General features: G+C 43.7%; 57 protein-coding genes and 2 pseudogenes (1 of these 59 running past the window's edge). 45 read left to right on the top strand and 14 right to left on the bottom strand.

The annotated features are described in order from the left end of the window. On the bottom strand, positions 1-159 hold the start of the coding sequence (locus NBH07_RS19785) for a DUF2975 domain-containing protein (protein WP_008779848.1). 321 nt of this gene lie to the left of the window's left edge; only the first 159 of its 480 coding nucleotides appear in the window; it begins with the start codon at positions 157-159; the stop codon falls past the left edge of the window. A gap of 290 nt (positions 160-449) precedes the next feature. Next, positions 450-758, bottom strand: coding sequence for a hypothetical protein (locus NBH07_RS19780; protein WP_008779847.1), 309 nt, complete (start codon positions 756-758; stop codon positions 450-452). 681 nt (positions 759-1,439) lie between these two features. Between NBH07_RS19780 and NBH07_RS19775 the strand changes: the two genes are divergently transcribed. The 30 genes and pseudogenes from NBH07_RS19775 (at position 1,440) to NBH07_RS19630 (ending at position 28,361) form a co-directional block, all read left to right on the top strand. Next, the gene (locus NBH07_RS19775; protein WP_138995458.1) at positions 1,440-1,577 is read left to right on the top strand and encodes a sodium ion-translocating decarboxylase subunit beta; all 138 of its coding nucleotides are present in this window, start codon (positions 1,440-1,442) and stop codon (positions 1,575-1,577) included. A 102-nt stretch (positions 1,578-1,679) separates the two neighbouring features. Further along, a pseudogene (locus NBH07_RS19770) lies at positions 1,680-2,975 on the top strand (FAD-dependent oxidoreductase); the annotation flags it as partial. Positions 2,976-3,174: 199 nt separating this feature from the next. Beyond that, entirely contained in the window at positions 3,175-4,305 is a 1,131-nt protein-coding gene (locus NBH07_RS19765) for a site-specific integrase (RefSeq protein ID WP_005777415.1), read from the top strand. Positions 4,306-4,438: 133 nt separating this feature from the next. Further along, positions 4,439-5,212 (top strand): hypothetical protein, encoded by a 774-nt coding sequence (locus NBH07_RS19760; RefSeq protein ID WP_004310192.1) that lies wholly within the window; start codon positions 4,439-4,441, stop codon positions 5,210-5,212. 176 nt (positions 5,213-5,388) lie between these two features. Next, positions 5,389-5,787, top strand: coding sequence for a helix-turn-helix domain-containing protein (locus NBH07_RS19755; protein WP_004322056.1), 399 nt, complete (start codon positions 5,389-5,391; stop codon positions 5,785-5,787). Beyond that, entirely contained in the window at positions 5,765-6,871 is a 1,107-nt protein-coding gene (locus NBH07_RS19750) for an AAA family ATPase (protein WP_005777412.1), read from the top strand. The genes NBH07_RS19755 and NBH07_RS19750 overlap by 23 nt, the downstream gene beginning before the upstream one ends. A gap of 106 nt (positions 6,872-6,977) precedes the next feature. Next, on the top strand, positions 6,978-7,865 hold the full coding sequence (locus tag NBH07_RS19745) for a DUF8464 domain-containing protein (protein WP_004310189.1): 888 nt from the start codon (positions 6,978-6,980) through the stop codon (positions 7,863-7,865). Positions 7,866-8,100: 235 nt separating this feature from the next. Then, a complete protein-coding gene (locus NBH07_RS19740; protein WP_032497462.1) occupies positions 8,101-8,553 on the top strand; it encodes a hypothetical protein in 453 nt (150 codons plus the stop codon). Position 8,554: 1 nt separating this feature from the next. Continuing rightward, positions 8,555-8,878, top strand: a complete 324-nt coding sequence (locus tag NBH07_RS19735; RefSeq protein ID WP_004310187.1) for a DUF4134 domain-containing protein — start codon at positions 8,555-8,557, stop codon at positions 8,876-8,878. Positions 8,879-8,938: 60 nt separating this feature from the next. Then, the gene (locus NBH07_RS19730; protein ID WP_004322059.1) at positions 8,939-9,316 is read left to right on the top strand and encodes a DUF4134 domain-containing protein; all 378 of its coding nucleotides are present in this window, start codon (positions 8,939-8,941) and stop codon (positions 9,314-9,316) included. An 11-nt stretch (positions 9,317-9,327) separates the two neighbouring features. After that, positions 9,328-9,621 (top strand): hypothetical protein, encoded by a 294-nt coding sequence (locus tag NBH07_RS19725; RefSeq protein WP_004310185.1) that lies wholly within the window; start codon positions 9,328-9,330, stop codon positions 9,619-9,621. A 110-nt stretch (positions 9,622-9,731) separates the two neighbouring features. Then, positions 9,732-12,443: a TraG/VirB4 family ATPase gene (locus NBH07_RS19720; RefSeq protein WP_004310184.1), complete on the top strand. Its 2,712-nt coding sequence runs from the start codon at positions 9,732-9,734 to the stop codon at positions 12,441-12,443. Beyond that, positions 12,443-13,081: a hypothetical protein gene (locus NBH07_RS19715; protein WP_004322062.1), complete on the top strand. Its 639-nt coding sequence runs from the start codon at positions 12,443-12,445 to the stop codon at positions 13,079-13,081. The genes NBH07_RS19720 and NBH07_RS19715 overlap by 1 nt, the downstream gene beginning before the upstream one ends. Before the next feature lie 4 nt (positions 13,082-13,085). Continuing rightward, entirely contained in the window at positions 13,086-15,617 is a 2,532-nt protein-coding gene (locus NBH07_RS19710) for a hypothetical protein (RefSeq protein WP_004310182.1), read from the top strand. After that, positions 15,614-16,339, top strand: a complete 726-nt coding sequence (locus NBH07_RS19705; protein ID WP_004322064.1) for a hypothetical protein — start codon at positions 15,614-15,616, stop codon at positions 16,337-16,339. The genes NBH07_RS19710 and NBH07_RS19705 overlap by 4 nt, the downstream gene beginning before the upstream one ends. Before the next feature lie 204 nt (positions 16,340-16,543). Beyond that, positions 16,544-17,314 (top strand): DNA-methyltransferase, encoded by a 771-nt coding sequence (locus tag NBH07_RS19700; protein WP_004310179.1) that lies wholly within the window; start codon positions 16,544-16,546, stop codon positions 17,312-17,314. Between the two features lie 68 nt (positions 17,315-17,382). Continuing rightward, positions 17,383-18,153, top strand: a complete 771-nt coding sequence (locus NBH07_RS19695; RefSeq protein ID WP_004310178.1) for a DUF5045 domain-containing protein — start codon at positions 17,383-17,385, stop codon at positions 18,151-18,153. Between the two features lie 14 nt (positions 18,154-18,167). Next, complete coding sequence (locus tag NBH07_RS19690) at positions 18,168-19,301, top strand: hypothetical protein (protein ID WP_004310177.1); 1,134 nt, start codon at positions 18,168-18,170, stop codon at positions 19,299-19,301. A 29-nt stretch (positions 19,302-19,330) separates the two neighbouring features. Continuing rightward, positions 19,331-19,720 carry a hypothetical protein gene (locus NBH07_RS19685; protein ID WP_004310176.1) on the top strand — a complete coding sequence of 130 codons (390 nt, stop codon included), beginning with the start codon at positions 19,331-19,333 and terminating at the stop codon, positions 19,718-19,720. Positions 19,721-19,726: 6 nt separating this feature from the next. Then, positions 19,727-20,341 (top strand): conjugative transposon protein TraK, encoded by a 615-nt coding sequence (traK, locus tag NBH07_RS19680; protein ID WP_004310175.1) that lies wholly within the window; start codon positions 19,727-19,729, stop codon positions 20,339-20,341. A gap of 12 nt (positions 20,342-20,353) precedes the next feature. Then, entirely contained in the window at positions 20,354-20,725 is a 372-nt protein-coding gene (locus NBH07_RS19675; protein WP_004310174.1) for a hypothetical protein, read from the top strand. A 14-nt stretch (positions 20,726-20,739) separates the two neighbouring features. Beyond that, complete coding sequence (locus NBH07_RS19670) at positions 20,740-21,222, top strand: DNA N-6-adenine-methyltransferase (RefSeq protein WP_004310173.1); 483 nt, start codon at positions 20,740-20,742, stop codon at positions 21,220-21,222. 10 nt (positions 21,223-21,232) lie between these two features. Next, positions 21,233-22,378, top strand: a complete 1,146-nt coding sequence (gene traM / locus NBH07_RS19665) for a conjugative transposon protein TraM (protein WP_004310172.1) — start codon at positions 21,233-21,235, stop codon at positions 22,376-22,378. A 12-nt stretch (positions 22,379-22,390) separates the two neighbouring features. Continuing rightward, a complete protein-coding gene (locus tag NBH07_RS19660; RefSeq protein WP_004322067.1) occupies positions 22,391-22,726 on the top strand; it encodes a hypothetical protein in 336 nt (111 codons plus the stop codon). A gap of 49 nt (positions 22,727-22,775) precedes the next feature. Further along, the gene (locus tag NBH07_RS19655; RefSeq protein WP_004310171.1) at positions 22,776-23,375 is read left to right on the top strand and encodes a hypothetical protein; all 600 of its coding nucleotides are present in this window, start codon (positions 22,776-22,778) and stop codon (positions 23,373-23,375) included. Between the two features lie 12 nt (positions 23,376-23,387). Continuing rightward, complete coding sequence (gene traN / locus NBH07_RS19650; protein WP_004310170.1) at positions 23,388-24,233, top strand: conjugative transposon protein TraN; 846 nt, start codon at positions 23,388-23,390, stop codon at positions 24,231-24,233. Next, a complete protein-coding gene (locus NBH07_RS19645; RefSeq protein WP_004310169.1) occupies positions 24,230-24,742 on the top strand; it encodes a hypothetical protein in 513 nt (170 codons plus the stop codon). The genes traN and NBH07_RS19645 overlap by 4 nt, the downstream gene beginning before the upstream one ends. Positions 24,743-24,763: 21 nt before the next feature. Further along, complete coding sequence (locus NBH07_RS19640) at positions 24,764-25,420, top strand: Lcl C-terminal domain-containing protein (protein WP_004310168.1); 657 nt, start codon at positions 24,764-24,766, stop codon at positions 25,418-25,420. Between the two features lie 13 nt (positions 25,421-25,433). Next, positions 25,434-26,171: a DNA-directed RNA polymerase subunit alpha C-terminal domain-containing protein gene (locus tag NBH07_RS19635; RefSeq protein WP_004310167.1), complete on the top strand. Its 738-nt coding sequence runs from the start codon at positions 25,434-25,436 to the stop codon at positions 26,169-26,171. Between the two features lie 3 nt (positions 26,172-26,174). Continuing rightward, complete coding sequence (locus NBH07_RS19630; RefSeq protein ID WP_004310166.1) at positions 26,175-28,361, top strand: type IV secretory system conjugative DNA transfer family protein; 2,187 nt, start codon at positions 26,175-26,177, stop codon at positions 28,359-28,361. Between the two features lie 117 nt (positions 28,362-28,478). Here the strand turns inward: NBH07_RS19630 and NBH07_RS19625 are convergent, their stop codons facing one another. From NBH07_RS19625 to NBH07_RS19610, 4 genes and pseudogenes are all read right to left on the bottom strand, one after another. Then, on the bottom strand, positions 28,479-28,835 hold the full coding sequence (locus NBH07_RS19625) for a hypothetical protein (RefSeq protein WP_004310165.1): 357 nt from the start codon (positions 28,833-28,835) through the stop codon (positions 28,479-28,481). Between the two features lie 33 nt (positions 28,836-28,868). Beyond that, a complete protein-coding gene (locus NBH07_RS19620; protein WP_004310164.1) occupies positions 28,869-29,141 on the bottom strand; it encodes a hypothetical protein in 273 nt (90 codons plus the stop codon). A gap of 7 nt (positions 29,142-29,148) precedes the next feature. Next, a pseudogene (locus NBH07_RS19615) lies at positions 29,149-29,425 on the bottom strand (hypothetical protein). A 508-nt stretch (positions 29,426-29,933) separates the two neighbouring features. Further along, positions 29,934-31,673, bottom strand: a complete 1,740-nt coding sequence (locus NBH07_RS19610; protein ID WP_008659497.1) for a ParB/RepB/Spo0J family partition protein — start codon at positions 31,671-31,673, stop codon at positions 29,934-29,936. Between the two features lie 554 nt (positions 31,674-32,227). Between NBH07_RS19610 and NBH07_RS19605 the strand changes: the two genes are divergently transcribed. Beyond that, a complete protein-coding gene (locus NBH07_RS19605; protein WP_004322072.1) occupies positions 32,228-33,547 on the top strand; it encodes an ATP-binding protein in 1,320 nt (439 codons plus the stop codon). A gap of 70 nt (positions 33,548-33,617) precedes the next feature. On the opposite strand, the gene NBH07_RS19600 is transcribed toward NBH07_RS19605, so the two are convergent. The 8 genes from NBH07_RS19600 to NBH07_RS19565 all read right to left on the bottom strand — a co-directional run bounded on the left by NBH07_RS19600 (position 33,618) and on the right by NBH07_RS19565 (position 40,580). Continuing rightward, positions 33,618-33,872 (bottom strand): RH3 domain-containing protein, encoded by a 255-nt coding sequence (locus NBH07_RS19600; RefSeq protein ID WP_004310159.1) that lies wholly within the window; start codon positions 33,870-33,872, stop codon positions 33,618-33,620. A 6-nt stretch (positions 33,873-33,878) separates the two neighbouring features. Further along, the gene (locus NBH07_RS19595) at positions 33,879-34,634 is read right to left on the bottom strand and encodes a ParA family protein (RefSeq protein ID WP_004310158.1); all 756 of its coding nucleotides are present in this window, start codon (positions 34,632-34,634) and stop codon (positions 33,879-33,881) included. A 238-nt stretch (positions 34,635-34,872) separates the two neighbouring features. Then, the gene (locus NBH07_RS19590; protein WP_004310157.1) at positions 34,873-35,286 is read right to left on the bottom strand and encodes a single-stranded DNA-binding protein; all 414 of its coding nucleotides are present in this window, start codon (positions 35,284-35,286) and stop codon (positions 34,873-34,875) included. A 783-nt stretch (positions 35,287-36,069) separates the two neighbouring features. Beyond that, complete coding sequence (locus NBH07_RS19585) at positions 36,070-36,846, bottom strand: TetR/AcrR family transcriptional regulator (RefSeq protein WP_004310156.1); 777 nt, start codon at positions 36,844-36,846, stop codon at positions 36,070-36,072. 569 nt (positions 36,847-37,415) lie between these two features. Then, positions 37,416-37,988 (bottom strand): hypothetical protein, encoded by a 573-nt coding sequence (locus tag NBH07_RS22700; protein ID WP_004310154.1) that lies wholly within the window; start codon positions 37,986-37,988, stop codon positions 37,416-37,418. A 5-nt stretch (positions 37,989-37,993) separates the two neighbouring features. Beyond that, on the bottom strand, positions 37,994-38,608 hold the full coding sequence (locus NBH07_RS19575) for a hypothetical protein (protein WP_004310153.1): 615 nt from the start codon (positions 38,606-38,608) through the stop codon (positions 37,994-37,996). A gap of 112 nt (positions 38,609-38,720) precedes the next feature. Continuing rightward, positions 38,721-40,100 (bottom strand): DUF5458 family protein, encoded by a 1,380-nt coding sequence (locus NBH07_RS19570; protein WP_004310152.1) that lies wholly within the window; start codon positions 40,098-40,100, stop codon positions 38,721-38,723. A gap of 12 nt (positions 40,101-40,112) precedes the next feature. Next, entirely contained in the window at positions 40,113-40,580 is a 468-nt protein-coding gene (locus NBH07_RS19565; RefSeq protein ID WP_004310151.1) for a hypothetical protein, read from the bottom strand. A 167-nt stretch (positions 40,581-40,747) separates the two neighbouring features. Between NBH07_RS19565 and NBH07_RS19560 the strand changes: the two genes are divergently transcribed. The 14 genes from NBH07_RS19560 (at position 40,748) to NBH07_RS19495 (ending at position 57,542) form a co-directional block, all read left to right on the top strand. After that, positions 40,748-41,170 carry a GPW/gp25 family protein gene (locus tag NBH07_RS19560; protein ID WP_004310150.1) on the top strand — a complete coding sequence of 141 codons (423 nt, stop codon included), beginning with the start codon at positions 40,748-40,750 and terminating at the stop codon, positions 41,168-41,170. A gap of 7 nt (positions 41,171-41,177) precedes the next feature. Further along, positions 41,178-42,953, top strand: coding sequence for a type VI secretion system baseplate subunit TssF (locus tag NBH07_RS19555; RefSeq protein ID WP_004310149.1), 1,776 nt, complete (start codon positions 41,178-41,180; stop codon positions 42,951-42,953). Further along, the gene (locus NBH07_RS19550; protein ID WP_004310148.1) at positions 42,950-45,388 is read left to right on the top strand and encodes an AAA family ATPase; all 2,439 of its coding nucleotides are present in this window, start codon (positions 42,950-42,952) and stop codon (positions 45,386-45,388) included. The genes NBH07_RS19555 and NBH07_RS19550 overlap by 4 nt, the downstream gene beginning before the upstream one ends. Next, a complete protein-coding gene (locus NBH07_RS19545; RefSeq protein WP_005777320.1) occupies positions 45,373-46,308 on the top strand; it encodes a hypothetical protein in 936 nt (311 codons plus the stop codon). Before NBH07_RS19550 ends, NBH07_RS19545 begins: the two co-directional genes overlap by 16 nt. Before the next feature lie 13 nt (positions 46,309-46,321). After that, positions 46,322-47,200, top strand: a complete 879-nt coding sequence (locus tag NBH07_RS19540; protein WP_004310146.1) for a TssN family type VI secretion system protein — start codon at positions 46,322-46,324, stop codon at positions 47,198-47,200. Positions 47,201-47,203: 3 nt separating this feature from the next. Further along, the gene (locus tag NBH07_RS19535) at positions 47,204-48,352 is read left to right on the top strand and encodes a hypothetical protein (protein WP_004310145.1); all 1,149 of its coding nucleotides are present in this window, start codon (positions 47,204-47,206) and stop codon (positions 48,350-48,352) included. A 20-nt stretch (positions 48,353-48,372) separates the two neighbouring features. Then, positions 48,373-48,870: a type VI secretion system TssO gene (locus NBH07_RS19530; RefSeq protein ID WP_004310144.1), complete on the top strand. Its 498-nt coding sequence runs from the start codon at positions 48,373-48,375 to the stop codon at positions 48,868-48,870. Then, on the top strand, positions 48,867-49,313 hold the full coding sequence (gene tssO / locus NBH07_RS19525; RefSeq protein WP_004310143.1) for a type VI secretion system TssO: 447 nt from the start codon (positions 48,867-48,869) through the stop codon (positions 49,311-49,313). Before NBH07_RS19530 ends, tssO begins: the two co-directional genes overlap by 4 nt. Positions 49,314-49,323: 10 nt before the next feature. Continuing rightward, a complete protein-coding gene (locus NBH07_RS19520) occupies positions 49,324-50,265 on the top strand; it encodes a PKD domain-containing protein (protein WP_004310142.1) in 942 nt (313 codons plus the stop codon). Continuing rightward, complete coding sequence (gene tssR / locus NBH07_RS19515; RefSeq protein WP_250833578.1) at positions 50,262-52,610, top strand: type VI secretion system protein TssR domain-containing protein; 2,349 nt, start codon at positions 50,262-50,264, stop codon at positions 52,608-52,610. Before NBH07_RS19520 ends, tssR begins: the two co-directional genes overlap by 4 nt. Before the next feature lie 5 nt (positions 52,611-52,615). After that, positions 52,616-53,419, top strand: coding sequence for a DUF5457 domain-containing protein (locus tag NBH07_RS19510; RefSeq protein ID WP_004310140.1), 804 nt, complete (start codon positions 52,616-52,618; stop codon positions 53,417-53,419). Positions 53,420-53,932: 513 nt separating this feature from the next. After that, a complete protein-coding gene (gene tssD / locus NBH07_RS19505; RefSeq protein ID WP_004310139.1) occupies positions 53,933-54,328 on the top strand; it encodes a type VI secretion system tube protein TssD in 396 nt (131 codons plus the stop codon). A 110-nt stretch (positions 54,329-54,438) separates the two neighbouring features. Beyond that, positions 54,439-56,196 carry a type VI secretion system Vgr family protein gene (locus NBH07_RS19500; RefSeq protein WP_234237556.1) on the top strand — a complete coding sequence of 586 codons (1,758 nt, stop codon included), beginning with the start codon at positions 54,439-54,441 and terminating at the stop codon, positions 56,194-56,196. Continuing rightward, positions 56,193-57,542, top strand: coding sequence for a hypothetical protein (locus tag NBH07_RS19495; RefSeq protein WP_250833577.1), 1,350 nt, complete (start codon positions 56,193-56,195; stop codon positions 57,540-57,542). Before NBH07_RS19500 ends, NBH07_RS19495 begins: the two co-directional genes overlap by 4 nt. Positions 57,543-57,671 lie beyond the last annotated feature (129 nt).

Below are 57,671 nucleotides of genomic sequence, written 5' to 3'. Positions count from 1 at the left end.
TCCATATCCATATAAGATAAATGGATCAGCGTAAGTACTAAATAAATCTAGGTGTGTGGCTCGTCCCTCAGTTAAGGGAAACCAAATCAAAATAATAAGTGCCACAATACCGATAAGAACAATAACTGTTTGAAGAAATGCTGTTGAAATTCTTTTCATGACGTATGATGTTAATTTTAAACGACGTTGCAAATGTAATAAATATTTATTGATAAACAATAAATGAATACCGAAATTCAAAAAACAGTCTCTTTCTCAAGCTAATTAAAAAATCTGGACTTGAATCGCCAGTGTAGTGTCGAAGTACAATGATCTCCCATTTGGAAGGGAGAATGGGAATAGAAGAAAAAAAGAACGCCTACCTAAAAAGTGGTAGACGCTCATTGCATACGGTTATTGGGACAAATATAGAGTTTATTTCTATCTTGGATTATCCTATTCATTAATAACTACTTCATCTCTTCTCCCTTTTCATTAAAGATAGCGATAGCCTCCTTGCCCTCGATTAGCAAAATCACCTTAAAGAGTTTCCCTTCAGTCTTTTCCGCAACATATACCTCTTGGATCACTGAATCCGGATAAGATTTCTCTATGGATTGCGTAACTACTCCCGGAAGATCCTTTACCTCGACCTTAACAAAGTCATCTTGATTAACCTCACAAGCGATTACCACTGAATCAACACTTATCTCTGCGGCAAATGCGCTGAAACTACCGATACCCATCATCAATACTACTGCAACTAATACCTTTTTCATGACTCTTGATTTTTAATTAAACAATCTATTCATATTAACGTAATCAATAGATATAGAACAACGGATATGCCAAATTTCGCCTATCTACAGATAGTCATGACACACAACATCTTATATTTTAGCATTAACATATGAATTGGGATATTACGGGATTTTATGGGACATTTTTGGGTAATTATGCCCCAAAAGTCCCAATTCATTGCCATAACCCTTGTAAAACATTTGTGAAACAAATTATCTGTTTTTGAGCAAACAGAGTTAGACAAAAACGATATATTTAGCCATCTAAATTCTATTGAAAGCCAGATTCCATGCGGAAACAAATAAAAATCCGCATCCAGCTTCACAGCTACATGCGGACCAAACAAATAACAAACTCTACTTATATGAAAAAACAAATACTACTAACAAATTATTATACGATGACTACTATCAAGGTGACTTCTGAGTCATTTTATAGTATAACAGAAGATTGTTTGAAAAGGTTCACCAGTAATTTCTTTTAGTCTGAGAGCTTTTCTTTTTATCGACTGTTTGAATATAAAACATTTCAAGCTGCAAATTGTTTTACAAACAAAGATAAAAATGATGATTGATCGGTTTGAGGCATGATTAAGAAGTTATTTTCTATATTATTGTTTATGATAATGCTTTTTGCCTTCCGGATGAATGCGGAAGCGGATGAGGAACACTTTTCTAACGGTTCCTATCGTTAGCGCACTAGAATTAACATTAAATGAAAGCGCTTCCGACGCTATGGTTGGTGGAGCGGTTACTCAAAACGACAAATTTCAAGTAAAACACGGCGATTACTCCTAAATCTTTAGGGATAATCGCTTTTTCATGAATAGATTTCAAGTAAAATTAGGACATTTATCCAATTATATCCGTAATTTTAGCCCAATTAAATCAATAGCAATTATGGAAAGAATCGTTAATCATCCTATTTTAACAATTCCACAAGAGGGAGAACACACTTTTTTATTCAATGGCAAACCCGTAACGGGAATGAAGGGTTTTACCATCGCCGCCGCCTTACATCAGGCCGGCTATCCAGTACACAGTCATAGCGTAAATGGCCGCAATCGTTCGCTGAATTGCGGTATCGGTAAATGTGGCGCCTGCGAAATGCTGGTAGACGGAGAAGTAAAGCGTATCTGTATTACGAAAGTAGACAATGTAAAGGAAGTATCGGAAATAACAGTACAGAATTATACGACAGATTCCCAAATAGAACCCAGAGAAGAACCGGTAGAGATCTATCGAACAGATGTGGCCATCATTGGTGCCGGCCCCGCTGGATTAGCTTGTAGGGAAACCTTAAAAGAACTAGGCTTGAACAGCATCGTAATTGATAGCAATGATAAGATCGGTGGTCAATTCTTGATGCAAACCCATGCATTTTTCTTTTTCGAGAAAGAGCGGCGCTTTGGGGGTATGCGTGGTTTCGATATCGCGAAAACTTTAGCCGGAGACGACCACTCTGGTATTTTCTTACATTCTACGGTCTGGGATATCCTACAAAATAAGCGTATCGCCGTAAAAGACATGCTTAACCATAAAAATTTCTATGTAGAAGCTCAAGCCTTGATAGTCGCTACCGGTGCGGTTCCTTTTATGCCGACCTTCGAGAATGATGATGTGCCCGGAGTTTATACAGCGGCAGTCGTACAGAAAATGATGAACGCTGAATTCACGTTACTCGGCAAAAACATATTGACAGTAGGCGCCGGTAATATAGGTTACCTAACGTCCTACCAATTGATGCAAGCCGGAGCGAAAGTCAAGGCTATTTTAGAGGCGATGCCCCATGAAGGTGGATTTCCGGTACAAGCGAATCGAATTCGCCGCCTTGGCATACCTATTTATACCTCTCATATGCTTTTGAAAGCCATTCCAGACCTGGATCGGACAGGTATCACTGGCGCAGTTGTCTGCGAATGCGAGAACTTCAAGCCAATCCCGGGAACAGAGAAAGTGATCGATGGTATTGATGTTATTAATATATGTACAGGATTGATTCCCGACAACCAATTGCTAACCAAAGGCCAATATACATTTGGAAAACGTTGTGCCGGCGTAGGTGATGCCGTACGGATCGGAGAAGGTACTACCGCCGTACTAAGAGGAAAGCAAGCTGCTTATGAGATCGCCCAAGAGCTAGGCGTACGTTTCAACTACAACGATTACTTACCAATAATCATAAAGACATATATAAAATGAAAACAAGTTCCAAATAAATATAGATAAATCATCTATATATCAATAATTTATATACGAGTTTTTATTTTCAGTTGTTTTCTACGTTTTCAGTTGCTTTGCTCTTTTTAGGTACATTTTTGTTTCTTGTTTGTTTCTTCATTTCGTTTTTATTTGTACCTTTGTGATAGGAAATAACGAATAAAAGGACACAAATATGCCAAGGACCAGAAAGCCAATAAAAGTAAAGGAGCCGATTCGTCTTCGGACGAAGGAGTTGGCCAATGGCAGCAAGAGTTTGTATCTGGATATATACCGAAATGGTAAGCGGACATACGAGTATCTGAAAATGTATCTTATTCCGGAAACGGATCGTAATGCCCGCCAACAGAACGAAACGACAATGGCTGCCGCAAATGCAATCAAATCGAAGCGTATCATAGAGTTGACAAGTGGTGAAGCCGGTATCATGAATCACAAGGATAAGGTTTATCTGCTGGACTGGATGCAACTCTATAAAGAGGAACAGAAGAAACGTGGTAAGAAAAACATAGGCCAGATAAAATCTGTTACCGGTATCTTGAAAGAGTATGCAGGAGAAAGATTCACATTAAATCAGATTGACCTCACTTTTTGCCACGGCTATATCGACTATATGCTGACAAACTACCGTCCCAAAGGAAAACCCATCTCGGCTTCTACGCGTAATACCTATTACCAGATTTTCAACGGTGCGTTAAATGCCGCTGTCCGTGCGAAACGGATCTTAAAGAATCCATTCAACGAAATGGAAAAATCGGAGAAGCCCAAGATGCCGGAAAGTGTGCGTTCGTATATGACTATTGAAGAAGTGAGATCATTAATCGCTACACCAATGCAGAACGAAGGGGTAAAAAGTGCCTACTTGTTCTCCTGCTTCTGTGGACTACGTATCAGTGACATTATCGGATTGCAATGGAAAGATGTGTTTATTGACAACGGCCAATACCGCTTGGCAGTAGCCATGCAGAAGACGAAAGAACCGATTTACCTTCCGCTCTCCAATGAAGCGTTGAAGTGGATGCCGGAACGTGGGGACAAGACAGCAGACGACCATGTGTTCGATTTGCCTTCTGGTATCAACCAGCTTATCAAACCATGGGCCAAAGCAGCCGGAATTTCCAAGCGATTCACCTTTCATACCGCCCGCCACACGTTCGCCACAATGATGCTGACATTGGGGGCCGATTTGTACACTGTATCTAAATTGCTCGGTCATACATCTGTAAAGATGACCCAAGTGTATGCCAAAATCGTCAATAAGAAAAAAGACGATGCAGTAAATCTGACCAACGGTTTATTCGATTGACAATGCAATGAACATCAGATATGTAACCACTTATAAGGGTGTTGTTCCGACAGGATTCTCTTTCGGGAGCAACACTCTTATAATATATCATATAAATCCAATTTAAAATATTTCATCATGAAAAGACCTAACAATGGCCCTCTCTCTTTTTGGAGGGAAAAAACATCTGCACCATTTTGTTGCAGAACAGGATGTAGCGAAAGAATTATTCGCATTGCTCGTTGAAGCAAAAACAATGTATCTCCGTGATGTCGTGACGGGCAATAAGCAGTACTACCGTTACGTGGAGGATTTCGTAAACAGCCACCGGTATATCGACTGTGACCATGCGGTCTGCCGGAACTGCCATGAAATGAACATTCATATCGTCAAGGGGCTATTAAACGATTGCTCCCATCTTATCCGAGCATTTTTTACCGAAGCAGACTTCTCGTTCGAGAAGTGTATGGAACTGAAACGAACGTATGATACGTTTGTGCCACCATCACAGTCCGTCACGTGCTGCAAAGATGGACCGACAAGAATTTATCCTCTTTCTTTTGGATGCAATCTCACTCGTAAACAGATGATAGGTATTACAGCTTGTGCCAATGCTTATCATCTGTTTTGCGTTTCTACCCTACACGTTGAAGATATGGAAGCCCTGCTTTCCTGTAAAGAAGGATTCTGTATTCGTGTAAACAATATCCGCCATGTGGCCATCCTGTTTGATACACTCCTTGAGCACTCGTTTATCCAAGCCAAATGGCAGTCCGTTCTTAGTAGTGGGCGGTTCTTGCAAACCAAGGATGGAAAAGGATTCGTTTCAGCTTCAAGCCTTTCATCCGCTCTGTCTGCCTTGCGTAACAACATGACATCAACAGGTTACGGTATCAGACGAGCCATTGATGAACTGAGAGAGTGGTAAGAAGTGCCAATAAGCGAAGTATGTGAAAGGTAAAAGCGTGACAGTTGCCGTGATACGTGGTTACTATCACGGTACAAACTCACGCTGACCTTTTGGGTTGCCCTATCTTTGACCTCCGTTAGCGCGCTACATAACGGAGGATATACTTCATTGTCTAAATTTATAATAACTCATTTATGCAAAATAATAGATTGACATTCATGGAACGGCTGAGTGAACGGCTTACAAGCGTCGAAGCCATCCTAAAGAAATTAGATCCGATAGAAAGTCTGTTGGAACGCATCGCATTGCTGGAAAAAAATATATATACCACCAAACAGGTGTTTACCTTCCAAGAGGCTTGTATGTATATCGGAATATCCGAGAGTATGCTGTACAAGCTAACATCAGGCAAGGAGATTCCGCACTACAAGCCACGTGGCAAAATGATATATTTCGCCAAAGAAGATCTGGACGAATGGCTTTTGCAGAATTATGAACCAACCGTAGATGAAGCAGCACGTATGGCAAACGAGGCCGCTGCCACACAACCTTTCTTTAATCAAAGACGCCATGGAAAACGAAAGAAGAACTGAATATAATGTGGATATGAGGCCGGAGGAGGATTTCTTATCGGATATCCTCTCCGCCTCGCAGATTCGGGCGACGGATACCTATGAAACGCCGCCACAGATTATCTGGATAGACAACTCGACCATTGCTACGCTCGGCAACTTCAGCGCATCAACCGGCAAGGCGAAATCAAAAAAAACATTTAACGTTTCGGCCATTGTCGCTGCATCGCTGGCAGGGAAACAAGTGCTGAACTACCGGGCGCACCTCCCGGAAGGTAAACGCAAGATTCTGTACGTGGACACGGAGCAGAGCCGCTTCCATTGTCATAATGTACTGGAACGCATCTTGCGGCTTGCCGGACTGCCCACTACAACCGACAGTGAAAACCTCGACTTTATTTGCTTGCGCGAATACTCTCCGGCCATACGCATTGGGGTCATCGACTACGCCTTACGCCAAAGAAAAGGATACGGACTTGTAATTATCGATGGTATCCGTGACCTGATGCTTGATATAAACAGTACCGGTGAGTCTGTGGAAGTCATTAACAAGATGATGGAATGGTCATCAAAGTATGACCTGCATATCCACTGTGTGCTACACTTGAATAAAGGAGATAACAATGTACGCGGGCATATCGGTACGGAAATGAGCAACAAAGCGGAAACCGTACTGGTCATCAGCAAAAACAATGATTGTCCCAACATCAGCGAGGTCCATGCGTTACATATCCGTGAGAAAGAGTTTAAACCTTTTGCTTTCACTGTCAATGAGGGTGGGCTCCCGGTTCTCGCAGAAGGGCATTTGTTTGAGAATGCCCCACATCAGAAACCGAAACAACGGACGGGTTTTATGGAACTAAGCATCGAACAGCACCGTGAAGCCCTTTCCGCTGCGTTTGGAGACAAACCTATCCGTGGGTTTGAAAATATGCTGCAAGCCATGATGACTGCTTACGAGGCAATCGGATTTAAGCGTGGGAGAAACGTAATGGTCAAACTGCTGCAATATTTGACTGACACCTTAAAACTGGTTATCAAACGAGATAAACTTTTTTATTATGACATGACACAGGCAGAAACCATGCTTTTCGATGAAGAATGAGAGCGGGCGCGGGCCTATATAATTCAGTTTAATTTAGTATTTATATATATAGGGGCGCAAACTAAACTAAACCGCTTTTATACAAACAAGTGAAAAGAAATTTAATATGACCATAGACGAAGCAAAACGAGTGCGTATCGTGGACTTTTTGGCCCAGCTCGGCCACCGTGCGCAGTATATGAAATCAGAGCAATATTGGTATCTTTCGCCTCTCAGGAAAGAGGTGACGCCATCGTTCAAAGTCAATGACCGGCTGAATGAATGGTATGATTTTGGTGAGGCCACCGGAGGCGACCTTGTGGAACTGGGTAAGTACCTTTGCGGAACTAAAAGTGTGAGTGAAGCATTAGCATACATCAAACGGTATGTCAATGGTGTGTCGCTGCCGAAAACCCGGGCGTTGCCCGCAACCTCTCGACCAGTGGAAGCCGACATGAAGAATTTGATTATCGTGCCGCTGCGACACCACGCACTGCTCTCATATCTCCATTCACGTATGATTGATTCGGATATCGGACGAATGTTCTGCAAGGAAGTCCATTACGAACTGCGCCAGAGACGTTACTTTGCACTGGCCTTTGGCAATATATCCGGTGGATACGAGGTACGAAACCCTTATTACAAAGGATGTATCAAGAACAAGGACATTTCCTTGATACCCCAATCGCGTGGTGAGGCACAGAGCCGTGTCTGCCTATTTGAAGGATTCATGGACTTTCTGTCCTATCTAACCCTAAAACAGACGGACGATAGTGCCATTTGCATTAATGCCCCCTGTGACTACCTTGTTATGAACTCGGTCAGTAATCTGAAAAGGACATTGACGTATTTGCAAAAATACACGTATATTCACTGTTACCTTGACAATGACCTTGCCGGACAAAAGACAGTGGAAACCATAGCCGGGATGTATGGCAGATGCGTCTATAACGAATCAAACTGTTATGCCGGTTACAAAGACCTGAACGACTACTTACGTGGGAAGAAACAATGAAAAAACCGCTCCCTAAGCCCTCCTTCATCACGGAGGGCTTTTTTTTATATCCCGACTTTTCCTGTTTTCTTATCCAAAATCATATTTGAATATGATTTTGAAATATGATTTTTAGATTTTGAAAAAATATTATATTGAAACGATACGTTTTATAATCAATAATTTTATCTTTCAAATTATCCATTCTTATTTTGCACACACAACCAAATATAAAAATCATATTATACAAAAATATATGAAATCATATTTTATTTTCACCATTGTCCTGACGGTTGCCTATCTCGTCTATTATGCAGTTATCATCGTGCAGGACCTTTATGGAAAAAAAGGAAATGGCAAGCCGGAAGAAGAGGTATTTGACCTCGGTGCGCCAGAAGATGAACAGAGTGTGTACGTGACGGAGAGCGATACGGGATTCAATGTGGGTAATGAGAAATATGAAACAGATGTTGCCCCTACCGCTTCGCCTGCACCACAGGAGACGGAAACCGCAGACAATAATGGCGAGATAGCCGTGGCGGAGAAGCTAAAACGCCTGAAAGCCCAAGCGGAGGAACAGATGGAAGAAACCGAGACCTACCTGTCGGACGCATACACGGCAGACGAACTGTACAAAGCGATGCTTGCCAAAGGAAAGACGGGCAACCGTCCGGAACTGGTGTGGAAACCTCTCAAAGACCGATTGTAAAATGTCGAAAGCAAAAAAAATATTATGTGCATTGTGCTTTGTCCCTTATGCGGCATTCGCCAAAAGTGGCAGCGTAAACTACAGTTGGGGTGCAGACGCACTGGCAACGATGCACGACTTCGTGGTGACGATGATGCTGTACGTGCTGTACATCTGCTACGCTGTCGCCTCGGTTTTCGTAGTCGTTGCCGCGCTCCAGATCTATATCAAAATGAACACAGGCGAGGACGGCGTGGTGAAGTCTATCGTATCACTTGTCGGTGCGTGCCTCTTCATCATTGGAGCTTCAATCGTGTTCCCTGCTTTCTTCGGCTACCGCATATAGGTGGCTGATAGAAGTGTAAAATAAATTCAAAAACAAGAGTACCACAAAAATGTAATAAATATGTTTCAGAAATTTAAAAGAATGTGCCGAAAGGCAAAGAAAACCATCATGCAAGTTTCCACCAAAGTAAGAATGTTAATCATTGCCCTGTTGGGAGGCATACCTGCTATGGCTCAAAGTACGGCAGGCGATTACTCGGCCGGTACGACAGCTCTATCAACCGTAGCGGAGGAAATTGTGAAATACGTTCCTGTCATGGTCAAACTCTGCTATGCCATTGCTGGTGTCGTGGCCATCATCGGAGCCATTTCGGTGTATATCGCCATGAACAACGAGGAACAGGATGTCAAGAAGAAGATTATGATGGTAGTTGGGGCGTGCCTTTTCTTGATTGCGGCAGCCCAAGCATTACCTCTGTTCTTCGGAATTAACGCATAAACAGTCAAGAAATGATTAATGACGGACGTTATCCGGATTATCCGCTGTTCAAGGGGTTACAACGGCCTTTGGAGCTGATGGGATTACAAGGTCGCTACATCTATTGGGCGGCAGGCGTGGCTGGTGGAGCCATTGTGGGCTTTATCGCCGCCTACTGTCTTATGGGCTTTGTGGCCGGACTGGTCGTATTGGCAACTGTCTTATCTGCGGGAATCGTGCTTATCATCCTCAAACAGCGAAAAGGGCTGCACAGCAAAAATGTAAAACGTGGAGTGTATGTGTATGCCTATTCGCACAAAGTATGACTATAAGAAAAACCATCACGGCAATGTGTGTGGCTGATTGATTGTTGAACGCGGGCGGGTTCGCCTCCAGCCGAGGCAGACCTGCCCCTATTTAATGAACGCATATCGGAATGACCCTATATATCATTTTATTTTTCATCGCCCTATGTACGGGTATGGCCTTGTCAGTCTATACGTTCGGTACGGGCGGCAAGCGCAAGCACATCTTTCAGAATATCTATTTCTCTGTGGAAGATACAGATGGTGTGGGTGTGCTGTACACCAAGACGGGTGAATATTCCGCCGTCTTAAAAATCGAAAATCCGGTACAGAAGTATTCGGCGGACATTGACAGCTATTACGATTTCACGCATCTATTCTCTGCCCTTGCGCAAACACTGGGCGAAGGATATGCCTTACACAAACAGGACATCTTCGTGAGAAAACAGTTCGCGAAGGAGCCGGAGCATAATCAAGAATTTCTTTCGGCATCGTACTTCCGTTATTTTAATGGGCGTCCGTACACGGACAGCCTTTGCTATCTGACTATCACACAGGAAGCCAAGAAGAGCCGTCTTTTCTCTTACGATAGCAAGAAATGGCGCGATTTCCTCGTGAAGATTTATAAGGTTCGAGACCTACTACGCGACAGCGGTGTACAAGTGAAATTCCTGAACAAAGCCGAGGCAAGCGAATATGTGGACCGTTACTTTGCGATGAACTTCAAAGACCGTACGGTCTCGATGACGAATGTCAAGTCTGACGACGAAACGGTATCTATGGGTGATAAACGCTGTAAGGTGTACAGCCTCGTGGACGTGGACTGCGCCGCACTCCCCTCGCTGATACGTCCCTATACCAATATCGAGGTGAATAATACCGAGATGCCAGTGGATCTTGTCTCGGTGGTGGATAATATTCCGAACGCAGAAACGGTGGTGTACAACCAAATTATTTTCCTGCCCAGTCAGAAGCGTGAACTGGCATTACTCGACAAAAAGAAGAACCGGCACGCAAGCATCCCCAATCCGAGTAACCAAATGGCCGTAGAGGACATCAAGCAGGTACAGGACGTAATAGCCCGTGAAAGCAAACTGCTCGTGTACACGCACTTCAACATGGTGGTGGGCGTGCCTGCCGACACCGACCTTCAAAAATGCACGAATCACTTGGAAAACGCTTTTGGGCGCATGGGCATACATATCAGTAAGCGTGCATACAACCAACTGGAACTGTTCGTCAGTTCATTTCCGGGCAACTGTTACAGCCTGAACGAGGAATATGACCGTTTTCTGACCCTCTCCGACGCTGCGGTATGCCTGATGTACAAGGAACGGGTGCAGCATAGTGAGGAAACGCCGATAAAAATTTATTATACTGACCGTCAAGGTGTTCCGGTAGCTATCGACATCACGGGAAAAGAGGGAAAGAACAAGCTGACCGACAACTCGAATTTTTTCTGCCTGGGGCCTTCGGGCAGCGGAAAGAGTTTCCACATGAACTCCGTCGTGCGCCAGTTGCATGAACAGGGGACGGACGTGGTAATGGTCGATACGGGTAACTCATACGAGGGGCTATGCGAGTATTTCGGCGGCAAGTATATCAGCTATACCGAGGAACGGCCCATCACGATGAATCCGTTCCGCATCAATCGGGAAGAGATGAACGTAGAAAAAACGGGATTCTTGAAAAACCTCGTCTTGCTTATCTGGAAAGGTACGCAGGGAACGGTCACAAAGACGGAAGACCGTCTGATAGAGCACGTCATCACGGAATATTACGACGCCTACTTCAATGGTTTCGAGGGCTTCACACCCCAACAGCGTGAGGACTTGCGTAAGAGCCTCGTTATTGATGACCGCAACAGCAGTGAGAAGCGGCACGAAAGCGAACGGGAACGCGCGGTCCGCATCGAGGGTATCATTGACGAGATAGAGGGCCGACGCAAGGAACTGAAAGTGGAGGAACTGTCATTCAACTCTTTCTATGAATATTCCGTGCAGCGCATCCCAGATATCTGTGAGGAGAACCGTATCACGGGCATCGACCTCTCGACATACCGCTATATGATGAAGGACTTCTATTTGGGCGGCAACCACGAAAAAACGCTGAACGAGAACATGGACAGCTCGCTGTTCGACGAGACGTTCGTGGTCTTCGAAATCGACAGCATAAAAGATGACCCGCTGCTTTTTCCTTTGGTCACGCTGATTATCATGGATGTTTTCTTGCAAAAAATGCGCATCAAGAAGAACCGCAAAGTCCTTGTCATCGAGGAAGCATGGAAAGCCATCGCCAGCCCGCTGATGGCGGAGTACATTAAATTTATGTACAAAACAGCGCGTAAATTCTGGGCCAGTGTGGGCGTGGTGACACAGGAAATACAAGACATCATCGGCAGCGAAATCGTGAAAGAGGCCATCATCAATAACTCGGATGTGGTGATGCTGCTTGACCAGAGCAAATTCAAGGAACGTTTCGACACCATCAAGACGATTCTTGGCCTAACGGACGTGGACTGTAAGAAAATTTTCACCATTAACCGCCTTGAAAACAAGGAAGGACGCAGCTTCTTCCGCGAGGTGTTTATCCGTCGGGGCACGACCAGCGGTGTTTATGGCGTGGAAGAACCGCGCGAGTGCTACATGACTTACACGACCGAACGAGCGGAGAAAGAGGCTCTGAAGCTTTACAAGCGCGAGTTACAATGCAGCCACCAAGAGGCTATCGAGGCATATTGCCGCGACTGGAATACCAGCGGTATCGGCAAGGCATTGCCGTTTGCGCAGAAAGTTAATGAAGCGGGATGTGTACTGAACTTAACCACTAAAATAACATCATAATGAAAACGAAAAGGATTTTAATCACCCTGTCACTGGGCTACGGGATAAATATGATGGGGTTTGAAAGCAGCTTGACGCGCGAACAAATCTCTGTCAGCAATCCGGAACTCACTGTTTTGTCCCTCCGGGAGTTTTGTATGCTGTCCAAGGAGAACCTGCTCCGCATGGATGACATGACACCGGACAAAGTAGCCGCCATCGAACGGTTGTTGGCAGAGTATTCCCTTCGGTTGGGTATGTCCGATGTAGAACTGGAAGCGTATTTGAACCGGTATTATGAAGAAAACCCCAAAGAAAAGGAGTTTTACGATATGTGCGACAGGCTATGTAACAGCAAACCTGTCTTCGATGAAAACAGGTTTCGAGAAGAACTATTCAGGGAACTGAACAGTAGTCCGATGAGTGAAAAAAGACTAAGTGACTTGGGATGGCTACGTTATCAGACCGTGCGCGAAACTTATCTAAACCAGCCTTTCTTTTTGAGATGGTTCGGCTCCCAAGAAGCCCGGATCAAAAGGGCCATCAAGGATACTACCATCATACATGATATGTTCTGCCGACTTGTCACGGAGAATTGTATCGAATCTGAACGGTGGTATTTCAATCACAAGGAACCGGAATACATAAAAGAGGTCTGAAACGATGAAACGGCTGTTTATCTTTTGGGTTATCCTATTGCCTGCCCTGACACAGCATGTTCACGCACAATATTACAGCGTGAACTATGACGCTCGTACCGTGGCGGCCATGGCCGCAGCATTCGGCACGGAGGCAGTAGCCGAAAGCTACTACCGCGAGCAGGTGGATGATATTCTGAAACACTATACGGCGGCAGAAGTGGCGGCAGCAGGGATATTTTCTTCCAAATTTTTGGAACACAAGGCTCTGTCCGACCTTGGCATCTGGTGCAGCAGCACGGAAAATTACTACTATCGTCGAATTTACCACATGGTGGCAGAAAAAATCATGCCGAAAATATGGGTGGTGGCGAAGCTGATGCTGCGCTCACCACAAACAGCAATCCACTGGGGCAGCTACCTGATGAAAGTGTGCGACGATACGAAGAGCCTGTGTATGCAGTTCGAAAGTGTGGTGACAAACAGCACGCTGTCGTTCTCGGACATCGCTTTTCTGGAAATTGACCGCGACATTGCCACCTTGCTGAACCTCGCAGAACTGGGCGGTACCGATTGGCAACGGATGTTGGACAACTTTACCAAAGTGCCGGGCAATTTCACGATTGAGAACTTAAAGGGCGACATTGACAACCTTTATAACATGGGCGTAGGGCTGGCAACATCAGGTATGGAGAACCTCGGTGACGCTCTACTGCAAAGTAGTGCGTTCCATGACCTGTTGGGTGGCAAAGTCAATGAAATCGGCAACCTGTATGAACACTACAGTACTCTCTTCGAGCAGGCGGAACATGACATCGGCAGTCTGCTAATCGACATGGTGGGCGGTCAGGATAGCGTGGCCGCATTGTTCAATTTCAGCAATTACGACCTCACATCGTGGATGACCGACTATATGGACAATGCTGTCGGGAACTATTACACGCAACGGTGGTATATCGCACGGCGTGATCAAGGAAGCATTTCTCTATGCGACTACTACCCACCGACAGACGACAACAGCATATTGAACGGGGGTGCATGGACACGCTTTAACACGAGTGATCCGGGATTTTATCCGAACGCTTCGCAACGGGAGCAGGCCCTCGCCAATTCAGAACGGTATGCCGGATGGTCAAGAAGTCGAGTGCAACAGCTCAACAATAGCAACGATGGCTACACCTATACTATCAATACCCGACAACAGGCCTATATCATCAGTAAGGGTAACAAACAGACAAAGAAGGCATACGCCTACGAGATACACGTGACACAGAGTTGGAATCGGACGGAGGTGGTCTATGAGGATGTCTTCGACTCCTATTCGATGGATTTGAATACGTTCAAAGCGCAACTCAATGCCCGCCTCTCGGAGTTCAATGACAACGAGGAAGGCTATGTCTATTACATAGCATCCGATGCACGGAACTATTATCAGGCGACGGACGCTGCAAAATTGCAGGGATGCGAAAGCGTGACCATCAGTGTAACCTGTTCAGACGGGGCGACGCTGGGACAAGGCTCGACACAATACAAGTGTCGCAAGTGTGGCGGCTCACTGGACGCCCATTCCAAAGAGTGCGTCATGCAGACCTCGGTAACGGAGAACGAACTGGATCTTTCAGAACTGGACGCACTGATACGGGAAGCGGACAATCAAGTCGCCGTTCTTCAATCTCAGATTAGTGCCTTGGAAAAGGAAAACGCCGACCTTCTGAAAAAAATTGCCGAGGCGAGCGTGGAAGACGCAGCAGCTTATCGGCAACAATATAACTCCAACCGGACACGTATCGAGGAACTGAAAAGCGAACTTGCCGAGTGGCAACAAAAACAGAAGGAGTACGCAGATGCGAAGCAGGAAGCGGAAGCAGAGAACGATGTGCCGACAGATGATTACTACCGCCTACCGGCTATCATGCAGGATTGCAAGACAGCCTATAGCCTCACTTGGCAGGACGGAGGTACATGGAGCGGCTATACGTTCGTCCGTAAGGCGACGATGCCGAACATCAATGGTATCATTACGTTCCGTGCGACTATTTCTATCGCACGGAAGCCGAAATACTTTCTGGGTATCAAGATTCACCGTGCCATTATCCAAATCAGTTGGGAATTGACTTCGGCATACACAGACACGCACGTTGCCGATGTACTGACACTCGATCCGAACCTGCCGAACGAGGAAAAGACTAAAATCGTGAATAATCGCATATCGGAAATCGCACGGGAATATCCCAACTGTAAAATCACTACCGAGTATGCCCGTACAGAACCTATGGAAGAAGTACCGAACAGCGACGTGTACCACCTGCTTTGGTCAAGTGACCGCCTCGAAATCGCACGAGAAGTGGATTCACGTATCACGAAAATATACGCCGACCTCGTATCCTTGGAGAAGATGATGCACTACAAGCGGAACATCATCGACGTACTGAAGGATGTGCTACCGGGACTCGATACGGACGAGGGTCGTAGGCTGACACTCGTGGAAGAGTGCCATGACCGCTGGGTAGAAAACGCACGGACATCCCGAAGTGGCAGAAAGGAGGTACGGCCATGAAACGCACTATACTGATAGCCATTACGTTGCTTGCGCTACTACCCGATGTCGCCAAGGGCCAATGGACATTCGATATCGTGTCGGTGGAAGCGTACATAAATGACCACAAAAAACAACGCAGCCTGTTGCTGGCCCGAAGCACGCTGGAATACAGCAACCAACTGCTGCATGAGTACAGCCGTGAGGAGACGGGCAAATACAAGGAAGTAAATATCGACCTTGACCGCTATACCCGTGCCTTTGATGTCATCGACGTGATGTACCAATCCCTGCGGACGGTGCTGAACGTGAAGGATACCTACAGCTCGGTAAGTGACCGTATCGGTGACTATAAGACCATGCTGGAGGCTTTCCATGAGAAAATCCTGAAACATGGGAACATCGAGCCGTCAGACGCACTGATACTGACTATCAATGAAAAAGCAATACGGGACATCGCCAACGAGGGCGAACACCTCTATAAGTCGGTGAGCGACCTCGTACTGTATGCCACGGGCGCAGCGGCCTGCTCGACCAGCGACCTGCTTATGGTACTGGAGTCCGTGAACAAGTCGCTGGACAGCATTGAGCAACACTTGAACCGGGCATACATCGAGACATGGAGATACATACAGGTACGTATCGGCTACTGGAAATCGAAGATTTACCGGGAACGTACCAAACGGGAAATTATTGACGGTGCTTTCGGACGATGGCGCAATGCGGGGCGACTGGATTATTGACGGTAAAAGAGGAAGGAGGTAAATAATGCCACAAGTTAGATTATGACTTCTATGTACCAAAATTGATAAGGAATATCTTAAAACGCAGGAAAAGCGTTTCGTCCTGAATGTTCGGAGAAGTACAAACAGAGAAAGAAACTTTAAGTACAAACAAGTCTATCTGGCCTATAACCAAGAGGCAAATGGACATTAATAAAAGATGTAATGAAAAAGATCGTTTTTGAAAAAGACATTACGCTATATAAAGCCGATTGCCTTGAAGTAATGCCTCTTCTCCCAGAATCAAGTATTGATTTAGTTCTATGCGACCCACCTTTTGGAATTACAGCCTCGCAATGGGATAAGATAATACCATTCTCGAAAATGTGGGAGGAGATTAGAAGAGTGAGAAAGGATAATGCGCCTACGGCTTTATTTGGCAGCGAACCGTTCAGCAGCCTTTTACGCTGTGGCAATTTAGCCGAATTTAAATATGACTGGGTATGGGAAAAGTCAAAAGCAAGCAATTTCCTTCTTGCTAAAAAGCAACCTCTAAAAGCGCATGAGCTAATCAGTATCTTTTGTAACGGCAGAACTCCTTATTATCCAATCATGGAGGAAGGTGAGCCTTATGAGAATCGTACAAAGAGAGGAAGTAACTGGACAGGAGTAAACAAGGTACCAAATCCTACATTCAGAAATGAAAACAAAGGAACGAGATACCCACGAAGTGTGAAATATTTTAAAACTGCGGAATCAGAGGGCAAAACGATTCATGTTAATCAAAAACCAGTCGCATTGTTGAAATATCTGATAAAAACATACACGAAAGAGGGTGACACAGTCCTTGATTTTGCCTCTGGAAGCATGAGCACTGCAATCGCCTGTATTCATACGAATAGAAAATGTATTTGTATTGAAAAGGATGATATGCACTTCTTGCGGGGAGAGGAAAGGATTAGAAATGAATATAATATAAAAAGAAATGTGGAATAATCCTGGTGATTAACTGATTGAAACACATTGAGTATTAAAAGATTAATAACAAATAACCGAAAGTAAATATGGACAGAATACTCTTACTCGTGACGGTTACAATAATTGCAACCACGGCGGCAAAGGCACAATCCGTGACCTATAACCACGATTCGCCGAAACAAAACCAAGTAACAGTAATGGAAACCGGTACGGGAGCACTCTCGCCCGACCTCTACTATTCCATACTGCACAACAAGTATAAGAAGTCGGCAGCAGTCAAGAACAAACTGTCATTCCGCACACTGGCGGGCGTCAACCTATACAACCAAACGGACGAAGCTGAAGCCATCGACTCGGCATTGGTGAGCCGGGCAAAGATAGAAGCCTTGAACGTGGCTGACCGTCAAGCGGACATCGCATGGGTCGCTGAAGGCGATAAGGTCAACGGACAGATGGTACGGTTCAAACGAAACATAGACCGCATCTTGCCTGTCGGGGGGACACCGGAGGATAAAGACAGATGGACGGAATATTACCATATCTACCAGTGCGCCATTGATGCAACGAAAGATGCCTATATGCCCAACGCACAGCGGAAGAAAGAGTATCTGCGCATCTACGAGGATATAACTCGACAGAACGAAATCCTTGTCGGCTACCTTGCCAAACGGCAGAATACTACGATAACAAGTACGCTACTGAATGCTACCGCTGACCGTACTCTGGATAAGGAGAGTATTGTCCGCGATGCGGTGAACCGATGGCACGAATCGCGCTTTGCCGTGCGCGGCCCGCAATCAGGCAATAACACGGGTGGCAACGGCGACGGAGATGAAACAGTAAACAAAGGGAACTGAAAAAACAAAAACGTATGGCAGACGGAAATATACTCTCGGATTTCGGTATTAATATCCTTGAAGAAGAAATTGACGATGTGATTTTTCAAACGAACGAGTTCCTGACTGATGCGACTTTTACCGGCTCGCAGGGACCGTTCTGGTGGATACTACAAATGTGCATGGCACTGGCTGCCCTGTTCGCTATTGTGATGGCAGCGGGAATGGCGTACAAGATGATGGTGAAACATGAGCCACTGGATGTGCTGAAGCTGTTCCGTCCTTTGGCTGTTTCAATCATCCTCTGTTGGTGGTATCCGCCAGCAGACACGGGTATGGCTGGCAGTGGGAGCAGTTGGTGTTTCCTTGACTTCCTGTCTTACATCCCGAACTGCATCGGCTCGTACACGCATGACCTGTACGAGGCAGAAGCCACCCAAATAGCGGACAAATTCGAGGAAGTGCAGCAACTTATCCATGTACGTGACACGATGTACCAAAGCTTGCAAGCACAGGCAGATGTCGCTCACACGGGTACCTCCGACCCGAACCTGGTAGAAGCGACCATGGAACAAACCGGAGTGGACGAAGTGACGAAGATGGAGAAAGACGCAGCCGAACTGTGGTTTACCTCACTGACGGCAGGAGTCATCGTAGGTATCGACAAAATCATCATGCTTATCGCTCTGATTGTGTATCGTATCGGATGGTGGGCAACCATCTATTGCCAGCAAATCCTACTGGGCATGTTAACAATATTCGGACCTATACAATGGGCGTTCTCGCTGTTGCCCAAATGGGAAGGTGCATGGGCGAAGTGGCTTATAAGGTATCTGACAGTACATTTCTATGGTGCAATGCTCTACTTCGTCGGCTTCTATGTGCTACTGTTATTCGACATTGTACTGTGCATACAGGTAGAAAACCTGACGGCAATCACAGCAAGCGAACAGACAATGGCGGCCTACTTGCAAAACAGCTTCTTCTCCGCCGGCTACTTGATGGCGGCAAGTATCGTGGCACTGAAATGCCTAAACCTCGTGCCGGACTTGGCAGCATGGATGATACCTGAAGGCGACACGGCCTTCTCTACACGGAACTTTGGAGAAGGTGTGGCGCAGCAGGCCAAAATGACGGCTACGGGCGGTATCGGCTCGATGATGAGATAATGATAAACCTAATATTAAATATCCAAAAGATGAATGTACAACAGAAAATTGAGAAATGGTGCAGGAACGAGCGTTTCGTGCACTATGCAAATGAACGCATAAGCGAAGAACTCGTTTATGCACCTAACCACCGAATTGATCCGGAATATGAAGAACTGGACGAAGCCATTACATGGGACAACCGATATATTGTCCCTATGATGACTTACCTTACCTATCGTCTGCAACTGGTCAAATTGCAGAAAAATGCCAAGAATCGAAACCGCCGTGTCTGGTGGATATTCGTGCATGTAATCATGCGGGAAGATTACACACAGCTTTTTGACGGGAAGTTCGAAAAATTTCTGACGGAGTTGCATGATACAGTCATGACAATGTTACATGACGAATACACACGATTGTCTAACAAGAAAAAATAAAGGTATATGGTCATCAAACATTTGGAGAATAAAATCCGACTGGTGGGCATCATCTGCACTGCTTTTCTTGCAGGGTGTATCATCATCAGCGTATCAAGTATCTGGACTGCCCGGACAATGGTGACGGACGCGCAGAAAAAGGTGTATGTGCTGGACGGAAATGTACCTATACTCGTAACCCGCACGACGATGGACGAAACACTGGACGTGGAGGCCAAGAGCCACGTAGAAATGTTCCACCATTACTTTTTTACTCTCGCACCGGACGACAAATACATCCGCTATACGATGGAAAAAGCGATGTACCTGGTCGATGAGACGGGACTGGCACAGTACAATACCCTCAAGGAAAAGGGATTTTACTCCAATATATTGGGTACGAGCGCGGTGTTCTCGATATTCTGTGACAGTATCTCCTTTGACAAAAAGAATATGGAGTTCACCTACTATGGTCGGCAGCGAATCGAGCGCCGGAGTAATATCCTGATGCGCGAACTGGTTACGGCAGGGCAACTTAAACGTGTGCCGAGAACGGACAATAATCCGCATGGACTGCTCATAGTAAACTGGCGCACATTGCTGAACAAAGATATCGAGCAAAAAACAAAGAGTAACTATTAAATCACCAAAGATATGAATATCAAAGGATTCAAACGGATGTTGTTCGGCGAGAAGATGCCGGACAAAGATGACCCGCAGTACAAGGAACGCTACGAGCGAGAGGTGCAGGCCGGGCATAAATTCGCCAAGGCGACACGCATCGACCAAGCGGCGGCCAAGGTGCAGGGCTTTGCCAACGCACACCGGACGCTGTTTCTGGTCATCGTCTTTACATTCGTCATCGGAGCTTTCGTATGGAACGCCTACCGCTTGGTAACTGTGTACAGACACAGTCCGGTAAGTCGCACGGCGACGGAAAAGCAGGATTCAGTGCTTCGGGAACGGCACAAGCTGTTGCAGGAAGTCGAAATAAGGGAACATAAAAACAGAGGGGACAAACCATAGTAAAAAGAGTACTTATGAATACACGGCTTGAAAAATCAGTCCGTTCGTCAGACGAATGGTACACGCCAAAGGAGATACTGGACGCATTGGGCAAATTCGACCTTGACCCTTGCGCTCCCATCCATCCGTTGTGGCCGACTGCCGAGGTCATGTATGACCAGAACATAGATGGGTTGTCCCAGATATGGGAAGGGCGTGTGTGGCTCAATCCTCCCTATTCGCGTCCTCTTATCGAGCTATTCGTCCGGAAATTGGCAGAACATGGCAACGGCATTGCATTATTATTCAACCGTTGCGATTCCAAAATGTTTCAGGACGTCATCTTTCCAAAAGCGACGGGAATGAAATTCCTACGCCACCGCATCCGATTCTACCGACCAGGCGGAGCACGAGGTGACTCTCCCAGTCGCGGTAGCATCCTATTAGCTTTCGGAGAAGACAACGCAGAGATACTGAGAAATTGTGCCATTGAAGGCAAATATGTACAACTCAATTAAAAGATGTATAATGAAGATATTGGAGAAAATCAATTTTCGCCAGCCGAAATATATGCTTCCCGCCATCCTTTATTTCCCCCTGCTCGGCACGTCTTATTTCATCTTCGACCTGTTTCAGACAGAAACGATAGAAATACAAGACAAGGCGTTGCAGACGACGGAGTTCCTAAACCCCGAATTGCCGGGGGCACAGATCAAGGACGATGGCATAGGCAGCAAATACGAGAATATGGCGAAATCATGGGGTAAGATACAAGACTACTCCGCTGTAGATAACATAGACCGGGAAGAACCCGATAAAAACAAGGAAGAGTATGAATCGAAATACACGCAGGACGACATCGACCTGCTCACGGAAGAACAACAGGAAAAAGCTGCGGCAGCGGAAATTGCCTCTGCCAAGACACGAGAACAGGAAGCACTTGCCGAACTGGAGAAAGCACTCGCAGAGGCGAGACTGAGAGGGCAAAACGCGACTGTACCCCCGGCAGAAACGGACACGGCCAACATTGCTCCACCACAAGGAGCAGCAGCCTCCGGAACCATCAACGAAGAGAGCCGGGCTGTGAAAACGCCATCAGCGGACGAACCGCCCAGCGAGGTGGTACGCAAGGTGAAGACAACCTCGGACTACTTTAACACACTGTCGAAGAATGTCCGTGAACCGAAACTCATCCAAGCCATCATTGACGAGAACATCAAAGCGGTGGACGGCTCGCGCGTGAGGTTGCGCCTGCTTGACGATGTGGAGATTGGCGAGTGTGTGATAGCAAGGGGAACATACCTGTACGCTACGGTAAGCGGATTCTCATCCGGGCGCGTGAAAGGTAATATCAGCAGCATCCTCGTGAATGACGAATTGGTGAAAGTGAGTCTCTCACTCTATGATACAGATGGCATGGAGGGGCTGTATGTGCCCAACAGCCAATTCCGGGAAACGAGCAAGGATGTAGCAAGCGGGGCAATGTCGGGCAATATGAACATGAGTATGGGAAGTACAACAGGAAACAGCCTTGCACAATGGGGGATGCAGGCGGTGAACAATGCCTACCAGAAAACAAGCAATGCCATTAGCAAAGCTATCAAGAAAAACAAAGTCAAGTTGAAATACGGAACTTTCGTGTATTTAGTGAACGGACAGGAAAAAAGGAATTAAAACGATGATGACATGGAAACAGATTTATCAGAATATCACAAAGGTACGGATGGGCTTTATTATGCGGACTATATAGCCCCAAATAAAGCCGAAACATTTATCGGAAAACTTGTGAGTACCGAATGGTGGCATCACAGAGGGCAGTTTGCCCTAATATGCAACTTCCGAACAGAAGACAGACGGAGGATTGCCTTATTCGCTTTTCAAAAACATACCGGTTTTTACGGACCAAGATACGGGAATGTTAATTTCAAAACAGTGGAGAAGGGCACTCTTTGGCAATGTGAAATCCAAATGACCCGGACGGGACGTTGTACTTGGGCGCGTGCCAGGCAGATAAAGAAATGAAGCGAAATAGGGAAAAGAAATCAATATAAATATTTTTAATCATGTGCCTATGAAATCTTCAAACTACTTAAAAAAAATATACGGGAATCCGACAGATGAAAAATATACACCGGGATATGGTGTATTACCCATTATCAAATATATACCTGAAGGCAAGATAGTCTGGTGTCCTTTCGATACGAAGCACAGTGAGTTTGTGCAGAAATTCAAGGATGCCGGTTTCCATGTCGTGTATTCCCATATCTATAACGGACAGGATTTTTTCAACTATGAACCGTCCCAATGGGATATACTCGTATCCAATCCTCCTTTCAGCCGGAAAGTGGAAGTCTTCGAACGCTGTCTGAAACTCGGAAAACCATTCGCCTTGCTGATGTCCAACTATTGGCTGAACAACGTAACACCCTGCCGACTTTTCCAGAATACTGATCTGGAATTACTCATGTTCGATAAACGTATTCAGTTCGGAAAAGGGAAAAACGTACCGTTCAACAGCAGCTATTTCTGCCATAAAATACTTCCGAAACAAATCATATTCGAACAGATAGATGTTACGGACAAATCTCCAAGTTGTATGCAGGATGACATCCCAGATAAGGCAAATATCAATCCGCAAGAGAATAAAGCAATCATGAATTTTCAATTATAACTCTGTATTTCAATGAAAAGGAATTTATTTGGCATTATGCTTCTATCAGGTATTTCCATTTTACCGAAAGCTAACGCACAAACTACCTACGAAGAAATGGAACAACTGACGGTGAACGAACAGATAACAACTGTCATCACGGCATCGGAACCGGTGCGTTTCGTGGATATTTCCACTGACAAGGTGGCGGGCGATCAGCCCATTGACAACATCATTCGCCTAAAGCCCAAGGAAAGCGGACACGAGGATGGTGAAATACTCGCCATCGTCACCATTGTGACGGAACGATACCGCACACAATACGCACTGATTTATACCACAAGGATGAAAGAGGCAGTAACGGATAAGGAGATATTGCTGCAAGAGCGTAATGCGTACAACAATCCGGCAGTCTCAATGTCCGCTGCCGACATGACACATCATGCACGGCGCATCTGGAACTCACCTGCAAAAATCCGCAACGTAGCTACCAAAGCACACCGCATGGTGATGCGTCTGAACAATATCTACTCGGTGGGTGACTACTTCTTCATAGACTTTTCCATCGAGAACAAGACGAACATTCGTTTTGACATTGATGAGATACGGATAAAGCTGACAGACAAGAAACTCGCCAAGGCAACCAACGCACAGACTATCGAACTGACACCTGCCCTGGTTCTGGAATCGGGCAAGACATTCAGACACGGCTATCGGAATGTGATTGTCGTGAAAAAGATGACCTTTCCCAATGACAAGCTACTGACCATCGAAATGACGGAGAAACAGATTAGTGGCCGTAACATCAGTCTGAACATCGACTATGAGGATATACTGGCGGCAGATTCGTTCCATGCAGATTTATTGGAGGAGGAATGACTATGAAAAAGACAATCATCGTGATAATTACCTGCGTGTGTATCGCTGCAAGTGCAAATGCACAACAAGGTAGCGGACGCCTCTCGCTTGGCACAGGGCTACTCTACAAGAACGGCATGGATATAACGCTCGCCTACGAACACGAAATGAACTATCGCCATACGTGGGAGTTCTTCGTCAACGGCTATCTACAATGGGCAGAGTGCGCTTCGTGCGGGCATATCTGCCCGGAATCATTTTGGCGAAACTACCGCAGCTACGGTTTTGGCGTGGCCTACAAGCCGTGCATGACGCGGGGACGCAACCACTATGGCAGTCTGCGTATCGGAGCTTCAGCCGGAAGCGACATGAATAAGTTCCTCGGTGGCCTGCACTTCGGTTACGAACACAACTATGTGCTACGGGCCGGATGGACACTGTATTGGCAAGTGAAAAGCGATGTGATGATAAAAGGTGCGGACGTGCTGCGAGCAGGTGTCGTGCTGGGTGTGAAACTACCTATAAAATAGGGAAACAAAAAAGAAAGCAATATGATACGAAAGATACATTTGGTGGCAGCGGCAACGGCTGCCGTGCTTTGCGCTGCCTGTGACACGCATATAGACGTACCCGATACAGCAGTTCGTCCAGGACATATCCTCTGCGAGGATGGAACAGCCTTGCCTTACGCACAATATGAACAATCGGGGAAAAAAGCGATAGCGGTTGTCTTCGATACCGAAAAACGCGGAGATACGGAGGGGGACGGTTATGCAGTTTACCTGTGGGACATTGCTCCACAGGCATTCGCCGACAGCCTCGGCATCGCACAAGGCACATCGGCTGACATCATGGCTTATGATGGCAATGAGAATACATTCGCACTGTATGATACACAAGAAACCGCTTCGCCAATGGCAGAAGCGGTTTTCGACCTATGGCGGTACGGGCAGAGTGCCTATGTACCGTCCGTGGCAGAGATGCGGCTGCTCTACACCATGCGAAAGATAATCAACCCTGTCATCGAACAATGTGGCGGTGAGCCGTTACCACTGGATGAAAACGACTGTTGGTACTGGACATCCACAGAAGTCGAAAAGCAACAGACAGCCAAGGCATGGCTCTATTCCATGGGGAGCGGCGCAATGCAGGAAACACCTAAAGTACAGGCGCACAAAGTACGCCCTATAATTACCATAAACGAATAAAAGATAGAAAGATATGAAAGATACGGATATATTTTTCAGCATAGCATTGATGATATTGGGAATTGTCCTCATGTATAAGTCCATGAAAGGTAATTCATGCCGACAAATACTGGCAAAACTCGCAGATTCCATAGCATCGGATAAAGAAGATATTAATTTTCAAATTAAAAGGTTCGGCTACCTTTTGGACGAAATGACTGCCGATAATGAAAAAAATTCAATCTTGAAGCGTCATGCCGACAGACTGGAGGAACTTGTCACGCAATTAGACCGCACACGAAACGAGCTTGAAACAAGTAATCTGTCAATGGCGGATATTAACGGAGAGTTGAAAAGAAGTAATGCCGAACTTGTAAAGAGAGCAACCCAATTACGCAATGAGATACAGCAAGACGAGCTTGTCATCCAAAAGATGCAAGAACGCCTTGATTCTCTCAAAAGAATCAAAGTGGGGCTTGAAATAGCCCTGAATAACATTCAGGCAGAAGAAGTACACTATCTCTCGGAACCGGTATTCAGTTTGGGTATTACCCCATCCATCAAAAGCCATCTTGAATCTCATGGAATATTATATATCGGAGACCTGATTCATCTTAACGAGCAATATCTCATGGAAATCTGGGGTATCGGTCCGGTAACACTTGATAAGATAAAAACAAAACTGAACGAGAATGGTGCATGGTTCGGTATGGATGTAATCAGAGTAGGTAATCATTGGTATCGTAGAAAACAAGGACTAATAACAGACTGACTTATGGAAGAAAGTAAGGAATTGCAAGGGTTCTATAAAATATTCCGCACAGTGGTATATGTGTCCGTGCTGCTGGAGTTCTTTGAATATGCCATTGACCCTGCAATGCTCGACCACTGGGGCGGCATACTGACCGACATTCACGGACGCATCAAACAATGGATGATTTACCACGACGGCAATCTTGTGTACAGCAAAATCGCAACGGTACTGCTTATCTGCATCACTTGTGTCGGAACGCGGAACAAGAAGCATCTGGAGTTCAACGCACGCCGGCAGGTGGTGTATCCATTGACGAGTGGGTTATTGCTGCTCGTACTCTCCGTATGGCTGTTCGGCCATACGATGGAAACAAGGCTTTATACCTTACCTCTGAATATCATTCTCTATATGATTGCCTCCATTGCTGGCGTAGTACTGGTACATATCGCATTAGACAACATTTCAAAGTTCATCAAGGAGGGATTGATGAAAGACCGTTTCAACTTCGAGAATGAAAGTTTTGAACAATGTGAAGAAAAAGTCGAGAATGAATACAGCGTAAATATCCCCATGCGATACTACTATAAGGGTAAATTCCGTAAGGGGTGGATTTCTGTAAGCAACTGCTTTCGAGGAACATGGGTAGTTGGAACACCGGGATCGGGTAAGACTTTCAGTATCATAGAGCCGTTTATCCGACAGCATTCGGCCAAAGGTTTCGCCATGGTGGTGTATGACTACAAGTTTCCTACATTGGCGACCAAGCTCTACTACCATTACAAGAAGAACGAGAAACTGGGCAGAGTACCCCAAGGGTGCAAGTTCAACATGATTAATTTTGTGGATGTGGAGTATAGCCGTCGGGTGAATCCAATTCAGGCAAAGTACATCAACAATCTTGCGGCGGCCAGCGAAACGGCGGAAACATTATTGGAAAGCCTACAAAAGGGTAAGAAAGAGGGAGGCGGCGGAAGCGACCAGTTCTTCCAAACCTCGGCGGTAAACTTCCTTGCCGCTTGTATCTACTTCTTCGTGAATTATGAACGTGAACCCTACGATGCCAACGGCAAGCCTCTATATGCGGAAAGACAGCAAGATCCGCAGACCAAATTCTGGAAACCGACAGGTATCGTGCGCGACCGTGAAGGCGGCAATATCGTGGAACCTGCCTACTGGCTGGGAAAGTATTCGGACATGCCACATATTCTGTCATTCTTGAATGAAAGTTATCAGACGATTTTCGAGGTACTGGAAACTGACAATGAGGTTGCTCCGCTGCTTGGTCCATTCCAGACAGCTTTCAAAAATAAGGCAATGGAACAATTGGAGGGTATGATTGGCACGTTACGTGTTTATACCTCGCGTCTGGCAACCAAAGAGAGCTACTGGATATTCCACCGGGATGGCGATGACTTCGACCTGAAGGTGAGTGACCCGAAGAATCCGAGTTACCTGCTGATTGCAAATGACCCGGAAATGGAATCCATCATCGGTGCATTGAACGCTCTTATCCTAAACCGTCTCGTTACCCGTGTGAATACCGGGCAGGGGAAAAATATTCCTGTGAGTATTATAGTGGACGAGTTACCGACACTCTACTTTCACAAAATAGACCGTCTGATAGGTACAGCGCGAAGCAATAAGGTGAGTGTAACGCTCGGCTTTCAGGAACTACCGCAACTGGAAGCCGATTATGGTAAGGTAGGTATGCAAAAGATCATTACGACGGTAGGTAATGTGGTAAGCGGCTCGGCACGTGCCAAAGAAACGCTGGAATGGTTGTCCAATGACATCTTCGGCAAGGTGGTCCAGGTCAAAAAAGGCGTGACTATTGACCGGGACAAAACAAGTATCAATCTCAATGAGAATATGGATAACCTTGTGCCTGCCTCGAAAATCTCGGATATGGCAACCGGATGGATATGCGGTCAGACGGCACGGGACTTTGTGAAGACGAAAACAGGTATGGGCGGTTCAATGAATATTCAAGAATCGGAAGAGTTCAAGACTACAAAGTTCTTCTGCAAAACAGATTTTGATATGGCAGAAATCAAGAAAGAAGAAGCGGCGTATGTGCCGCTGCCGAAGTTCTACACTTTCAAGTCGAGAGAGGAACGGGAGCGCATCCTATATAAAAACTTCGTACAAGTGGGGCAAGATGTGAAAGAGATGATAAAAGACGTTCAAAATAAGCGCAACGCGAAATAAAAATCCGGCTGTCTGACATATAATGTAAATAAAAACAACAAAAACCGTCAGTACAATCGTACTGGCGGTTTACTACTAACTAATCTCTTCTTCTGGTTTATCAGGTGAGCTACCTGCTTAATAATTGGGTGAGTTGCTGATGGCAATTTTTTCGTATTCCTCTTTGTCAGTACCGCATTCAATTGCCCTGTCAATGACATCCCCTAACTCGTTGTAACAAACTTCTTCATTGACACACTCTGCATCTTTGCCTTTCAACAGATATACCTCATAATAGTCCGACCCATTAAGTGCAATAATGACGTATCCGGTGTGTAACAGTCCGTTTACTTTGATACGAAGTGCAGGCAGGTCTTTGAAGATGGTGGCTGCAAACTCTGCGATACCCCATGACATGAGGACGGGCATAGGGGTAAGTCCTATCAACTGCTCTTGAATGGTCTGTGCTATTTGTATTACATACTCTTTTTCCATAACTATGCTATTTTTAAGATGATTATTGTTTTTTTATTCGAACCATTCCGGGTTGTCCTTTTTCAGTTCGGCAACCAATTCTACGTCTGTCAGTCGCAGGTTTGCCATGTCGGTAAAGAAGAAAACCTCGTCATAGATTCTTTCGGCTTCCTTGCTTGCGAAGCCTTCGTTTTCATCGTTGAAACTACCGGGCTGAAGGGCATCAAGCAAGGTAATCGAGCCGATAAGGAGTTCTTCACCCTCGTTGGATTCCACCACACGGCAAGGATAGTTATTGCCGCCAAATTGTACTTCTTGTGTTTTCATACGCTTGTTATTTTAATGGGATATGCTTTCCATTTGTCTTGAGGTATTCCATAAGACACTTTGCTTCTTCATGTGACGCACGATTGCGGTCATCATAGCGACGTGTCTCATCCGGCCATCACAATGATGCACTCCTTAAACAATCTATAGAGGCTCTGTTGCAGTGTGGGGTGCATATCAGGTATAGCGGCTGCAAAACGCTTGGGATTGAAACTAAAACTATTCACTGCCATTTCCCATTCTTTGGCAAGTTTGTACTCTTTGCTTTCTTTGATGTTGTCCATTGTCATGAAATTTTAATGATTTATTTTTCTTCCCTCTGTTCGGTTCTATATTCTGTCTGAACCGCTTGGGATTTACAGATGCTTTACAGGACTGACGAACAAGCTACTTCCAACGCTTTTTTTGGAAAATTACTCTTTCACAGAAAGGAAGAATTTTATAAAAATGCACTTCAAAGCGATGGAATCAAGCGCGGCAGTCCACCTTCGCGTCTGGAAAACCAACCGGCGAGGACAGGAAGGAACCGGAGAAGGAATAAGATGGAAAAGATAAAAAGGAGGAAACTGATAGGTATAAATGAAGACGGGTGGCGGCGGGGTATCGGGAGGTAGCTATAAATGGGATAGAAAAGGCATAATCGCGCGGATGGCGGGTTTGCCCGGCAGACGCGCCGCCCGACAACGGTTTGGAGCAGTTGTCCGTGAACATCTTCACCTTAATCTAATTACAAATTAGGAACGAATAGAGGACAGATTACTCCACCCTCTATTCGTTGGTTACTGATTATGGTTAAGCTGCAATATCTTCCTCTTGTGGCTGTTCTTCGGTCTGCATCCCTACTTCGGATTGCTGTTTGTCAGATTGCTCCGCTTCCTGCTTTGCTTGTTCCTGCACCAAAAGAACGGCTTTTTTCTCTTCGATACGTTGGTGACGCTTCTCATACACTTCATTATGTCCGTTCTTGATGTCTGCCAACAGGTCGGGCATATGTTTTTGTGCGAAGTCAAGCAAGAGGGATGCAATGGCATTGTTGCCGTATGCGTTCTTGAAATTAGCAATTAGAAAATCCCTGCGAATAATCGCTTTCTGCTTGCTCGTGAGGTTGGCAATGATGTTTATCTTTTCTTCATCTGTAAGGTAGGAATAAGGCTTTTTTTCCTCGATACCTACCGCTTCGAAATGCTCTTTGCGGAGGGATGATAGCAAGAAGAAATAAATCATCTTGTCCTCGTCTTGCCCAAACTTGCAATCGGACATATCAACCTCCAAAATCTGTTTTTTTGTGTCCTCTACAGTCTTTTCAAGGGCAATTTCCTTGTTGCGTTTGTCTTGCTTTTCCAACTTCTCTACCGGTGAAAGCGTCTGCTCCTGTTTTGTGTCATTGGTAGTACAGGTAACTTTCGGAACATAACAGAGTACGATGTCCTTGCTCTCAATACGGAAATAAAGGATGATTTCACCTGCTTCACTTCGGGTACGGATTTCTTCGCATTCTTCCGTGTAATCGTTCAAATCCTGTTCGAACTCGCTCTGTGCCTGTTCGTATTCTTCGGTGGTGTCGTACTCATCTTTTCGGGGTGCTTCGGGCTGTTCGGGATATGCCTTTGCATAATAGTTAAGGCTTTCCACTTCGTAACCCATGGCGGTAAGACGTTCTACTACGGCTTCATTGCTGTTGAAACTTTCATAGCAGAGGGATACCTCAGGGCGTTCTTCCATAAGGCGCACGGCTTTCTCCGTGAGATATGCTGCATTCATTTCAGCAAGGCAAGTACGATTGGCGCAATTTCCGCAACCACCCTCGCAAAATAACATCATATTATTTGTATTGTGAGGACACGACAGACAGAGGGTCTTGTCAAATGCGTATCGCTCCAAGTCGGTGGTATATTGCCGTTCGATGTTCCGTGCAACATCAGAGGCTTTCATTCCTCGCCAACTATTGTACTGCACCCCCTCTTTAAGATGCTTGTTGTACACCTCTTTCTGAATATCTTCCCCATAACGGCAAATTTCGCTCGCTACGCTGATTGTGATTTCGTCCTGTTCCAAAAGCTGTGCGATTTCGGGCATTAAGGAAACGAATTTAAGGCGTGTGCGGATATAGCTTTCGTTTTTACCGAACTGCACCGCCAAAGACTGCACATCGTGGCGACCACTATCAATGAGCTTTTGGTAGGCATTTGCTTCCTCTATCGGGGTAACATCCTTGCGCTGGAGGTTTTCAGTTACCGCCATTTCTTCGGCAACTTCGTCTGAAATTTCCATAACGACAGCCGGAATGTCTTCCAATCCTGCCATGAGGGAGGCACGATATCGGCGTTCTCCAAAAACAATCTCAAAGCGGTTGTCTTCTATTGGGCGTACTCCAATAGGCTGTAACACACCCTGCTGACGAATACTCTCGGAAAGTTCTGCAAGGCTCGCTTCGTCAAAATTCTTACGTGGGTTGTAATTGCTCGGCTGCACGTTTGCCAATGCTACCATTGTGATGTTTTTCTCTACTGATTGAATTGCTGTTGCTTCCATAATCATAAAAATTTAATTGGTTTTAATATTTAATTTTTTATTTTCCCTTTGTTCGGTTCTCTTTTCTGCCTGAACCGCTTGGGATTTACAGATGCTTTACAAGGACTGACGAATAAGCGATTTCCGACGCTTTTTCCGGAAAATTACTCTTTCGCAGAAAGGAAGAATTTTATAGGAAATGCACTTCAAAGCGACGGAATCAAGCGCGGCAGTCCACCTTTGCGTCTGGAAAACCAACCGGCGATGGCAGGGATGGACCGGATGAGTGGCATTAAAAGAATATAGAAAAGGAAGAATACGCTGAAAGGCGGATGGTAAAACGGATGGAACTATAAAGGGATGATTAACGATACAACGGGACAAGCGGAAGGACGTAAGACCAGACGGTGTAAAACAGGAATGGAACTTACCAGATAAAAATCCTTTGAGCCATTTCGCTAAATAAATCTGTATCAATTGCCTGTTTTACCAGAAATTTGCATTATTTTTGCAGTAACGAAACAGCCGTTTCGGAAACAGCCGTTTCGGAAATAGCAATAAAAAAGGATAAGGATATGAGATTTTTTGACAGGACAGAAGAAATAGCCTCTCTTCGCAAGATTCGCGAAATGGCCAAAAACAATGCTCAGTTTACAGTGGTAACGGGACGTCGCCGTATCGGTAAGACATCACTCGTGTGGAAGGCATACGAGGACGAACCGATTCTCTATTTCTTTGTTGCCCGGAAAGCCGAAGGCGATTTGTGTGAGGACTACCGGCTTGAAATAGAGAACAAGTTGGGGGTCCCAACCATGGGGCGGGCCGAACACTTCACTGATGTGTTCGAGTACCTGATGAAACTTTCGGCAGAACGTCCCATCACACTCTTTATCGACGAGTTCCAGGAGTTTTTCCGTGTGAACAAATCGGTGTTCAGCGATATGCAGCGCATCTGGGATCTATACAGCCCGAAGTCCCGTATTAACCTGATTGTCTGTGGTTCGATTTATTCCATGATGACAAAGATATTCAAGGATAAGAAAGAGCCGTTGTATAACCGGCAGTCGCGCTTTATGACTGTGCGTCCGTTTACCCCAACTGTTCTGAAAGATATTCTTTCGGAATACAACCCCGGCTACACGACGGAAGATCTGCTGGCCTTGTACGCTTTCACGGGCGGTGTGGCGAAGTATGTACAACTACTCGTGGATGCAGGAGCAACAGCCAAAACGACTATGCTCGACCAGATTATAAAGGCCGACTCCATATTTTTGGGCGAGGGTAAAGCGATTCTTATCGAAGAGTTCGGCAAGGATTACGGAATCTATTTCTCCATACTATCGGCCATTGCACGAGGAAAAACATCCCGTTCGGAAATTGAAAACGTGGTAGGCAAGGAAATCGGCGGTTATCTTACCAAGCTGGAGAAAGAATACGAAATCATATCGAAGAAGCAACCGCTGTTCGAGAAGAGTTCCGCCAAGAATGTCCGGTATGTCATCGAGGATAATTTTTTCACGTTCTGGTTCCGCTTCATCTACAAGTACAGCTATATGCTGGAGATAGAGAACTATGGAAGTGTGAAGATGATTATAGGTCGGGATTATGAAACTTTCAGCGGTCTGATGCTTGAACGTTACTTTAAACGTGTACTGATAGAACGGCAAGTCTATACGCGTATCGGAGGCTGGTGGGACCGCAAGGGTGAGAACGAAATAGACATAGTAGCTGAAAACGAACTGGACGATACGGCGACATTTTTCGAAGTCAAACGCAAGGCCGAAAATATCGACATGGAAAAACTGGAAGCGAAAGCAGCCGCTTTCATGCGTGCAACGGGAGAGTTCAAAGGTTATTCCCTGTCATACAAAGGGTTGTCAATGACTGATATGTAGCAATACATATCGGCATAACGTACTAACAGAAGTCACAGATTTAAAAGAACGGGAAGCGAGGGACATACCCTCACTTACCGTTTTTTTCCAAATACTCCTTCATCGCCTCATTTACAATGTCTCTCAATGACATATTCTTCTCAATAGCAAGGAATTTCATACGCGTATGAACACTCTTGTCGATAACGAAATTGCAATGTACCGCAGGCTCTTTTTCAGTTTTAAGTGGTGTGGCTTCCTTCTTTTGCGGAGATTTCTTCGTGGATGACAGCAATCCGTCCAGTCCGCTTTTCATACTGTCTTTCAATAAATCACTCTTGCCCATATTGTCTTATTTTAATTTCAAAACCTCTTGTGCTAAAGCCATATAATCTTTGGCTCCATTGCAGTTCTTATTGTACTCAAAGACGTTCTTTCCCTTTATAGGAGCTTCGGCCAGTGCCACATTGTCCCGTACAATCGTTTTGAACACTTTGTCACAGAAAGAGTCATTGATAATTTCAGCTACGCTCTTGTTGAGTGTCTTGCGCTTGTCAAACTGGGTAATAACAATGCCACCAATACTCAGGTTCGGGTTCAGGCGTTCCTTGACAATCTCAATTACGCTTGTAATCTTCGCCATTCCGCGCATGGCGAGGAATTGTGCCTGCACCGGAATAATCAGAAAGTCCGCTGTGGTAAGGGCATTGAGTGTCAGCAAGCCCAGTGAAGGTGGACAGTCAATCAGGATGTAGTCAAACTTCCGACTGTCAAGCAATTTCGCAATCAGGCCTTTCAGTATCAACTCACGTCCCGGCTCGTTTATCAGTTCGGATTCTGCCGCCGACAGGTCGAGACAGGACGGCACAACAGCAAGTCCGTTCTCCAGTTCGATAACCGGTAAGGGATATTCACCTCTCATTGCCCCATACACCGTTTGTTCTTCCTCAATGGAGAGACCACACGATTCTGTAAGATTTGCCTGCCCGTCCATGTCGATAGCCAGTACACGCTTTTTCTTCTGTCGCAAAGCAGCGGCAAGATTGATGGTGGTAGTTGTCTTGCCAACCCCACCCTTATGATTCAAAACAGCTATAATTTTTGTCATAATTTGATGTCTTTATATGCGATACAAAGATAATACTATTCTTAGTAAATACTATAATTAGTATATACTATTTTACTAAAAAAAGTATTTTAGTATTTACTACTATACTAAAATACTAATAAACTAAATGTAGTAAGTACTACTTTCAGTAATAGCTAACTTACTAACTTCCTACTTTACTATAATTAGTAAATACTACATTTAGTATTTGTTGTTGTTCAATACTATATGCACATCATCAGAACGGCAAGTCTTCCTTGTCCTCTTGCGGCATAGCTACCGGTGGTACAGGTGCATTGCTTGCGGCATCCGTCGGACTCTCTGCTTCTGAAGTTGTACCCTCACGCTTTCCGGTATTGATGAACTCCAATGCGTCTGCCGTAATGGATAGTTGAATCTGACAGTTTTCATCCTTATCCTTCCACAGTGAAGCCGAAAGTGTCCCTTCAATGAGCAGTAACCGTCCTTTGGTAAGATATTCGGATAGTCGAATATGGTTCTCTTTCTTACTCCGTACCCTTACCCAAGTAGTGATGCTGTTTCCATGTGAATAGTCATCTACCGCAATATCAAATGCAATGAATGAACCGTGTGCTCCAGTAATAACCTGGCAATCCTTGCCAATGCGACCAATTGTGTGAACGTATAACATAATAAATTCTTTTTGTGGCAGGTGGTTAATCCTACCGTTACCTTAGTTTATAAATATTCTTTATTTCCCTCTGTTTGGCCTGTTTGCGACCTCCGGGATGATTTTTTCTGCATCCAAAGGCGGCAGGAACAATCTGGCAAGGCTGAAGAGGAAAAATACGCTCACCAGCGGAGAGGAAGATTTTTGCGCTTCACTTGCGGCTGAATGCCGGCATTGACATGACTGGGACTGGCGATTACCTTTGCGGAAAAATTCAATCCACGGCAGGTTGCACGGCAGCAGAAAAGCGATAAATAGAAGTATATAAAAAAAGGAATAGAAAACGCTAAAGCAGGGAATAATAAAACAGGAGAACGGACATGCAGGACTAAGATCCAAAGACTACCTTGAAACTGTGAATAGTGATATAGTTATATCATTCCGCAATTTCAAGTCTGTTCGTGTACCCTTTGAAAAATAACTTGACGCACTTTATGTAACGCGCTACACAAAGCGTGTCAGATTTTTCTTGTAGCAGGCTATCAGTCCTTATACAAAGGGATATAGAAAAAAATTATAAAAGTAACCGACAATAGCTAACGTCAAATACCCCTTGCTCCAATGACCTGATTAGACTATTAAGTCCATAATCACTTATATGTTCATGGATACACACGACGGCCATACAGATAATGACCGCTATTAATACAAAGTATCCGGATAGGGATTTACGCAGCAATGGAGCTTTGCGAATATTTTATGGTATTCTACTTATCAATATGATATGTACTATAAATAAAATTTTTAGCTTTCCTTTGAAAGTTCTCGTGAATTTCTATGGCTATTTGAAAGTAACATTTTTAAGTCATTTTTATTGATGCCCATGTATTTACATATTTTAAACTCACTTATGCCGTCTGATAACATTTCTTGAGCTGCTTTTCTATTCCTTTCATACGCTTCCAGTTTGTCAAAAATGGCATCTGTTAGAAAATCTATCCATTCGAAAAAGACCTTTTCCCCTTCTTGAGTACTAAAATCTATTGTACAGGTTTTCGCACACCTCCTATGAAGTATCAGATAATAAATTCCTCCAATCAGATTCGCCATAATAGCTTTAATATTGATTTTCGCCGGTTTAAACAGATTGTCATAAAACGCAATCAAATTTAGATTCATAATATCCCGTGTTTCTGCTGTTCTCTTTGTCGTTTCATTAATAACCGACATTTCATAAAGTAACAACTTTTGCATTACAGTGTTATCAGACAAGTTCCTATAAAGGGTCTTGAATGTTTCCGCAAAAAACTTTTTAGGTCCCAATATGTTCAGGCTGGAAACGTCAATAGTATCATTGATCCAGAAATCATACTGCTTGGCAAGCCTGTCGTAAAGGTTTTCCATTGAGCCGTATCTTCTATAAAACACATTAGCTTCTATGTTTGCAGCTTTCATCAATGCACTCAAATTGACATTACCAAAACCATATTCAGCTACAAGCTTTTCAAGTTCGGATATTACCTCCTTGTCTATTTGTTCATTTGTCCTCCTATTTCGAGCTTTCTTTTCTTTCTGTTTCACTATTATATAGTATGTTATAAAAATAAATCTGCAAAAATCAGTAAAAGGAAATATTTTTATTTTAGCTTTCGATAAACTTCTTCTTTTCTGAATTGACGATAATATCCCAAGGTAGGCTGTAAGTATTTATACAGCTATTCCATTCTCTTTTCATTTGTTTTGATATAGAGCAATTGGGTCTGTTGCAAATATACATTTTTATGCTTTACAAACAATAGACAGAATATAAAAACTACGTTTACCAATAAATTTGCATTTCAATAATAGACGTATTAATTTACTTATTTATTGCTATATTATAGGAAAATCTCCAATTTGAAAAAAGAACACTCACTACACGAAGAAAACTTGCTGCACATCTACATTAAATCCCTGATAGTTTCCGGTTGCGATAAGAGAAGTCAATTTAAATGAGACCCTAATGATTTCATATAAAGAAAACTTCATGTTGGATTATTCATGTGAGAATTATAAGAATGAAGAAGCATTATATATCGAAAAATGAAACTCTATTTTTTCTTTGAAAGAGGATGTATTACGTTTTATATTCACTGTGTAATGACATCTTATTATTTTGTTGAGAAGTGTTCTTTTACAAAGAATTTCGAAAAGGATAATACATCATCAAAATCATAGAACATATTATAAGTTACGGCTACTAAATAATCAGCTTCCACAAAAACAAGACACATAACAGGAGCCTCTGATATAATATCAATAATCGCATAGTCCTGTTTTTTTAATTCTTCTATTTTTGAGGTTATGGGGGCATGACTCTTTATATTAGATAGAATATTGATTTCTATAGAGTAATATTGTATATTTTTCTTTGATTTATTTGGGACTTTAATGAGATAATGCTTACAACAATATCCGATCTTAGCCAACTCTGTCTGTTCGTTCACATTATTACAAAAAGCGTTTAAAATAGGAGAGATTATGTATTTATGAGACGAGACAAATAAAGCAGTATCTTTGGAATTAGTATCCTCATAGACAATATTATTATCCCAACAATAATTGAAATTTTCAAGTACCTTATATGAAAACTTATCAGATATACTATCGCTACAGATTGCAGCAGCATGAAGATATGCACACATACAAAATATAGTACATAGTATATATTTTATGTTACACATAAATCTTATCTCCTTTTTATACTAACTTCTTTATAAAAATTCGCTTTAATATTGGGTGGAGTAGCATATTCAATTTCTATATAAAGTTTTTTATAAAAAACTAATTCAGAAATTGCACTATCCGCATCAACTTGAGTTGACCCCGATAATTCTTTTACTTGATCTTTAAACTCACTAAAACTTCCTATTATTTCAACGCACCCTGCTGCTCCCCATCCAATATGAGTAAGATCTTCAGGACCAGCGTGAATGTAAAAAGTTCCTTTTAGAACTATTGCACCATTATGTTGAGAATATGTATTATGTACCTCATAGGCTTTTTTATATTCTGGTGCAGGCTGCCTATTGAGCTTATGCAAGCCACTATTAACCCATCCAATTGTTTTATAAGAACTAAAATTTGGTGGGTTATAATACGGCATGAAGCGTAATGCTTTCCATGTATATTTTACACTTTGACCTTTATCATCAGTACCTTTGATATAGACATAATATACAGGGACTCCATAGAGCTCTATTTTGCTATTCTTATCCATATCACTGCATGGATAAGATTTTGCATAATAGGTATCCCCAGTTTTTGTACCAGAAATAATAATATCCACATCTCGGAGTTTCATATAAGTAAAGATTTCAATAATAAGACATATAATTTCAGCAACACATGACCCTGATAAATGATTTACAGATGGGCATAACTATGCCCATCTGTAAATTTAAAATTATTCAATACTATTCTTGATGATATTCGCTTTCCCAAATAGCATCTTCCGGATTATCGCCTTTATGACCGGCAAGCTGTATCACGAAGCTTTTTGCCGGGAAATACGGTGTGATGTGGATGTCAAGAAGCACACGGTCTTTCTGATTCGGGTCTTGTTCAATCTTCATAACCTTGAAGCGTTCGATGAGTTTGTTCGGTCCCATTACACTATCGAGGAATTTCACAACCTGACCACGTAAATCTGCTTCCGTGCGAGTAGTCCAATTTTCAAATGCCCGACGGTTCAGGAAGTCAATCAGTACCTTCGTTATATAGTCGAATACACGAACTACGGAGTAGGTCTGCAAGCCAAGATTATCTCCATTAAATAATGTCTTGGCGGAGAAAGCCATAACCTTGCTGTACTCGTTCACCATCGGCACAAGACCCATACGTTCAAGCTCGGAAATCTCGCTCTTGCGAAGGTCGAAGCGTACACTTTCTACTTCATTAAGTCCACCAAATTTCTTTCCGGCTACTACCTGAGACATTAAGGTGTTGTATATTTTTCCGGCAAGTGAAGAAGATGGCGGAATATAAAGATTTTCTTCTTCTCCAACGCTTTCCTCTCTTTGACGACCAAGCAACCAGTTACAGGTCATAATAGTATTCGATTTGAACACATCTCCACTCGTATGATTGGCATTGAAGAATATATCTACTACATCGTCCGGAGTTTCGAGGTCTTGGAAGTCTGTAACAAGAAAAACCTTGTTCTCGTATGCCATTTTAGACCACTTATCCAAAATGGCATTTGAGCCTATATATCCAGGAACGACAAGCAAGGAGTAGTTGCGACGCAGGTCAAGACGGTCAAAATTCTGTTTGAGTTCGTTGCTAATGTGGTCAGCGAAAATGGTATTGTCCAAATCCTGAAGCTGCTCCATGGTCGCATTGACAATGGTGACATTCTTCACCTTATCACTTTCCGTGTTCTTGTAAAAGAACGCAATAGTGCGATATGCGCTTTCAAGTTCCCGTGTCCTGGCAAGAGCATTCTTCAAGTTATGATTAAGAAGGTTCTCGGCGTTTTCTGCGGTTTCTTTGGCCTTGTCCCGCATTTGTTCGGCAGTGTCATTCTCACGTAAGAGTTTGAGCCATACGCTTAAGCGATTAACCAAGGCCTTACGTTCATTTTCCCACTGTTCATCCGTGAGGAAGATGTTGCGACGGGCCTTTCGTGCCGGATTAAGATTGGAATACCCATCTATGATATTTTCAAGAAAAGCGAAGCCACCAAATTCTTTGAGTTTGTCTATTGCCGATGCAGATGACTTTTGCGCCTGTTGTGATACGACTTTCTGTGAGGTTGTCGTACTGGCTGTCTGTTGTTGAGTTTCCTGCTTCATCTTAGTAAAAGATTAAAGTTCTACTTTCTTTTGATTTGCCAGAATCTCCTCGATTGATGATTCAATCACGTCCATAATGGCATTTTTGACTTCCGGATTTTCAAGTGCTTTCTGTAAAGCGCGGTTGGAAGTAAGCTGGCGAGTTATTCTGACACCCTGCTCTTTCTCAATGTCAAGTTTACTCAAGAAATCACTCTTCTCTTTAATCTTCTTGGCTCCGAAGTCTCCAAGTCCGGTGAATGTCATGATTTCCTTGATTTCATTACCTTCCGCATCCACGTGGCATAAGTCAACTGTTGGTTCAAAACGTTGGAACACATCTTCAATGGTTTCCAAACCATACACGCTTTCCGGAGCCGCAGGAGCTTCATCTGTCAGTTTTTGAACTATCAAAGTTCGGTTGGAGGGGATTTCCGCGATGGATTCGTTCGCATCGACTTTTACTTCGTTGCCTCCAATTCCATAATTGTAGATTGCCATAGAATTTACTTTTTAATATCATACTTTTTTTATAGCTCTCTTTTGGTTTTGTGACCGTGCGCAATATATGAATTATTTCTGAAACCATCAAATTTTTAGGAGCATTTTATTGGCATCTAACAAGGAAAAGAGTATATTTGCGAAATAGAATAAAATAAAAGAATAGTATGACTTACCTGAAAATGCCATTACAATTGCAATCGGCTGTTGCCAAGAAATTGCAAAGGTGTTCCTATCAGGAATCGATAGCCCAACACATCATGCTACTGATTCTTTCTCACCATGGGGAAGTTATCGGCCGAGAAGACTTTGGTTCCATGATATGGGACCTTGAGTTCAACCAACTTGTGAAAATCAGCGATTGGGAGGAAGGAGTAAAAAACTCCTTAATAAAAACGATAGAGAAATATGAAAAGAGACTACGGAATGTAGATGTGAACGTTACCCTTTTGGAAATAGAAGAAGAAAATATAGATAAAGTATCTCATATCCGAAGAAAGGCACAAATAACGGTGACCGGAATAATGGATAGAACCAACGAGAAATTCAGTTTTAACACCTCATTATATATAAGCCCTTTATCACAATAATCGAACTATGTCAGACAAGAAACAAATTGCAATAAAGGAACGAATATTAAAGCAGGCTATGGAGTTTTGGGGTGTATCCGATATACGCGATATGGACCCCGTGATAGATTTGCTGCTTGAAGTTTTTGCCCATGAGTCCAACAAGCTGCATCAAGAAATAGATCAGTCCGATTCACGGATACTTCACCGCCTGTCCAGAATACTCATAGGAAACAAATGGTCGCTGCCAAAGCCGGCCCATGCGCTTATGACTATTACCCCCAATCATGGGGAATGTTGCGAACTTGATGCCGAAGATCACTTTTATGCAGAGAAAAACATATTTGGCAAAGGGGATATTCAAGTCTTTATAACCCCTTTGTTTTCCTATAAACTGGTTGATGCAAAAGTCAAAGCAATCGCATACAACGATAGTATAAGGCATTCAACCGATAGCTTTAGCACTCCAACACGCTTCCTTGGCCCTAAAAACCGGATAGCGGATTATTGCGTCTGGGTCGGGCTGGATGTGTCTAAAGAAGTCCTGCAAAACATGGACTCTGTAATGTTTTGTATCAAGCCTTCCGATATGGGGTTACTTCCGTTTATGAATATGGCTTTCTTCTATGACTGCACAGGAAACCGATTGAATGCAAAAACAGGCCTTCATGTTGAAGATCCATATAGTAATGCGCACTACTTTGATGAAATCCGCGATTTTTATAGTGACCTATATTTTAATGTGAGTATAAAAGATGCTTCCAAAGAGAAACATACCTACCGAGAAATGTTTCCCGGTTATGTGGCCGACTGCGAGGTCCCAGATGACTCTGAGAATCTCTTTTGGGTCAAGATAGTCTTTCCGGAAATATTCACGAAAGAAAGTCTTGAAAATCTGGAAGTATATTTGAACACATTTCCGGTTGTAAACAGACAAATCGTTTACAAACAGCATAATTTCCGTTCCACCGGACGAATTATACCCCTGAAATGTCCGGGCCGTACACAATTCTTGAACATACGCTCGTTTCAAGACAACACAGGCCGGGAATATGTAAACCGACTGAACCAGTATGAGGAAAATCCGACAGGTATATTCAGCCTGTATTTTGGCGACCTTGAACGATTTGATTCGGACAGTGCCCGCTCATTAATTTCAAAAGTGTTACAATTAATGAAAGAAGACGGGAGTGCTTTTGCTTCAATGAATCCGGATGCACTTTCGACGCAGCTCAAAGAGTTGTTCAACAAGATAAATGATATAGAGAAAGGATTGGAGGCCACGCTAAAAGGAGATAACAAAATAAAGGCCTTTGTTTTAAGTGTCCCCCAAAAGGATGCGACCAATGCCGAGATAAAATATTGGGTGACTTCCGGATCTTTGGCGAACGGTTTCAATGAACGCACACTGATACAACAATTCAACATAGAAAAATATGACGCTTCAGGCATCATGTTGCGCACTTGTATGCAAGGAGGAACAACGCATGATAGCGAACAGGAACTTATTAATAGTTTAAGGTATGGTCTGTTGTCCCGGGAACGGATTATATCTAAAGAAGACATCAAAAGCTACTTGTTGCACAAGCTGGGAAAACATGTTGAATCAGTCGAAGTCGGTAATGGCGTGACTATATCTCCTGACAGCAAAAAAGGATTAATCAGAGTGACAGAGGTCAAGATAAAGTTTGGACAATTTGATAAAGATGAAATTCCCAATCTGGAAGAATTGGCCCATTATCTTGAAAAAGATTTGACTGAACGCTCTGTATGTAATTCAAACTATAAAATCAAATTCGTATGAATGATAGCAATTATAGCCCAAGTTTGGTGTCTGCCCTTAAGATAGCAAGAGGAATGGCACTTCAAGACAAGCATAACACGTTCGGCGTGTCACATCTTGTCATGGCCATGTTTGCAGAAAACACGGGTCTAAAGGAAATTTTATCCTCGATGCAGAAGGATGTCGGCTACATAATGGAATGGTTTGACACCCACCGCGAAATGTATAGGTCCAGTGGTACTTCCACAGAAGAAGTGGAACCTGATGAAGAACTGTCAAAGGTTTTGGATGAATCCGAACGGTCTAAAATTAAATTAGGAGCGGATTCCATAGACTCCATCTGTGTGTTTACCGCCATATTGCGTGAAGGTGTCGTGTATTCGCATCAGCAGATAGAGATGCTGGATGTTTCGGAAGATGACATATTGTCCCACTACAATGCCCTTACCCCGTTGCATTCTTATCAAGGAGAGGAAATGCAGATAACAGCAAGCGTTCCTTATGCCGACAACCTAAAAAAGCAAGAAACCATCAATGCCGGTGGCTTTGTCGTCGGTAGGGAAAAAGAGGTCCGTACTATTTTAGAATGCCTCGAACGCTCAGAGAACAAGGGCATACTGATTGTCGGTGAATCCGGTATCGGGAAGAGTTCCATCATTAACGCCTTTGTCAAAGATATCTGTGAGAATGAAGACGAGATGTTAAAGCAAATATCTATTGTCGGACTCAATACGGCAAAACTGCTCGCATCAACCTCGTCTGAAACGGAGATAGCACAAAAAGTTGTCAATCTGATGCACAAGCTCAACCAATTGGAACAAGCTGTGCTGGTGATTGATGATTTACAGGTCCTTTTGGAGAACAGCGTATCAGGCAAAGCATCCACACTTATCAACATATTAAGTGCGCAAATCAGCGAGGGAGCCGCAAATCTTGTTCTCACACTCACGAACGATTCTTACCGGAAGAACATCGAAAAGCATCCGATAGAAGGGCGTCTTGATATCATAAAGATTGAAGAACTGGATACGGCTACACTTGAAAGTGCCATACAATTACATAAAAAAAGGATTGAAAACTATTACGAGCTGAGAATTTCAGATGCGTGTATTAAAGATTCAATCGCACTCTCCAAACGATATTTTAAGGAACGCAGCCTGCCATATGCCGCCATCGACCTGCTTGACAGAACCGCTGCTGCCGTCCGGCTATGCAATAAGAATGCACGAGCCAGTGTATCTGATTTGGAAGCGGATTTTGAGGAAATAAAGAGTCTCGACGAAAAAATATCTGAAGGGCCGCTTTACTTACTATACCGTTCTGTATTCAGCAAAATCAGTGTCGTATTGACCACCAAACTGTCAGACAACTATGTATGGGATAAAGAAGATGACATCGCGATAAAAGCAGGACGTTTGTCGGGCATCATCAAAGAATTAAAGGCACTATCCGACCAGTCTATTGAAGAGATACGCTCTTCGGAAATAGAGGCGATTGTAGCGGAGTGCACCAATATACCTATCGGAAAAATACAAGCCCGCGAGAAGGATCGACTTTTGAGCATCGAGAGCAAATTGCAAGAACGGGTCAAAGGACAGAACCGGGCCATTACGACTTTATCAGATGCCATTATAGAATCACGCAGCGGACTGAGTGACCCCAAGAAGCCTATAGGTTCATTCTTCTTCCTTGGCCCTACCGGAACGGGAAAAACAGAACTCACAAAATCACTGGCCGAGTTACTGTTTGATGACGAATCAGCCATGATCAGATTTGACATGTCCGAGTTCAAGGAAGAACATTCGGCTGCATTGCTGTATGGTGCACCTCCGGGATATGTAGGATATGAGGAAGGTGGTTTACTGGTCACTCAAATCAGACAGAAACCTTATTCGGTAGTGTTATTCGATGAGATTGAGAAAGCCCATAGCAGCGTTTATGATGTTTTCCTGCAAATGATGGATGAAGGCAAGATACATGATAAACTGGGCCGGGAAGGAGATTTTTCAAATTCCATAATCATTTTCACCTCCAATATCGGAAGCCAGTGGATTGTGGAACAAATACAATCCGGACATACTCCTGATTCCGGAAAGCTCATCGAGGTTATGGCACAGTATTTCCGACCTGAATTTTTGGGACGTCTCACCGAGGTGGTTCCGTTTGCGCCAATAGATGAAAATGTCGCCAAACAGATATTCAACCTCCATTTTGGAAGATTGCAAGAACAACTGATGAAACAGAAAAACATCCAGTTGAATTTGTCGGATGAAGCATTGCAACATCTGGCAAACAAAGGGTATTCTCCCAAATACGGCGCACGTCCGATAGCAGGAGTCATAAGAACTTATATCAAGAAGTCCGTATCTCGTCTGATTGTCTCTGAGCAAATCAAGTCGGGTGACAACATCGTCATAAACTATCGAAACGGTGAACTGATATGGGAACAATGTTAGCGCAAAAGAAACCCTTGGAAAGCATCCAACGCAGTCAGGCAATAAATTTTGTCGCAGAAATCTTTTATGATGAACTTCAATTTATTCTTGACCGGCGGCTGTTGGACCATACTATGGTTAATTGCCATGGTATGAACAGTCGTGTGAAATCCAGAGATGTATTAAGTGTTTCGGTACAGCATATCGCGGCGACAAATGCCGACAAAGAATATATATTGCTGAATCTGGCAAGAAACAGCATCTATCATCAATTGCCGGAATTACTATTTCATCCATTGGTGCTTAGCACACCGGGCATGAGCAACAAGGAGATAGTTGAAGCCATCCGAGCCAATGAAAAACAGGATAAAGAGCTTATACAATTCTTTGCACCCTTTGATACAGAGTTTTTCAAAGAAAAGGTCCGTATCAATAACCGCCATCTGAATTTCTTTTCAGACCCGGACTCCAAGAAGAACTTCATCAAGATGATTGAAGTTATGGAAAATGTCGAACTATCCATTACTTCCCATCAGAAATATAAGCTGTTCCTATTCCTCTGCAATGCAGAACGGTATAAAGAGAACCTGCCTGCTATCGAGCAACTGCTTCTTATCGTTTTGGGATTGAAGGTGAAACTGCGACTGGAAGTCCATGAGATTGATGAAACGGTTTACCTTTCCGTCGGTTCCGGATGTGTCGGACAGACATTAGGCCTTAATGGTCTAATGATAAGCGAAACCGATGATTTGACGGCGACAATCATCCTTGATACTCCGACAGATGACTATGAGGAGGTAAAAACGCATCTATCCAATGTCCGCCGGATACTTGAATTTTTCATCCTTTCAACAAGAAATATCGAAGTTGATTATCTGGTACGTGGAGAAACGGATTTTATACTCGGAGAAAACCGATTAGGATATAATATGAACTTATGAAAAATCTAATAATATGAAGATATTGCTATATTTCTTTGCACGTTATTTATTGGCTCCATTATTTGTAGCCGTGATGATATTTGTCTTGACCGGAATAAAAACGATCAAGAGCAAACTTAGCCTGAAGAAATTAATCATATTCATTCTTCTGGCTTCCATTGCCGTCGCTTTACCCAGCCTGTTCGGTTTCCTAAAAAACGAATACGTCTGGGGAGGCTTGACATTCACGATATTGTCCTATATCCTCCTTGGAGCATTGTTCTGCAAACTGTCAACCTCCGATTTGTTCGGAGCAATCGGTATTGGCAGTTCCCGAACAGCGGTCATTCTCACTCTAACCACAATATGCGCTTTAGGCGGATGGTGCTACTATCTGCTGTTTGAACTGATAAGCAAGCTACCTTATTCGCTATGGAACACAACAAATATCCTATGGTTTGCAATCCCATATCTGATTATGTACAGCAGAACCCTGTTCCTGGACATCCCGCACCCGATATATACCCCATGGGAATTGAGCTATGGTACCTTTGACCGGAAATATTGGGACAACATAGACAACTTCGGCTTCCGAACGGTCAAAGTCAAAATCAAACGGAATATAAAAGACCCGACATACGCTTCGTTGGTTGTCCGCCTGCCCAATGAAATATCTCTTGGGAATTGGTTCAATTGGGTTATCGAAGACCAAAACAGGCGTTTCCCCCAAAACAAGATTGAAACAGAGAAGGAAGATATGCAAATCGGATGGATGTTCTATACCTCAAAATGGTTTAACTTCCCGTTGTTCATAAGAATACTTGACCCCACTCTGACGAGTGAGAGCAATAAGATTAAGAATAATCAAACGATATATATCCGGCGTGTACAAGTAGAAACAAAAACATCATAATATATGAAAACACTAACATATTTGCCTGTAAACTGGGTCAATGGTCTGAAGCTGACCAGTCAGCATTTCTTTGCAAACCAATATTGCCAAACGGAAGCTCTCAACCGCGAAGCAGGAAGGAGTCTGACCAGTTATAACTATGGTCTTGGAGAGGTCCTTGAAGGGATAGGTGACAATCTTGAAATAGAGATTTCAGGTGATACCATGTCCACTCTCTGTGTCCGCCTGAAAAGCTGCAACGCTATCACCAAAGGCGGTCTGCCCATCGTTTATTACGACGGTTTATACGGGGATGAGAAACCCTGTGCAACCATTTCAGAATCCGGTCTGCAAGCCGAGGACAGCGAGTATATGGTACTAATATCCGTAGATCCGTATCACTTGATACCTGTCGGTGAACCGGACCCGGAAGAGGTGCCTTTGCATCACCCGTATGTCTTGCCGAGCATAAAACTCCATATCGTTCCCAAAAACCAAGTCAACAAATCTTTCTACAGCCAGAATTTTTTGCTGGTGGCAGAGGTATGCAGACAAGGGAATACCTATAAAATCAATCATCAATATATTCCACCGGTACAACATTCCGCTTGCCACGATGGGATTAAAACATTCATTTCCCAATTGGCACGTACCCTACAGTCGATAAAAGAAGACGTGAAACTCATTTACAGCAGGAATGTTGCTGACAAGCGTAGAGATACGCTTGCCAATAATACATTTGAGCTGTGTAAGGCTTTCTCGGCCTTTTACAACTCAAGAATCTTCTTTATCGAACAAATCGCCTTAGAGCAACCGCCGATATATCTTGTGCAGGCCGTGAATGAGCTTGCAAACGGTCTGAACTCCGCTCTTCAAAGTCTTTCCGAAACGGAAAGAGAACAATTGCTCCAATACTTCTATGAGTGGACCAATGTCACACCCTCTGAATTTATCACGAAGATAGAGAGCCTAACCAAGCTTATGTATGACCATACCAATATAAACCAATCATTGCAGACGGCAGGGGCATTTGTGACACTGCTCAGCAATATGTTCCACAAAATGAGTGAACTGGAATACATCGGAATGGTTCGTGAGAATATTATAGTAGGAGACGAAAGTCACGAAACAATAGAGGCTCAAAAGAAACGATCATGGTCGTTTATAGGTTGAGCGATTAAATCATAGCAAGTATGGAAGCAGAAAACAAAAAAGCTCGTTTGAAAGCGAAGCTCCGATTTACTTTGGTATTCGCTATCGCACTGATTGTGACCACAACCGGAGGTATCGTAACGATTGTGACTGCACAAAAAGGAATATCCCTTCTTGAAAGCAAGAAGGCCGAATATGACAATGTGTTCAAGAAACAGGCAGAACTTAACTTCCAGATAGAAGAATTGTTCCGGGACTTGAACAATCTGAAGACCAAGCGGCGAAATTCGAGTGAACACAAGCACATGCAAAAATTGATAACCAAAAAACGGTTATTAATGGAAAATGACATTGCAATGCAGGCCGATAAAAGCAAGTACGAAGTGTATAAAGCTATGCTTGAACAGATCCGTGTCATCCAATCATCAATGGATGACCTTGACCGCGAAAGCAAAAAGCGTGAAAGCAACATGGAGCAACTTGAAAAGTGTAGAATCAAATATCAGGAATTAACCAAGAATAAACTGACGAAGCCATGACAAAAGACGAAATGCTATGGGGAAACATCCGTTTCCTCCTGCTGCTGATTTTCTCAGTAGCCGCAATTTATATCATACTTTGCCGGTATATACTCAACGTACCGACAGAGGACAGTTCGGAGTTGATAAACGAAATCAACCATTCCGAACGCATTTTTGAAATCCAGCATACACATATGCAGCAAGCGCAGAACATCTGGAATGAGATTGACTCTCTGGACTTCAACATTCATCAAGTACAAAAGATGGACGAGGTGAAGGATGGGATTTACCAATTGCAGCATATATACAAGGAAAACAATATGAATACGAAATTCCTTTTCGGCGTGTTGTCCTCCAGAATGCTTAAATGCCAATTCGACATAAAAGAGGAATTGAACAGTCTGGTACATAACAATGCACTGATTGAACGGGATTTGGAAGAATGTAAAGCCAATTTATAAAACATTCGCAATGGATAATAAGAAAACTATAACAATCATCATATTGGGACTGGTTGCCATGGCAGGTATCCTTTTGTTTTTGTTCCTGCCTTCGAAGTCGCACCTTGCCAATATTGACTTTTATGTGTATGACACCAATGATAATTTTCATTATGAGGTCAATGAGCGGTTGGAGCTATTAGTCAACGATACGGCAGCGATTAAAGGCAAGCGGCTCATTTGGGAAATGGGAAACGGTGATACACTGATGAGAAATACGGATGTGTCATACACTTACCGTAAGGCCGGCAAATATCTTATTACTTTGAAAATAGACGGAAAACACTCCGTAAACAAGTATATCAAAGTTATCTCAGGGCTGGAGCATGAGGCCATTGATTCCATACCCCGTATAAATGGAGTGTCAGAGGGTTATCAAGGTGAAGAGCTGGTCTTTTCGGCAGAAGGCTATGGTATGGACACATGGCTATGGGAATTTGGAGAAAGCGGTACTGTGGACGCATACGAGCAGCAAGTCGTGTATTCGTATGATATTCCGGGAGAATACACCATCTCATTACAAACCAATACGACGAAATATCCGGTGAAGCACCGTATAACCATTCTCCCACGCTTTGAAAAAGCAGAGGAACTGGTCACGGTGGATTCGTTGGTACTGGTACAGAATGATATAAAAAAACACTTGCAAGCCATAGCTGACGCCAAAGTCTCACAAAAGTCGGTCTATTACGAACATACGAATTATATCCGTAACAAATATTTTTGCATTGATGCAGACCAGGTAGTGGTCGTCATCAATGATGAAAAATACAATGACTTCAACGGCTATTGTCAAGGACTGCATTTTCTTGAAAGCAACAGGAAAAAGCGTGTGAGTATTGATGATGTAAAAATTGACGATTTGAATTGCGTCAAGTCCATCCATGTGACACAAAGTTATATTGAAAAATGAAACAACTGAATCTCATACGAAATCTGTTTTCTGTGGCCGTGATGATTACTCTTGCGTGCAACGTATCTGCCCAAGTGTCCATCCGCGACAGAATACAAATAATGGATAGGGATATATTCAATTATCCGGAATTAACAGAAGCTCCTGTCAAAACAAAGAAAAGCAAGACAAACAGAATTGTCTATTCGGACAGGACCGGAAATCAAAGTTATGAAGACCCGTATTTCCAGCGTAAGCGGTCTTCACACGGGATTGGCACACCCTATTACATAGTAGGTGAAAAGAACGGAACCTACAAGCTTGTTCAGGCTGACCCAGACATTACAGGCAAGCCCAAGTCGATAATAGGTTTCCTGTATAACAGCAAGAGACACTTTAAGGAACCCCGTAAAGTCAATTATGCCGGATGGATACCATCGGAAAATGTACTGATGTACGACCATGCCCGTATCAATCCCCGCAACAACCAGCCGATAAGGTACCGTATAGGCATAAACAGCATTAACAAGCTGTTCGATATCCATCAATTCTTCAATGGAGATACCCTGAAAATATACGGAGAGCCGTTTTTGAAAACAACAACGGATGCGGTAGTTGTCAGCGGAGAGGTTGTTTACCTATACAAGTTGGACAAGAGCGGCAAATCCGCATTGATTTCCAATGTTCCCGCATTATCAGACAGTACCAAACGCTTTTTAGGGTGGGTTCCCGCTGACCTTCTTGCAGAAGTCGGCCAAAATGAGGTGTATCATATTGATTATTCACGATACCGTGATTCTTTGTTGTGTGCTGTCAACCTAATGTATCCCGATACGTTGGCATTACATAATGCGAATATTCAGGGTACGATGTTGTTCAATCTGGATGGAAACCCGGCAGGGCCTATGACGAATGGGAATATCCGGCTGAACTATCCTTTGTCCGTCTGGGACAAGAACTGGAATAAGATTATCAATATCAAAGGCGGAGACATCATGGTTTCCGATGTCCGAAAGATGGAAGCGGAAAACAAAAACGTGAACATACATGTACTGTTCAATGATGCCGACCTGCCTTATCTATCTCCATATATCAATGTACTACAGAACCTAAAGCTGAAAATGAAGCCCGGATATGACTACACTTTCTCAGCAACTTGCATATCCTCCAACGGAGAAAACAGACATTTGGCCCCAACCAAGGACTTTTCAGCCTGGCTCGACTATATCAAACAATCCATTTCTTCCAAACGGAAAAACGAGCAAGAGGAACAATCATCGTTTTACGGTTTTGGCGGGGCTATCAAACAAATCTCCCGTTATGATGACGAAAGCCGTTTCAGCAACAATGTATTTGTCATTTTAGGGTCAAAACAAACTTTATCCTTGCACGAGCAACAACTCTCGTGGCTGGCAACCCAACCGGCAAGGCTTCTGTTTGCCCAGATAGACAGAGCATCAGGCACTTCTTATCAGGACTTCCTATTGCAGGCCAAATCCATTCTGGACAGCCATTCTACGAAATACATAGACCATATATCCAATTATATCGCAGACAGCAGACTGGTAAAGACGGAGCTGTTCAAGAACATAGAAGCTACGGATGCCAACTTATACCTGTATGATGCTCCATACAACAGCCTTACGGTAGGAGGAATCTTATTCCCTAAAGGTAGAAACAGGCTGGAAAGCAACGCTTTGGAAACAGCTTTGGATTCCGTATTATGGCAATCTTTCGAGACGGACAGCCTACTGTTGCACTCACTTAAAGATTATGAGCGAAATATAGGTGTCCTAAGAAGCCGTCCCACATCCGAACTGACGCACATATTCCATCATACGGAAAATCCTGACAGTATGAGCCTTGACGATATAGATAGAAACAGCGTGAATGACACCTACTATATAAAGGCCTCCGTAGCGGACAGTATAATGGACGGGTACGAATATGGATATCTACTCGATGACAAGGAAGTGATGGAACTGCTGCAAAGCTACAGGGGACTACTCCCGGAGTTCTCAGATAACATAGGGAAAAAGGAGCTAAGAGTGCTTCGCAAGCAATTTAACCGGCAAAAGAAAAGCATAAACAGAAGTTTCTATCGAAAAGTATTGCCCAGAAATCCATATTTGGCTCAAATCTTCTATTGTAAGACGGGAGTCATGGCCAATGACAGCCTTTTAAATTCAACAAAGGTGAAGAAACTAAAGAAAAGAAAGGTTGAGCTGACGGACTTTAATAGTGGCTATACAACCCTGATTTCAAAGATGAAGAGACTGGAAGACATGTATCAACGCAACCTTTTCAGACCTGTATTCATCGCTGGCAAGAAATATTATTTTATTCCGAAACAATTAATACTGTAAATAAAATGGAACCAACAAGAGAACAACTACAGGCAGAGATTCTTGAAATCCTATATCAGAAGTGCCTCCAGAAGCCAATATGGGTATCTTGTGCAGAAATATTTTGGAGCATCAGCAACCTCAAGGTATCAGAACGGAGTGTCAAGGACGTTCTTGACTGGCTGGTAAAAAACGACCTTGTAATTTATCAAGCGGATAAATACCAGATTGCCAAGCGCGAATTTATGGATATATCAAGACGTAAGGCTCTTGAAAAAAAAGAGACCGAAGAAAATGCCGAAGTCCGGACTGTGGAGTATGGAACATCCATTCCGCCTCACACGATGAACCATCATCCATGGCTTGAACGAGAGTACCAACAACCTGTCGCAAAATCATCAAACACAATGTTTGCCATCATAGCATTAATAGCCTTTCTGATCAGCGGCACACTTGTTGGCATACTCCTGTTCAACAGCTTCGCAACGGAACGGCGCAATAATGCAGAACTGACATACCTTCCGGACAGCATACAGGTTCCCTCGTTACAGGTTAGCACGCCCGGATATATCCGTGACGCATATACGACCAACCGCAACTTCAAGAACATCCAAACTTCGCTGGAAACACAGCAACGGATTAATTCTGAACTTATGGATATCTGCAAGGCACAACAATCCCAGATTAATATACTGACAACTTGCTCCAAACAACAAGCGGCGGACATCGAACATTTGGAAAAGGAACGGAAGATCTACACATGGATGATTGCCCTTGCACTCCTGGTATTAAGTTCATTGCTCATCTGCCGATACGGGCGTAAGAATTAGGACATACGCAAACATTCAGACTGTATAGTCAATCTGCTAACGGTATCTGACACTTTCATGCGGTGGATACCGTTTTTCTGCATTCCGGCAGCAGTTTGCTTTCCGACGGTTTCGTCCGTTCCTGATGAAACTTCTTCTACAAGTGTTATTGTACAATACCGGGAATCAATTTAATAGCGACACATCATCAACGGGGCGTGTTTCTAATCATATAGGACAGTGGCTTTATACACGAACATTAGTTTAAAACGTGTTAAAATGAAAACAACAGCAAAAAAACGCGCTAAAAAATTTGGAAAAAAGAATATAAGCACTTATATTTGCTCACATCAAAGATGATGTTTTATTTTCTTCTCTTTTTCCCACAATAAAACTGAGTCATCCGGAGGCTGAGAGGAAATTTCAAAAAATCGTTTTTGAGGTTTTCTCTTTTTTGCATCTATACCGGTTAGGGCGCAAGGACGGAGAAACCGAAGTAAAATAATTAAGTTTAACCCATTAAATCCAAGTATTATGGCATTTAGAGCATCATTGGAACTTAACAACAAGGAATTTGACGTCCTTTATTCAAACTATGAGTTTAGTCGTAACACAGACCCTAAAGGTATGCCCTCTTCAAGCGTATTGGGCGGTAGAGTAAAAGCAACCATCGAATCAACAGAAGACACTTCTGTCATCGAAGCGATGTTGAACAGTCCTTTCAAACCTGTAGAAGGAAAGATTATCTACAAAAAAACGGAGGAAGATGCCAAGATGAAGGAGATCCAGTTCAAGAACGCATACATCGTTCACTACTCGGAAACTCTGGACGCGAACAACGATGTGCCTATGACAATCACCATTACGTTCTCCGCTGAAGAAATCATCGTCGGCAGCGCAGCTCTTGACAACCGTTGGCCGAAGAAATAAATCGGCGTACATAGGTAAATCCTAAATCAAAACATTTGTCAGGCCGTCCGACGGACTTCCGCCGGGCGGCTTTGGCAATTTGGATATAAACCGTCAAATATAATGCCGCCATGCTGGAACAAAAAAAAGTCACATTGGAAATAGCCGGCATACCCATGCCGTCGTTTGTGCAGTTGATGCTCAAACAGAGCATCAATGAGCATCACTACTTTGAGATAACACTGGATATCCAAGCCATAGAAGCCTATGGTGTGGAAATCCCGGAGGCATCAAAAGACTGGGTTGGAAAAAAAGTAATCATGGACTTCGGCGGCACTGTTTTTGTCGGCGTGGCCACCATGGTGGGACTTCATCGTTCCGGTGGAACACACGGAAATATAAAAGTGACGGGATATTCGTCAACATTCCTACTGGAGTCAGACCACACTTGTGCCTCATGGTGCAACAAATCCTTGTCTGACATCGTTAAGGAACTTACAGACAAGGCGGGAGTGCAAGCTCTTGTCAATCCGGAAACGAAATCGAAGCTGGAATACGAATGCCAGTACGAGGAAACCAACTTCAGATTCATACAACGGCTTGCCCGCCAATATCAGGAATGGCTCTACTACGACGGACAGAACCTTGTATTCGGGAAGCCACAGGCCGGCTCGACGACCAAGCTGACATACGGCGAGGAACTATCCGTGCTCGATGTCTGCTCGCAGGCACTTGCCCGACCAATAAAGGGAAGTTCTTACCATTCGGTGAACGACCAGACCTATAACGGCCAATCCCCCGATACCGCAGCCGGACAAAACACATTGGGACAAGCGGCCTTTGACTCATCATTGGCTTTGTTTACCGCTCCCGCTGTCCAACGGGCGGAACCGCGCATAACCAATAAGGGTGAACTTGACGCCTATTTCCAACGCAGGCAGCAAAGCGACAGCGCCGCATCCAGTTTCATCACCGGGGAAAGCGATTGCCGCATCCTCACGGTGGGCAGTATCATAGATGTTCATACCGCTATCCATACAGGAATAGGTATCCACGTAAAAAATAGCATCGGCACCTATATCATTACGGAAATAACCCACGTAGCCGGTATGGGTGACAGTTACCAGAACTATTTCACCGCACTTCCGTCCTCTATTCCCACCCTTCCATGCCCGGATGTACCTCTGCCTGTCGCTCATACACAGCAGGCCGTGGTTGTCAGCAACGAGGACCCGAAAAAGTTAGGCCGCGTCCAAGTCAAGATGAACTGGCAGACCGGCCCGATGCAAACCTCGTGGATACGGGTGCTCACTCCTGACGCAGGAACAAGCGACAAAGTGGCCACAAACAGAGGATTTGTATTCATACCCGAAAAGGGAGACCAAGTCATGGTGGCATTCAGATATGATGACCCGAACCGTCCGTTTGTACTTGGCAGCTTATTCCATGGAAAGTCAGGCACCGGTGGCGGCAGTTCAAACAAAACAAAAAGCCTGACTACCCGCAGCGGTTGTACCATAACGCTTGATGATGAAAAAGGAAGCGTTACCATTGCAGATCCGACCGGAAGCACAATTATCTTGAACGGTGACAATACCATCACCATTGATGCAAAGGACAAAATAACCATCCATTCCAAAGAATTGGAGATACTTGCTGACGAAAAGATAAGAATTGAAGCCGATTCAGAGGTTGAAGTACTTGGTAAGACATCCACTTTTGAAGGCAAGTCCGAGGCAAAAATAAAAAGCGATACGTCCATTAAGGAAGAGGCAGCTACAATAGACATAAAAGCATCTGCAACACTGAAAGCAACGGGAGCAACCGTTGATGTGGATGGTTCTGCGATGACAAATATAAAAGGTGGTTTACTTAATTTTAATCCATGATAAACAACGAACATAATCCGATAGCCATAAGAATCAGCAACATACAGGACTTATGGATTGAAAATCGGGAGAAATTTCCCGATGCAAAGATTTATTGTCTCGTTTGCGAACCGACCGATTATCAAATTGTAGAAGGATTCATACGGCTTGAAGCCTCCGAACATGGCTGCACATCGGATATAATCGTCGGTTTCAAGGCCGACTATGATGATAAAACAGACTTTTATAAGTTCTTGATAAAAACATGGATAGATTCGTTTTCCATGGATGTAGAGAAAAATCCCGATTGGGATTGGGCAGATTTTTCTTCATTCAAGTCAGAATTGACGTCTGTCAGTTCTCTAAGTGCAGATAAACTACGAGACTTGTATATTCGTCTTGTTACAAGTTTCAAGACATTTGTCGGAAACGACAATCTACTCGGCATAACCCTCTTCATATCCCGCATTGGCGATGTGGAAGCTCTGAATGAAGTAATAAAGGACATTGCCGAGCGACTGCCCGCAGGGGTTGCGCTTATTCTAATTGACTATAAAAAGCGAGAGGTCTATGATATCCTGCTGTCTGAAATGAAAGGCAGGATATGCCTAATAGACATCCCAAATCAGAATATGACCGGCGCATACAAAGAAATTGCGACCCAAGGTAATCCACAAGATCCGAACGTAAAATATCGGAAATGCCTGTTTGAACTTGGAGAAGCGGCATCGAAAGGAAACAAGGATGAAGCAAAGAAGCTGGGACATGAACTGATAAGGCTAAGCCGTGAAATTGGCGGAACGGCATTTATGGCTTCGTCCTACCTTATGTTTGGGGGATTCATGGTAAAGTTTCATCGCGAAGCCGGGTTCTGCCATGATTTGTTTGACAAAGGGATAGCTTTGGTCCTTCCCAAATACCATGATGAACAGGATTGCGCACAAATCCTGTTACAACTCTATAATTACAAAGGAACTGTACACAGTTACAATAAAGATATAACAGAAGCCATCAAACAATTTATGACAGCCGTCAGAATAGCCAAGGAGGTCGATATGAAAACCGAGGTTGTAAATGAATACAACTATGCGTTACTTATGGCATTGAAAAAAGACAGGCTTACATACGAACCGATCTTAAATGAGGCATTTGAGTATGGATACTCTTTTCCTGACGAAGACTTAAAGATTATCAATCTCTCATTTATTGCCTCTACCTATCTTGACAAAACATACAGCCTTGATTCGTCAAAAAGAGACGAAATCTCAAAACGTATGTCTGACTTATATGGCGAGGACTGGCAGCTTTCCACAAAGGAACTGGCAGCCAAACTTGATGCGGAATACTCACTGAGAAACCCAAAATAGTCTGATTATGTTACTTGCGGACAGTCATATCACTATGGTAGTCGGGGTTGACGTCCATGTGACGACAGCTCCCCCTTTCAATCCCATCCACCCTTACATAGGTATGGTGATGGACCCCGCCGACTACAT

The sequence above is a fragment of the Parabacteroides sp. B2-S-102 genome, from assembly GCF_023656665.1.
In the GTDB taxonomy this organism is placed as follows: Bacteria; Bacteroidota; Bacteroidia; order Bacteroidales; family Tannerellaceae; genus Parabacteroides; species Parabacteroides distasonis.
The sequence above is the reverse complement of the archived record's forward strand: the minus strand, read 5'-3'. Positions and strand labels throughout refer to the sequence as shown.

Coding starts and splice junctions, on each gene's coding strand:
- NBH07_RS19780 (WP_008779847.1), bottom strand. CDS start 758: ATGAAAAAGGTATTAGTTGCAGTAGTATTGATGATGGGTATCGGTAGT.
- NBH07_RS19775 (WP_138995458.1), top strand. CDS start 1,440: ATGAGGAACACTTTTCTAACGGTTCCTATCGTTAGCGCACTAGAATTA.
- NBH07_RS19765 (WP_005777415.1), top strand. CDS start 3,175: ATGCCAAGGACCAGAAAGCCAATAAAAGTAAAGGAGCCGATTCGTCTT.
- NBH07_RS19760 (WP_004310192.1), top strand. CDS start 4,439: ATGGCCCTCTCTCTTTTTGGAGGGAAAAAACATCTGCACCATTTTGTT.
- NBH07_RS19755 (WP_004322056.1), top strand. CDS start 5,389: ATGCAAAATAATAGATTGACATTCATGGAACGGCTGAGTGAACGGCTT.
- NBH07_RS19750 (WP_005777412.1), top strand. CDS start 5,765: ATGGAAAACGAAAGAAGAACTGAATATAATGTGGATATGAGGCCGGAG.
- NBH07_RS19745 (WP_004310189.1), top strand. CDS start 6,978: ATGACCATAGACGAAGCAAAACGAGTGCGTATCGTGGACTTTTTGGCC.
- NBH07_RS19740 (WP_032497462.1), top strand. CDS start 8,101: ATGAAATCATATTTTATTTTCACCATTGTCCTGACGGTTGCCTATCTC.
- NBH07_RS19735 (WP_004310187.1), top strand. CDS start 8,555: ATGTCGAAAGCAAAAAAAATATTATGTGCATTGTGCTTTGTCCCTTAT.
- NBH07_RS19730 (WP_004322059.1), top strand. CDS start 8,939: ATGTTTCAGAAATTTAAAAGAATGTGCCGAAAGGCAAAGAAAACCATC.
- NBH07_RS19725 (WP_004310185.1), top strand. CDS start 9,328: ATGATTAATGACGGACGTTATCCGGATTATCCGCTGTTCAAGGGGTTA.
- NBH07_RS19720 (WP_004310184.1), top strand. CDS start 9,732: ATGACCCTATATATCATTTTATTTTTCATCGCCCTATGTACGGGTATG.
- NBH07_RS19715 (WP_004322062.1), top strand. CDS start 12,443: ATGAAAACGAAAAGGATTTTAATCACCCTGTCACTGGGCTACGGGATA.
- NBH07_RS19710 (WP_004310182.1), top strand. CDS start 13,086: ATGAAACGGCTGTTTATCTTTTGGGTTATCCTATTGCCTGCCCTGACA.
- NBH07_RS19705 (WP_004322064.1), top strand. CDS start 15,614: ATGAAACGCACTATACTGATAGCCATTACGTTGCTTGCGCTACTACCC.
- NBH07_RS19700 (WP_004310179.1), top strand. CDS start 16,544: ATGAAAAAGATCGTTTTTGAAAAAGACATTACGCTATATAAAGCCGAT.
- NBH07_RS19695 (WP_004310178.1), top strand. CDS start 17,383: ATGGACAGAATACTCTTACTCGTGACGGTTACAATAATTGCAACCACG.
- NBH07_RS19690 (WP_004310177.1), top strand. CDS start 18,168: ATGGCAGACGGAAATATACTCTCGGATTTCGGTATTAATATCCTTGAA.
- NBH07_RS19685 (WP_004310176.1), top strand. CDS start 19,331: ATGAATGTACAACAGAAAATTGAGAAATGGTGCAGGAACGAGCGTTTC.
- traK (WP_004310175.1), top strand. CDS start 19,727: ATGGTCATCAAACATTTGGAGAATAAAATCCGACTGGTGGGCATCATC.
- NBH07_RS19675 (WP_004310174.1), top strand. CDS start 20,354: ATGAATATCAAAGGATTCAAACGGATGTTGTTCGGCGAGAAGATGCCG.
- NBH07_RS19670 (WP_004310173.1), top strand. CDS start 20,740: ATGAATACACGGCTTGAAAAATCAGTCCGTTCGTCAGACGAATGGTAC.
- traM (WP_004310172.1), top strand. CDS start 21,233: ATGAAGATATTGGAGAAAATCAATTTTCGCCAGCCGAAATATATGCTT.
- NBH07_RS19660 (WP_004322067.1), top strand. CDS start 22,391: ATGGAAACAGATTTATCAGAATATCACAAAGGTACGGATGGGCTTTAT.
- NBH07_RS19655 (WP_004310171.1), top strand. CDS start 22,776: ATGAAATCTTCAAACTACTTAAAAAAAATATACGGGAATCCGACAGAT.
- traN (WP_004310170.1), top strand. CDS start 23,388: ATGAAAAGGAATTTATTTGGCATTATGCTTCTATCAGGTATTTCCATT.
- NBH07_RS19645 (WP_004310169.1), top strand. CDS start 24,230: ATGACTATGAAAAAGACAATCATCGTGATAATTACCTGCGTGTGTATC.
- NBH07_RS19640 (WP_004310168.1), top strand. CDS start 24,764: ATGATACGAAAGATACATTTGGTGGCAGCGGCAACGGCTGCCGTGCTT.
- NBH07_RS19635 (WP_004310167.1), top strand. CDS start 25,434: ATGAAAGATACGGATATATTTTTCAGCATAGCATTGATGATATTGGGA.
- NBH07_RS19630 (WP_004310166.1), top strand. CDS start 26,175: ATGGAAGAAAGTAAGGAATTGCAAGGGTTCTATAAAATATTCCGCACA.
- NBH07_RS19625 (WP_004310165.1), bottom strand. CDS start 28,835: ATGGAAAAAGAGTATGTAATACAAATAGCACAGACCATTCAAGAGCAG.
- NBH07_RS19620 (WP_004310164.1), bottom strand. CDS start 29,141: ATGAAAACACAAGAAGTACAATTTGGCGGCAATAACTATCCTTGCCGT.
- NBH07_RS19610 (WP_008659497.1), bottom strand. CDS start 31,673: ATGGAAGCAACAGCAATTCAATCAGTAGAGAAAAACATCACAATGGTA.
- NBH07_RS19605 (WP_004322072.1), top strand. CDS start 32,228: ATGAGATTTTTTGACAGGACAGAAGAAATAGCCTCTCTTCGCAAGATT.
- NBH07_RS19600 (WP_004310159.1), bottom strand. CDS start 33,872: ATGGGCAAGAGTGATTTATTGAAAGACAGTATGAAAAGCGGACTGGAC.
- NBH07_RS19595 (WP_004310158.1), bottom strand. CDS start 34,634: ATGACAAAAATTATAGCTGTTTTGAATCATAAGGGTGGGGTTGGCAAG.
- NBH07_RS19590 (WP_004310157.1), bottom strand. CDS start 35,286: ATGTTATACGTTCACACAATTGGTCGCATTGGCAAGGATTGCCAGGTT.
- NBH07_RS22700 (WP_004310154.1), bottom strand. CDS start 37,988: ATGTGTAACATAAAATATATACTATGTACTATATTTTGTATGTGTGCA.
- NBH07_RS19575 (WP_004310153.1), bottom strand. CDS start 38,608: ATGAAACTCCGAGATGTGGATATTATTATTTCTGGTACAAAAACTGGG.
- NBH07_RS19570 (WP_004310152.1), bottom strand. CDS start 40,100: ATGAAGCAGGAAACTCAACAACAGACAGCCAGTACGACAACCTCACAG.
- NBH07_RS19565 (WP_004310151.1), bottom strand. CDS start 40,580: ATGGCAATCTACAATTATGGAATTGGAGGCAACGAAGTAAAAGTCGAT.
- NBH07_RS19560 (WP_004310150.1), top strand. CDS start 40,748: ATGACTTACCTGAAAATGCCATTACAATTGCAATCGGCTGTTGCCAAG.
- NBH07_RS19555 (WP_004310149.1), top strand. CDS start 41,178: ATGTCAGACAAGAAACAAATTGCAATAAAGGAACGAATATTAAAGCAG.
- NBH07_RS19550 (WP_004310148.1), top strand. CDS start 42,950: ATGAATGATAGCAATTATAGCCCAAGTTTGGTGTCTGCCCTTAAGATA.
- NBH07_RS19545 (WP_005777320.1), top strand. CDS start 45,373: ATGGGAACAATGTTAGCGCAAAAGAAACCCTTGGAAAGCATCCAACGC.
- NBH07_RS19540 (WP_004310146.1), top strand. CDS start 46,322: ATGAAGATATTGCTATATTTCTTTGCACGTTATTTATTGGCTCCATTA.
- NBH07_RS19535 (WP_004310145.1), top strand. CDS start 47,204: ATGAAAACACTAACATATTTGCCTGTAAACTGGGTCAATGGTCTGAAG.
- NBH07_RS19530 (WP_004310144.1), top strand. CDS start 48,373: ATGGAAGCAGAAAACAAAAAAGCTCGTTTGAAAGCGAAGCTCCGATTT.
- tssO (WP_004310143.1), top strand. CDS start 48,867: ATGACAAAAGACGAAATGCTATGGGGAAACATCCGTTTCCTCCTGCTG.
- NBH07_RS19520 (WP_004310142.1), top strand. CDS start 49,324: ATGGATAATAAGAAAACTATAACAATCATCATATTGGGACTGGTTGCC.
- tssR (WP_250833578.1), top strand. CDS start 50,262: ATGAAACAACTGAATCTCATACGAAATCTGTTTTCTGTGGCCGTGATG.
- NBH07_RS19510 (WP_004310140.1), top strand. CDS start 52,616: ATGGAACCAACAAGAGAACAACTACAGGCAGAGATTCTTGAAATCCTA.
- tssD (WP_004310139.1), top strand. CDS start 53,933: ATGGCATTTAGAGCATCATTGGAACTTAACAACAAGGAATTTGACGTC.
- NBH07_RS19500 (WP_234237556.1), top strand. CDS start 54,439: ATGCTGGAACAAAAAAAAGTCACATTGGAAATAGCCGGCATACCCATG.
- NBH07_RS19495 (WP_250833577.1), top strand. CDS start 56,193: ATGATAAACAACGAACATAATCCGATAGCCATAAGAATCAGCAACATA.